At 68.1% G+C, this 42,125-nt stretch carries 40 protein-coding genes, 1 tRNA gene and 2 pseudogenes; 19 read left to right on the top strand and 24 right to left on the bottom strand.

What is annotated here, in order from left to right:
- Nucleotides 1-820: 820 nt before the first annotated feature.
- From NAM01S_RS31550 to NAM01S_RS31525, 7 genes and pseudogenes are all read right to left on the bottom strand, one after another.
- Nucleotides 821-1,984: a Wadjet anti-phage system protein JetD domain-containing protein gene (locus NAM01S_RS31550; RefSeq protein ID WP_067792446.1), complete on the bottom strand. Its 1,164-nt coding sequence runs from the start codon at nt 1,982-1,984 to the stop codon at nt 821-823.
- A 1-nt stretch (nt 1,985) separates the two neighbouring features.
- Nucleotides 1,986-4,595, bottom strand: a complete 2,610-nt coding sequence (locus tag NAM01S_RS31545; protein WP_253799520.1) for an ATP-binding protein — start codon at nt 4,593-4,595, stop codon at nt 1,986-1,988.
- 597 nt (nt 4,596-5,192) lie between these two features.
- A pseudogene (locus tag NAM01S_RS36865) lies at nt 5,193-5,378 on the bottom strand (ATP-binding protein); the annotation flags it as partial.
- Nucleotides 5,378-5,992 carry a DUF4194 domain-containing protein gene (locus NAM01S_RS31540; protein ID WP_067792441.1) on the bottom strand — a complete coding sequence of 205 codons (615 nt, stop codon included), beginning with the start codon at nt 5,990-5,992 and terminating at the stop codon, nt 5,378-5,380. The gene NAM01S_RS31540 and the pseudogene NAM01S_RS36865, both read right to left, overlap by 1 nt.
- Nucleotide 5,993: 1 nt before the next feature.
- Nucleotides 5,994-7,459 (bottom strand): annotated as a pseudogene (locus NAM01S_RS31535) (DUF3375 domain-containing protein).
- A complete protein-coding gene (locus tag NAM01S_RS31530; RefSeq protein ID WP_067792439.1) occupies nt 7,459-8,403 on the bottom strand; it encodes a nucleotidyl transferase AbiEii/AbiGii toxin family protein in 945 nt (314 codons plus the stop codon). Before NAM01S_RS31530 ends, NAM01S_RS31535 begins: the two are co-directional and overlap by 1 nt.
- Entirely contained in the window at nt 8,396-9,043 is a 648-nt protein-coding gene (locus NAM01S_RS31525) for a type IV toxin-antitoxin system AbiEi family antitoxin domain-containing protein (protein WP_067792436.1), read from the bottom strand. Before NAM01S_RS31525 ends, NAM01S_RS31530 begins: the two co-directional genes overlap by 8 nt.
- A 95-nt stretch (nt 9,044-9,138) precedes the next feature.
- On the opposite strand from NAM01S_RS31525, the gene NAM01S_RS31520 reads away from it, so the two are divergent.
- The 4 genes from NAM01S_RS31520 (at nt 9,139) to NAM01S_RS35500 (ending at nt 10,786) form a co-directional block, all read left to right on the top strand.
- On the top strand, nt 9,139-9,654 hold the full coding sequence (locus tag NAM01S_RS31520; protein ID WP_067792433.1) for a hypothetical protein: 516 nt from the start codon (nt 9,139-9,141) through the stop codon (nt 9,652-9,654).
- A gap of 11 nt (nt 9,655-9,665) precedes the next feature.
- Nucleotides 9,666-9,878: a hypothetical protein gene (locus NAM01S_RS31515; protein ID WP_067792430.1), complete on the top strand. Its 213-nt coding sequence runs from the start codon at nt 9,666-9,668 to the stop codon at nt 9,876-9,878.
- Nucleotides 9,879-10,066: 188 nt separating this feature from the next.
- Entirely contained in the window at nt 10,067-10,198 is a 132-nt protein-coding gene (locus tag NAM01S_RS36855; protein ID WP_255284346.1) for a hypothetical protein, read from the top strand.
- A 57-nt stretch (nt 10,199-10,255) separates the two neighbouring features.
- Nucleotides 10,256-10,786 (top strand): helix-turn-helix domain-containing protein, encoded by a 531-nt coding sequence (locus NAM01S_RS35500; protein WP_157108000.1) that lies wholly within the window; start codon nt 10,256-10,258, stop codon nt 10,784-10,786.
- A 118-nt stretch (nt 10,787-10,904) separates the two neighbouring features.
- Here the strand turns inward: NAM01S_RS35500 and NAM01S_RS31505 are convergent.
- A tRNA-Ala gene (locus tag NAM01S_RS31505) sits at nt 10,905-10,977 on the bottom strand.
- A gap of 53 nt (nt 10,978-11,030) precedes the next feature.
- Here NAM01S_RS31505 and NAM01S_RS31500 point away from each other — a divergent pair.
- The gene (locus tag NAM01S_RS31500) at nt 11,031-12,584 is read left to right on the top strand and encodes a DUF222 domain-containing protein (RefSeq protein WP_157107999.1); all 1,554 of its coding nucleotides are present in this window, start codon (nt 11,031-11,033) and stop codon (nt 12,582-12,584) included.
- 606 nt (nt 12,585-13,190) lie between these two features.
- Here the strand turns inward: NAM01S_RS31500 and NAM01S_RS31495 are convergent.
- The 6 genes from NAM01S_RS31495 to crcB (NAM01S_RS31470) form a co-directional block, all read right to left on the bottom strand.
- Nucleotides 13,191-13,892, bottom strand: a complete 702-nt coding sequence (locus NAM01S_RS31495) for a DsbA family protein (RefSeq protein WP_253799510.1) — start codon at nt 13,890-13,892, stop codon at nt 13,191-13,193.
- A 261-nt stretch (nt 13,893-14,153) separates the two neighbouring features.
- Nucleotides 14,154-15,524, bottom strand: coding sequence for an MFS transporter (locus NAM01S_RS31490; protein WP_084483461.1), 1,371 nt, complete (start codon nt 15,522-15,524; stop codon nt 14,154-14,156).
- Nucleotides 15,514-17,157: a phosphoglucomutase (alpha-D-glucose-1,6-bisphosphate-dependent) gene (gene pgm, locus NAM01S_RS31485; protein WP_067792463.1), complete on the bottom strand. Its 1,644-nt coding sequence runs from the start codon at nt 17,155-17,157 to the stop codon at nt 15,514-15,516. The genes NAM01S_RS31490 and pgm overlap by 11 nt, the downstream gene beginning before the upstream one ends.
- Nucleotides 17,158-17,204: 47 nt before the next feature.
- The gene (gene crcB / locus NAM01S_RS31480; protein WP_067792420.1) at nt 17,205-17,567 is read right to left on the bottom strand and encodes a fluoride efflux transporter CrcB; all 363 of its coding nucleotides are present in this window, start codon (nt 17,565-17,567) and stop codon (nt 17,205-17,207) included.
- Nucleotides 17,564-17,926: a DUF190 domain-containing protein gene (locus tag NAM01S_RS31475; protein ID WP_067792417.1), complete on the bottom strand. Its 363-nt coding sequence runs from the start codon at nt 17,924-17,926 to the stop codon at nt 17,564-17,566. Before NAM01S_RS31475 ends, crcB (NAM01S_RS31480) begins: the two co-directional genes overlap by 4 nt.
- A 64-nt stretch (nt 17,927-17,990) precedes the next feature.
- Nucleotides 17,991-18,395: a fluoride efflux transporter CrcB gene (gene crcB / locus NAM01S_RS31470; RefSeq protein WP_253799512.1), complete on the bottom strand. Its 405-nt coding sequence runs from the start codon at nt 18,393-18,395 to the stop codon at nt 17,991-17,993.
- 229 nt (nt 18,396-18,624) lie between these two features.
- Between crcB (NAM01S_RS31470) and NAM01S_RS31465 the strand changes: the two genes are divergently transcribed.
- Complete coding sequence (locus NAM01S_RS31465; RefSeq protein ID WP_084483463.1) at nt 18,625-19,893, top strand: lipase family protein; 1,269 nt, start codon at nt 18,625-18,627, stop codon at nt 19,891-19,893.
- Between the two features lie 153 nt (nt 19,894-20,046).
- Here NAM01S_RS31465 and NAM01S_RS31460 read toward each other — a convergent pair whose 3' ends face one another.
- A complete protein-coding gene (locus NAM01S_RS31460; protein WP_067792415.1) occupies nt 20,047-21,540 on the bottom strand; it encodes an MFS transporter in 1,494 nt (497 codons plus the stop codon).
- 119 nt (nt 21,541-21,659) lie between these two features.
- Between NAM01S_RS31460 and NAM01S_RS31455 the strand changes: the two genes are divergently transcribed.
- Nucleotides 21,660-22,334, top strand: coding sequence for a TetR/AcrR family transcriptional regulator (locus tag NAM01S_RS31455; protein ID WP_067792413.1), 675 nt, complete (start codon nt 21,660-21,662; stop codon nt 22,332-22,334).
- Between the two features lie 56 nt (nt 22,335-22,390).
- On the top strand, nt 22,391-23,689 hold the full coding sequence (locus NAM01S_RS31450; RefSeq protein WP_067792411.1) for a D-arabinono-1,4-lactone oxidase: 1,299 nt from the start codon (nt 22,391-22,393) through the stop codon (nt 23,687-23,689).
- Here NAM01S_RS31450 and NAM01S_RS31445 read toward each other — a convergent pair whose 3' ends face one another.
- Entirely contained in the window at nt 23,690-24,445 is a 756-nt protein-coding gene (locus NAM01S_RS31445) for an SIR2 family NAD-dependent protein deacylase (protein WP_067792408.1), read from the bottom strand.
- Between the two features lie 162 nt (nt 24,446-24,607).
- Here NAM01S_RS31445 and NAM01S_RS31440 point away from each other — a divergent pair, with 162 nt between their 5' ends.
- The 3 genes from NAM01S_RS31440 to NAM01S_RS31430 all read left to right on the top strand — a co-directional run bounded on the left by NAM01S_RS31440 (nt 24,608) and on the right by NAM01S_RS31430 (nt 26,773).
- Complete coding sequence (locus NAM01S_RS31440) at nt 24,608-25,516, top strand: oxygenase MpaB family protein (RefSeq protein WP_067792406.1); 909 nt, start codon at nt 24,608-24,610, stop codon at nt 25,514-25,516.
- A gap of 399 nt (nt 25,517-25,915) precedes the next feature.
- Nucleotides 25,916-26,329, top strand: coding sequence for an arsenate reductase ArsC (locus tag NAM01S_RS31435; protein ID WP_067792404.1), 414 nt, complete (start codon nt 25,916-25,918; stop codon nt 26,327-26,329).
- Nucleotides 26,330-26,380: 51 nt separating this feature from the next.
- Complete coding sequence (locus tag NAM01S_RS31430) at nt 26,381-26,773, top strand: VOC family protein (RefSeq protein ID WP_084483462.1); 393 nt, start codon at nt 26,381-26,383, stop codon at nt 26,771-26,773.
- Between the two features lie 282 nt (nt 26,774-27,055).
- On the opposite strand, the gene NAM01S_RS31425 is transcribed toward NAM01S_RS31430, so the two are convergent.
- On the bottom strand, nt 27,056-27,781 hold the full coding sequence (locus NAM01S_RS31425) for a helix-turn-helix domain-containing protein (RefSeq protein WP_067792400.1): 726 nt from the start codon (nt 27,779-27,781) through the stop codon (nt 27,056-27,058).
- A 191-nt stretch (nt 27,782-27,972) separates the two neighbouring features.
- Between NAM01S_RS31425 and NAM01S_RS31420 the strand changes: the two genes are divergently transcribed.
- Nucleotides 27,973-28,446, top strand: a complete 474-nt coding sequence (locus NAM01S_RS31420) for a YiiD C-terminal domain-containing protein (RefSeq protein WP_067792398.1) — start codon at nt 27,973-27,975, stop codon at nt 28,444-28,446.
- Nucleotides 28,447-28,495: 49 nt separating this feature from the next.
- On the opposite strand, the gene NAM01S_RS35495 is transcribed toward NAM01S_RS31420, so the two are convergent.
- Nucleotides 28,496-28,984 carry a hypothetical protein gene (locus NAM01S_RS35495; protein WP_157107998.1) on the bottom strand — a complete coding sequence of 163 codons (489 nt, stop codon included), beginning with the start codon at nt 28,982-28,984 and terminating at the stop codon, nt 28,496-28,498.
- A 207-nt stretch (nt 28,985-29,191) separates the two neighbouring features.
- Here NAM01S_RS35495 and NAM01S_RS31405 point away from each other — a divergent pair, with 207 nt between their 5' ends.
- Nucleotides 29,192-30,151 carry a threonine/serine dehydratase gene (locus tag NAM01S_RS31405; RefSeq protein WP_067792390.1) on the top strand — a complete coding sequence of 320 codons (960 nt, stop codon included), beginning with the start codon at nt 29,192-29,194 and terminating at the stop codon, nt 30,149-30,151.
- Nucleotides 30,152-30,234: 83 nt separating this feature from the next.
- Complete coding sequence (locus NAM01S_RS31400; RefSeq protein ID WP_067792387.1) at nt 30,235-30,780, top strand: thioredoxin family protein; 546 nt, start codon at nt 30,235-30,237, stop codon at nt 30,778-30,780.
- A gap of 18 nt (nt 30,781-30,798) precedes the next feature.
- Here the strand turns inward: NAM01S_RS31400 and NAM01S_RS31395 are convergent, their stop codons facing one another.
- Nucleotides 30,799-31,086 (bottom strand): hypothetical protein, encoded by a 288-nt coding sequence (locus NAM01S_RS31395; protein WP_157108003.1) that lies wholly within the window; start codon nt 31,084-31,086, stop codon nt 30,799-30,801.
- A gap of 187 nt (nt 31,087-31,273) precedes the next feature.
- Here NAM01S_RS31395 and NAM01S_RS31390 point away from each other — a divergent pair, with 187 nt between their 5' ends.
- Entirely contained in the window at nt 31,274-31,954 is a 681-nt protein-coding gene (locus tag NAM01S_RS31390) for an SGNH/GDSL hydrolase family protein (RefSeq protein ID WP_067792381.1), read from the top strand.
- The gene (locus tag NAM01S_RS31385; protein WP_067792379.1) at nt 31,951-32,598 is read left to right on the top strand and encodes a TetR/AcrR family transcriptional regulator; all 648 of its coding nucleotides are present in this window, start codon (nt 31,951-31,953) and stop codon (nt 32,596-32,598) included. Before NAM01S_RS31390 ends, NAM01S_RS31385 begins: the two co-directional genes overlap by 4 nt.
- On the opposite strand, the gene NAM01S_RS31380 is transcribed toward NAM01S_RS31385, so the two are convergent.
- Complete coding sequence (locus tag NAM01S_RS31380) at nt 32,538-33,704, bottom strand: hypothetical protein (protein ID WP_157107997.1); 1,167 nt, start codon at nt 33,702-33,704, stop codon at nt 32,538-32,540. The two genes, NAM01S_RS31385 and NAM01S_RS31380, sit on opposite strands and share 61 nt — an antisense overlap.
- Before the next feature lie 130 nt (nt 33,705-33,834).
- Here NAM01S_RS31380 and NAM01S_RS31375 point away from each other — a divergent pair, with 130 nt between their 5' ends.
- Entirely contained in the window at nt 33,835-35,271 is a 1,437-nt protein-coding gene (locus NAM01S_RS31375) for an amidase (RefSeq protein WP_067792375.1), read from the top strand.
- A gap of 280 nt (nt 35,272-35,551) precedes the next feature.
- Complete coding sequence (locus NAM01S_RS31370) at nt 35,552-36,445, top strand: cutinase family protein (RefSeq protein ID WP_067792373.1); 894 nt, start codon at nt 35,552-35,554, stop codon at nt 36,443-36,445.
- Between the two features lie 124 nt (nt 36,446-36,569).
- Here the strand turns inward: NAM01S_RS31370 and NAM01S_RS31365 are convergent, their stop codons facing one another.
- Both NAM01S_RS31365 and NAM01S_RS31360 read right to left on the bottom strand, forming a co-directional pair.
- Entirely contained in the window at nt 36,570-37,850 is a 1,281-nt protein-coding gene (locus NAM01S_RS31365; protein WP_067792371.1) for a glycosyltransferase 87 family protein, read from the bottom strand.
- 95 nt (nt 37,851-37,945) lie between these two features.
- The gene (locus NAM01S_RS31360; protein WP_067792455.1) at nt 37,946-38,830 is read right to left on the bottom strand and encodes an ADP-ribosylglycohydrolase family protein; all 885 of its coding nucleotides are present in this window, start codon (nt 38,828-38,830) and stop codon (nt 37,946-37,948) included.
- 193 nt (nt 38,831-39,023) lie between these two features.
- Between NAM01S_RS31360 and NAM01S_RS31355 the strand changes: the two genes are divergently transcribed.
- On the top strand, nt 39,024-39,839 hold the full coding sequence (locus NAM01S_RS31355) for a cyclase family protein (RefSeq protein ID WP_067792367.1): 816 nt from the start codon (nt 39,024-39,026) through the stop codon (nt 39,837-39,839).
- Between the two features lie 52 nt (nt 39,840-39,891).
- Here NAM01S_RS31355 and NAM01S_RS31350 read toward each other — a convergent pair whose 3' ends face one another.
- A complete protein-coding gene (locus NAM01S_RS31350) occupies nt 39,892-41,457 on the bottom strand; it encodes an FAD-binding oxidoreductase (RefSeq protein ID WP_084483460.1) in 1,566 nt (521 codons plus the stop codon).
- A 106-nt stretch (nt 41,458-41,563) separates the two neighbouring features.
- Nucleotides 41,564-41,860, bottom strand: coding sequence for a hypothetical protein (locus NAM01S_RS31345; protein ID WP_067792364.1), 297 nt, complete (start codon nt 41,858-41,860; stop codon nt 41,564-41,566).
- Nucleotides 41,861-42,125 lie beyond the last annotated feature (265 nt).

Genomic DNA, 42,125 nt, shown 5'->3' with positions numbered 1-42,125 from the left:
AACTAAGCGCCATATGACTACCGTCGAATCCATTTCACTATCGACGGTAGTCAAATGGCGGTAGCTGAAAGCGGCGGCCACCGGCACCGAAACCCTCCCGTTCGGGCCGAAGTTCCGCGCCCTGCCGGTCAAGCGCCCTGTGGAACGCACGACCATGATCGCCTCGTGGATCGCGCCTTGCGACGAACACAGCAGAGCCGCAGGCCAGTGACCTGCGGCTCTGCCATCTTGTGGACCTTGGGGGGACCTTACTACAACCCGAAACCACAGGTAGAAGCCCTGGAGACGCTGCTCCAGAAGCTGGCGGACCCCACAACTTCGGCCCGCCGACCAAGGAACGTCCCACGCCCCGGCGGGCACGGCAACTCGACGCCGACCAGGTCGCAGAGCTGATCACCGGCTACCAGGCCGGAGCGACCGTATATGAACTGGCCGCCCGATTCGGTATCGAACGACGCACGGTCAGCACCATCCTCCACCGGCACCAGGTGCCCATGCGCCGCCGCGGTCTGTCTCCCGACCAGGTCGACACTGCGATCCACCTCTACCGGCTCGGCTGGTCACTGACACGCGTCGGCAACCACCTCGACGTCGCCCACACCACCGTCCTGGCCGCACTACGCCGACACGGAATACCCACCCGCGATTCCCACGGACGAGCACGACCATCCTGAGTCGGCCACGTGGATGAGCGCCACACGCACACCGCGCGGAAGAGCCTCGCATGACAGTGTCGATAGATCCGGCTGACCAGCCCCGAAAGGGGGCCACCAGCTATGCGGGTTGGGATCGGTTGAACTCGGCCGATGAGGTGTCCGGGTCAGCGGAACCGCTGGGTGGCCTGCTCGATGGCGGTGTAGGAGATGCGTTCTTGCTCCAGCCGCACGGACCTGCCCAGAACCCCCTCCACAAGGTCGGTGTAAAGGCTCGCTTCGTCCGGGGTGAGCGACTCGAGGTGCTCGCGGGTGGGGTTCGGCTCGGCGCCCCAGTGACTCTCGTGGGCAAGGAGACTGGTGCGGTCCATGAGCATGGACCGCACACCTGCAAATGAGCGGCGCACGCTGTTCAGGATCGCGAATCCGTGGGTATCGATGTCGCCCCAGTAGACGAGATTCTTCTGATCCAGCCACTTCAAGGGCTGCAACCGGGATGCTGCGTAGCCCTCACCGAAGATGACGACAGCGTCCTCGACAGACGGGAAAGCGAGGTAGGTGATCTCGTTCTCCACAACGAACACCGTTCGCTCGGCCGGCGGCATGGCCGCCAATTCGGGTACGCGGACGGCAAGTTCGCTGAATCCAGGCTTGTCGGACAAGTGCCGGTACCGGATGTAGGAAGGCTTCTGGCGAAAGCCGTACCGGCCGGCGAAGTCGGACGCCGACTTGCTGCGGTCGACGCGCTCCTCCGGGAGCAGGCAGTCCAGCAGCGCCGCCAGGACGGTGCGGAAGCGTTCGATGAACTTGGTGTCGACTCCGGGCACGTCGATCTGCCGTACATACATGTCAGGACGCACGTGCGATTCGATCCACAAGGCGGTGTCGACCAGCCGGGTCCACTCGTCCTGGCACTCCAGAACTTTCATCGGTTCGGCGGACATCCACTCGGCGATGCCAGGAGCTCTGAGCCGGGTCGCGTCGAGCAGGGCTGCGAACGTGTCCACGGTGGACTGGACACCGAGGACAGCCCACAACTGCTCGTAGGAGTCGACCCAGACACGGCCGGGGATCGTGTTGGCGCCGACGAATCGACCTCCGACGGTTCTCATCTCGATACGAAGATGCCGCGCTCGCCGCCACCGTTCGACCCAGTCACGTGCGCTGTCCAGATGTGTGGCGATGTCCTGCGCGCTCGGCCCCCGTAACCCTATCGCCAACGGTTCCCACGAGATTCCGGTGGCGAACCGGGACAGGAACTCGCCGCAGGCCCATCGTCGGCGCAGCTTTCCGAGCACGTCGTCGGGTAGGGTCCAACTGCTCGACGCCACGTCAGGCACCCTGATCGGAAACAGTGGCGAGAGTATGAGCGAGCTGACGCTGCTGGTACTCCTCGATGGTCAAGGTCTGCAATCGCGAGCTGTCACCGGTCTTGTTGTCCACGAATCCTACTGCCGCGACATAGGGTTCGATGACATGGATCTTCTGCAATGGGGTCACGATCAGCAGTTGCAGTCCCAACCGCCGGAAGAGACCGAGCGCGAACCGGGTCGACTCATCGGAACCGCGACCGAAAGCCTCGTCGATCACCACGAACCGGAAGGTCTTCGACTTGCTCACGCCCCAATCGAGTTTGAACTGATAGGCCAACGACGCCGCGAGAATCGTGTAGGCAAGCTTCTCCTTCTGGCCACCGGATTTACCACCCGAGTCGGTGTAGTTCTCATGCTCGGTGTCATCGGCGCGCCACCGTTCGGACGCGGAGAAGGTGAACCAGTTACGCACATCGGTAACCCGGCGGGTCCACTGCCGGTCCGGTTCGGTATGCCCCTCCCGCCCCCGGAACCGTTCGATCAGTGCCTTGACCTGAAGGAACTTCTGTTCGGAGTACTGGTTCGAATCGTCGCCGCTCAGTGATCCACTGGTGCACTCCCGGAGGTCCTTGCGGAAGTCACGGACCTCGACGTTCACCGTCGGATGTGGCTCGAGCCGGATGAACCGTCCAGGGTTGTAATCGATGTCGACCAGCGAGTCGTTGATGGTTTCGATCCGCTGCTTGATCAGCTGCTCCTGCTTGGTCAGCTGAGAATGGAAACCCGCGATGTCGCGGATGGTGTTGGTATTGAGGTAGGTCTTGAACTCGGACTCGAACCGGGGCAGGTCGTCGGAGGAGATCCGGTCGTGCAATGAACGGTATTCGCCTGCCGACTGCACCGAGTTGTCGAACTCCGCCGTTTCCAACGGGTACTCCTTGCGGAAGTCCCCCATCTTGGCGACCACCCGCGCCGCGGCCTTGTTCTGCCGGACGGTGAGCCGATCGATTTCGGTGGTGATCTCATCGTTGACCTCGATGCGGCAGGTGTCGCAGTCTTCCGGGGTAACGAGGTTCCTGGCTCCGACACGTTTGTCCACAGCGGGAAACGCCGCTCGGGCGGATTCGGCTGCGGGTTCGCCCAGCGTGGCCCTCGTATCGCGCAGCTGCCCCGCTGTGGTTGTTCGCTGTCCGTCGAGGTTTCCGAATTCTGTCTGCGCCTTCTTCTGGGCGGCTTCGGCCTTTTTTATCCGGGTCGCGACGGCCTCCAACTCCTCGGTCAGTCGCTTCAACTCGTCCGATTGTGTTTCCAGCCGGGTCTTCTCGTCGGTGAGTTCGGCAATGCGGTTGACCGACGCCTGCCAGTCGATATCGGCGAACTCGTTGACCTGATTCAGCAAGGTCAGGGTGGTGACGAGCTTCCCTTTTTCGATCAGCTCGGTGTTGACCTTCTGCGTCTGCTCATCCACGCCACGCAGTTGATGCTGAAGATGTTTCGCTTGATCGAGCAGAGCGTCGATTTTGGCGTGGTTGTCCCAGCCCAGGACGTAGTGGCGGCGATCATCGATTCGGCGGGCATCGTCCTTCTCGTGCCTGCCGCGAGCACCTTTGACCTGCCCGGCCCGGGTGACAGCCTTGGCTGCGCGCCGGAACTCAGCCATGGTGTCGACACACTCGTAGTCGGCGCGGTGTGCCAGCTCACGTTCCAGCCACTCCGAAAACGACGAGTCCTTGATCTCCAGCTTGGTGAACAGGGACCGTTCCGACAGTTGCGGAGACGGAGTCCGGCCCAGCCGTTCCGGCACTCGGTAGTAGACGAGCTTGATCCCGAGGTGCCGTTCGTTGATCCACTCGGAGACAGCATCGTAGTGTTCGCTCGAGACCAGCATCGACAGCCCGAAGCCGTGCAGCAGCCGTTCGGCTGCCCCTTCCCAGGCGGCGCTGTCCGTACGAACCTGGATGAGCTCGCCAGCGAACGGAAGCTCGGTGGAATCGACTTGTATTGCAGCACAAAGCGCTTCCCGCATGTCCATGCTGCGCTTGGGAATGTTGCTGCGTCGCTGCTGCAGGCTCAGCAACTCGGTGTTGATCTCCTTGGCTTCGGCATCGAGGTCGCGGCGCGAGACGCCGAGATCGGTGAGCCGGTTCTGCAGGTCAGCCTGTTCCTGGTCGAGACCGCTCTGCTTTTCGTCGATGGCACGCCGCCGGGCCGTGAACTGGGCCGCGTCCACGACTGCGGGCAGCGCGGCGTCCATCAGAAGCGACTGATACTGGTCGTGTTGTTTCCGTCGCCGGTCGCGTTCGGCCTCCTCGGAGCCGATCTCGGCTTCGAGCCGACCGATTCGGTCACCCCCGCAGCCCGCGCGCTCGATCTCCAGGTCCCGTTCTTTTCCGCGCAGCCGTTTCAGCTCTGCTTCCGCGGCGGCGGCGGCAGCCTCTTGCCGACCGACCTCGACGTCAAGACTCGACAACCGGTCGACGAGCAACGTCGCCTTGCGATCCGCACAGTAGAACCGGAGTGCTTCCCGTTCGGCCTTTCCGGCCTTGATCCGCGTATCGAGCTCGTCGTAGGTGTCGCACTCGGCGAGCAGGGGCTCCAGCATGGTGAGCTGTGTGCGCGCCTTGAGCACCGCTTCGTGTGCCTTGGTCAGATCTTCGAAATGACGGACGAGCCGACCGGTCCAGTCGGCCGCGTCGAACGGCTCCAGCATGTGGGAACGGACGAAATCGTTCAGGTTGCCCACCGATTTCATGGACACCGTCTGGTGGAACAACTCCATCGCCTGCTCGGACTCGATCCCGAGACGACGGCAGAAGTCCTTGCTGTACGCAGGAAAATGGTCGTGGACGCGAGCTTCCTGCTTCCGCAGCCGACGCTTCAGCGTCGCGATGTCCGCACCGAACTCGGCGAAATCCTCCGCGATCGTCATACCCCGATCCGCTGTCACGTAGAACCGATCCGGCTGACCGACGGAGGCGTCACGGAACCAGAACACCTGGGCCAGCGTCACTGTCGAGTCGTAGCCGACATTGGTGAAGGTCGCGAGGACGACCGAAAACGACCGGCGATCCCGCAACCCGACCGGCCTGGACGCGCCGGTCGCCTCATTGCGCTCGGACTTGTAGTAGCCCAGCACATACGAGCGAAGGTCCCGCTCCTTCGCGTCGGCCCCCGCCGCCTTGTTGTAGGAAATGCGATGCGCAGGCAGCAGCAATGTCGTGATCGCATCGACAATGGTCGACTTTCCCGAGCCGATATCACCGGTCAGCAGGCTGTTGCGCCCCTCGGGACGGAACAGCCACACCCGCTGGTCGAAGGTTCCCCAGTTGTAGACCTCCAATCGCTCCAACCGGTAACCGGCGAGTCCGGAATCCTCGGTGTCCAGGCTCGCCGCGCCGAACAAGCCGCCCATCAGTCCGCCCCCTCCACACCATCGAGTTGCGCGGCGTAATCGCCGAGTCGCTGGTCGAACTCGGCCAGCCACTGTCCGTCCACGAATGCCTTGAGTATGCGCCGCACTTCGTAGGCGGCGTCCTGCCCGGCGATCCGCCGCAGGAAGCCGAGGTCGACAATCTTGCCGAGCAGGGTGTCGATCTGGTCGACCAGCCGGGCTTCATTGCTGCTCTCGGGCAAGAACATCCGCACCATCTCCACAAGCTGATCCCTGGTGAGAATCAACCGGGTCTCCGCGCCGGAGGCGTCGAACTCGGCAAGCTTCTTCCGCAACAGCGCCAGCAGCAGACTCACGTGAAACGACAGCGCCCGCCGCGGGATCAACCGGGGCAATTTCCCGTCCTCGTCCTCATCTCCCGGCTTCGACCGCAGGAAGGCATATCCCTCGGTCTCATCGACGATGACGGTCAGGCCCATCACGCCGACGTAGTCACGCACCTGGGCCTGTAGCGGCAGCAGATGCCGCCACACCTTCTCGTGACTGTCCGCATAAACCACCCCCTTCATCAGGTGGGTGATGACCAACGGCAGGTCGAGCTCATCGCGACGGGATGACGTGGACACGCCGCCCATGCTAAATACGCTCGCCGACAACGCGCTCGCTGTCCGAGGCCCGGATAAACGTCACCCGCGGTATCGTCGCCACCCGCTCCACGCCACCGTCGTCCATCCAGCGCACCTGCTCCCGCGTCGCCTCGTCGAAGACGATCTGGAAAGTGGGGTCATCGAGCGAGAGATAGGCAACGAGCTCGGCCATACCCTGTTCCAGCGGGCGGCGCACCAATACCTCACGCAACCCGACCTGGGCATGTTCGCGCAGCTCTCCGCGCACGACGCCGCACAACAGCTCACGGTCCACATAGACCTGCTCGAACAGCGCGGACGAATCGACGTTCTCGTCGGCCGCGGCGATGCCCGTACTGTCCAGCGAGACCTTCTCTTTCGGCGTGTAGAGCGGACGTTCCATCGGCAGACCGATTACCGGTGCGGTGCCATCGAGTTCACAGGTGATCGCCGGGGCGGACTGCTCGCGGAGTGCAAGAGCGGAGGACTCGATGCTGTGCAGGATGTCCATCACACGACGATTTTCCAGCCACACCTGGTCGTCCAGAAATCGTCGCAACTGCTCCGACAGCAGCCGCACCGTCGCCTGAGTGCGTTCGGCCGCGTCGAGCCAGTCGTAGTGAATGTGCCGCATACGCGGGTCGGTTTCGCCGATCGCGTCCAGCGACTGGACCTTCTCGAGCAGCTCGGTGAGCTCGGTTTGCCGTTCATGTGACAGAAGGAAGTCGTAAAACGCCTGGAAGCTGCGCCCCTGGTCCGAATCCGTGATGGTGGTGCGGTTGCCGACCACCTCATCGAGCAGCTGACCCTTACTTCCCGCCCACCCGGCGATGCGCGCACGAAGGGACCGATCCAATCCCCGGAAGTTGGCCTCGACCTCACGGAAGTCGGCCAGCAACTCCCGTGCGGTCGCGGCGAACTGCTGATAACGGTCCCGCTGAGCCGAATCATCGAGCACGGCGAAGCGACCGCTGGCGACCTGGGTGATCTCTTCGTCGATCACGCTGCGCCGCCGGTGTAGTTCGGCCAGTCGGACATCCGGATCGGTTTCCGCGCCGTAGGCCATCTGGCGCAGCAGCTCGAATACTGTGTTCAGGCGGGACTCGGTACCGACGAACGAACGATCCCGGAGCGAATCGACCCAGGTCAGTGCTTTCTCAACGGCAGGTGTCGCATCGAAATGCACCTCATCCGAGCCGGTGGGATAGTACTTCCGCAACCACCCGCTCGCCGGCGCCGCCAATCATCGAGATATGCCTTCGCCGCCTTGGGAAACGTACCGTCGCCATGCTGCTCGTTGAGCGCATACAACTCATCGTCGAGACGACCGGCCAGCTCCGTGGCCGAGATCACCCGGACGTTGTCCTCGACAAACACCTTCCGCAGAAAGCCGAGCACCAGCGGCGCATTGTCGGCCCGCAACAGCCGCCACGCAGGATCGTTGCGACGCAGGAAGTCGATTTCATCGAAGTCCATCAATCTCTCCAGACGAGTTCCTGCGGATCCCAGATCGCGGTGTCCCGAGCACTCACACCCAGGACCGGATCAATGAACGCGGCCACGACGTCGGCTGCGGTGGTCGCGGTGAACGAGGCAGCGATCGGGACACCCTTCGCGGTCGCGGGGTAGGTGCGGCTCCAGTCGGCAGGAATCTCGAAATGCTCGAACGGTTCGATGCCTCCAAGTGCCTGTTTGGCGGCAATCGCTCGGCGCAACTCGTGGAGGTCGACGCTCTGGGTATGGGCGAGAACAACGAGATCGACCAGATCCTTGACCCGGCTGCTGCGCTTACCGCCGGGATAGTTGGTGTCCATGGTCGCGCACACCTTGTCGGCGATCTGATCGGCGATCGGATAGAGCCGGTACGGATAGGTGATCAGCGGACGGCGCAAGTGCAACCGATTCACCGGTTCGATCACGTCGGGCCGGCCGACCGGAATCGGCCCGACCACGACATCGACGGTCAGCGTGTCGATCTGGCGGCCGGTGTGGACATCGAGGCACACGTACACGAAACGACGAGTGGCGACACCGGGCTGGTTGTCACCGAGCCCGGTGCGCTCGGATCGGATCAACCGGAACGTGAGGTGGTCACCCAGGTCGGCCGCCACCAGAGCACTGAGCGACCGCTCCGCCTCGGCCAAGTCTCCCGCCTGTTGCGCGGCCAGGTCCACATCCTTGGTTGTGCGCGAGCGAGGAACCCGGGCCAGCATGCTCATGCCACCCTTGAGCAACCATTCCGACTGCTCACCGTCAGCGAATACACGCGAGAGGAACCGATCGAACCGTGCCTGCCGGATCTGAGCGTCGATGGTCGCGGCACTGATACCGGGACCGGCATCGCGGGCGGCCTTCTTGGCCGCATCCTTGATCGCCAGTTCCAGAGATCGCCAGTCTGCGTAGCCGGATCGATCAGTCACCGCGGAATCCTTCCGGACGTATACCAGCCAGTTCGAACAGGTCCGCCGCGACCTCGCAGCCGGTGTGACGGCCGATCGCGTCGAGATGATCGGAGAGCCGATCGGCAGACAGCAACTTTCCGGCTCGAACGGCATCGCGTACGGTACCGGCGACCAGTGACATGTCCGTGGCGATGTCGACGAGGTCTGCGATCGTCCGCTCGACGGTGAGCGTCGGCAGACCGTCGACCGGTAGCACATCGTCCTGAGTCAAGGGCCGGATCCGTAGGCGCACACCGGGCAGGCGCGTGCCCTTACGTGCGGGGACGATGAAGTCGAGTTCGTCGAGCAGGAAGTCTCCGATGCCGTGGACAGCGGCCGCCGTGGTACCGGCGGCCACGAGCGCAGCCACCCCGGTACCGGTGCGGTGGGCAGTCGCACCGCCGAGCGCGAGCCAGGTCGCATAGATCGTCTCGTGTTCGGCCACTGGCGCGCCTGCCATCCGGTAGACCCCGTGCGCCACGCGCTCGATCGCGCCGGCGGCGGCCATCCGGGACAGCTGCTTGCGAGCGACACCGGCAGTGGCAGCCTGAGCGGTCGTGAACAGGCCCCACCGCTGCTCCGCGATGACACCCAGCCGCGCTAGTGTCGCATCCGCCACGACAACAAATGTACCCTATTAAGGGGACAAACGTTGCCATCAATCTCCTGTGTATAGCCACATGCGCCGCGGCGGCCTGTCTCCCGACCCGAGTCGTGAGCGAGTATCAGTACTACGAATTCTTGGCCCTCGACCGGCCACTCGACGACGATCAGGCAGCGGTGCACTCGCTGTCGACCAGGGCAAGAATTACCGCCACCCGTTTCGTGAACCAGTATCACTGGGGCGATTTCAAGGGCGATCCCGGCCGGTTGATGGAGTGCTACTACGACGCGCACCTCTACGTCGCCAACTGGGGCACCCACCGGCTGATTCTGCGCCTGCCCCGCGACCTCCTCGATCCCGGCATCGTCGAGGACTACCGCATCGACTACGCCGTCGACGCCCAGATCACGAACGAGTCGGTCATACTCGAGTTCTCCAGCCAGGACGAGGCGCGCGAGTTCGACTACGACCCCGCCACACGGCCCGGCCAGTACGCGCCTTGTGGGAGCAGATGTTTCCGCAGCTCCGGGCCACCGCCTGATGGATCCACGACAGCACGAACTGGCACGGATCGCATTGCACCGTCGGCCGCCGCGGCTTCGTCCTTGGCGGCGGACACGCTGTAGCACTGCACGGGATGGGCACACGGCCATCCGAGGACGTCGACCTGTTCTCCGACGTTCGCGGGCCCCCCGGTGACGTCGCCGATGACGTGATCGGCGCGTTCGAGGCCGCCGGACTCTCGGTCGCGACCATTCGCCGAACCCCGGACCTCGTGCAGCTCACCGTCACCTACCCCGACAGTTACGCATCCAAAGTCGACCTCGGCGTATTCTGGCGATCCCGGTAGCCGGTGCTACTGGAAGTCGGGCCTGTCCTGCACCCCGACGACGCGGTGGCAGGCAAGATGGACGCCCTGTTCAACCGATGGGCACCCCGCGACTACCTCGATATCGATGCGATTCTCGACAGCGGGCGCTATTCACAGCAACAGCTGATTACGATCGCCACCGACCACAACCCGGCTTCGACTCGACCATGTTCGCCGAGTCCCTGTCGTTCCTGCACCAGATCCCTGATCGCGACTTCACCGCCTACGGAATCGACGAAAACACCATCACCGCAATGCGTGCACGCTTCGCCAGATGGGAACACGACCTCACCAACTAACCGATGCCGCAGAGGGACATCGTGGCCGGCGCCGTAAACCCGGCCGAGGATAGACGTATGACACCGTCGAACAACACCACCCGATCGGCCGAGGTCCGTGTACGCAGCGACCGTCGTGACCCACCCGACGTCAATAAGCTCGCAAAACTACTCATCCAACTCACACAAGAGCAGACAACCGACGAGCCCCGGGACCAAGACCCTCGCAACGCGATCGGCGACACGAACTCACCCTCTGCATCGCTGCCCGCCCGCCGGCCTCCGCAACGGCGCGCACGAGGACTGGACCCCGAACAGACCCAGACCTTGATCCAGCAATACGTGGCCGGCGCGACGACCTACGAACTGGGCGACAGATTCGGCATCCACCGCCGAACCGCCAGCGCGATCCTGCACCGGAACAACATCCCTATGCGACGACGCGGCCTGTCCCCCGAACAAATCGACCAAGCCATCGACCTCTACAACCGCGGCTGGTCTCTGGCCGAAGTCGCCAGACACCTCTCCGTCGACCCGACCACCGTCGTCAACCGTCTACATGACCGCGGCATTCGCACTCGCGACACCCACAGACGAACCCGGACCTGACACACCGAGAATCACACCGAACGGCAACCGCGACGTCCATTTGTGCGCAAGGTGATGCCCAAAAACCCCAGCAAAGACGGGAGTAAGGAGTAGGACACTTCTGCCCTACTCCTTGAAGTGGAGCTAAGGGGACTCGAACCCCTGACCCCCACACTGCCAGTGTGGTGCGCTACCAGCTGCGCCATAGCCCCTTGGTGGGTCGCGCTCGGTTTCCCTCGCGCCTGATGAAAGTTACACCACCGGCGTGTCTGCAACCAAATCGCCTGGAAAAAGGGGTGGCGGTGGGGTGAACTCGGACCGTAGAATCGAACACATGTTCGAACAGAATCAGCTCTCTGCGATGGACTTCGGGGCCATGAGTGACGAAGGGTTGATCGAGGCGCTCAGGGCGGTGCATGGGGCGGCGGCCGCGGCTCAGGCGGCGGAGGTGTTCGCGGTGCGTGAGCTGTATCGGCGGCATCGGGCCGCGAGCGCGGAGCCGGGGCCGGGCGGGGTGCGAGCCGGGGAGTTCGCGGCGGCCGAGGCGGCGGTCGCGCTCTATGTGGACGAGGGCACCGCGGGGGCGCTGATCGATATCGGGTTGGTGCTGGAGGAGGCACTGCCTCGCACTCGGATGGCGTTCGCGGCGGGGCGGATCGACCTGGCGAAGGTGCGGGTCATCGTGGACAGCACGCGGGCGTTGACGAAGGAGGTCGTCGACGCGCTGGAGCCGCGGCTGCTGGAGGCGGCGGCGCGGACGAATCCGGCGCGGCTGCGGCAGGCGGCGCGGCGGTGGGCGAACCGGCTGGATCCGGCGGGCACGCAACGGCGCCGGGAACGGCGGCAAGAGGACCGCGACGTGCGGATTCGGGCGGTGCAGGACAGCATGGCGGTGTTCGACGGACTGCTGCCCGCGCCCGGCGCGCAGACGGTCGCGATGCGGTTGCGGGAGATGAGCTTGCAGGTCTGCGCGGCGGATCCGCGGACGATGCCGCAGCGGCGGGCCGACGCGCTGGTGGCGCTGGCGGACGGGTCGGGACGGCTGCGTTGCCGCTGCGGCCGCGGCGAACGGTGTCCCAAGGCCGGCGTTCCCGCGGAACCGCCGCGACGGCCGCTGATCCAGATCGGGATCGCCTCGGACACCTTGCTCGACATGCGGCAGGCGCCCGCATTCCTGGCCGGCTACGGGCCTATCGATGCGGCGCTGGCCCGATTGCTGGCCGAGCATGCGACGTTTCAGGTGGTTCGCGAGCACACCGAAGACGAGGAGGCGGCGCTGCGACGCATCGCGAGCGAGATTCGGGCGGTGGACGGGATGTGCCGGTTTCCGGGCTGCACGATTCCCGCCGCGGAAGGCGAACTGGAGCGCAGCGGCGGCGGACTCGCGGTGCTCTGTTCGCGGCACGTACGCCTGAAGTCGTTGGCGGACAAGCGGAAACAGTGGCGAGTATGGCGCGCCGATCGCGATCGGTGGCAGTGGACCGCGCCGAACGGTGAAGTGCACACCACCGTGCGCGAGGGTGCGCGATATCTGTTCCCGCACACCGATATCGAACTTCCCTCGATCGAAACTGCTGGTACGCAAGCTGTTTCGAGTTCCGTAGGACCGACATGCGACCACGCGTCGAGCCGCGCCCGAAGCGTCCCGACCGAGTCGAATCCGTCCGAGCGGGACGTACCGATCACCGCGTTCACCGCCGACCGCCCGACCGGCGAGGATCTGCTCTACCCGCTCGACGGCCACATCCCGCTGCACCGCCAACTCGCCCGAATCGCCCCCGAGGACGACATCCCGGACGACACCGCACACCACGCCTGAGTCGCGCACCGACCGGCCGGAAAGGGCGACGTCTCGCCACGGAACAGTCGGCTCACGCGACTCGGGCGAATGCGCGCCGGAGGAGCCGGATCATCGGACCTGCCATCCGCAGGCACCAGCCACGGAGCAGCACTCGAGGATCGCACTCCCGGCCAGCCCACACCTCGGCACCCGGTCGACGCGACGGGAGAGACACGCGGCTCGATGACCTCGAGGGTCGCCGTTCGACTCCCGCGAATTCAGCGGCAGACGCGTCGGCGCCGCGGCGCCGGATGCGCCGCAGGAGCCGGATCATCCGACCTGCCATCCGCAGGCACCAGCCACGGAGCAGCACTCGAGGATCGCACTCCCGGCCAGCCCACACCTCGGCACCCGGTCGACGCGACGGGAGAGACACGCGGCTCGATGACCTCGAGGGTCGCCGTTCGACTCCTACGGATTCAGCGGCAGACGCGTCGGCGCCGCTGCGCCAATGCGCGCCGCAGGAGCCGGATCATCCGACCTGCCATCCGCAGGCACCAGCCACGGAGCAGCACTCGAGGATCGCGCTCCCGGCCAGCCGCACCTAGTTGGCGTCGGGATACTCCGCGAAGTCGGGCCGGCGGCTCAGGGAGCCAGCTGGGCCACCCACTCCTCGTTGTTCACATCGACCTTGTTCGTCCCGTCGAACACCGACGGCGTCGCGGCGGGACCGTCCAGCCGTGCGTTCAGGTCGTCCGTGGCGGCCTTCGCGTGCGCCTTGGCGGATTCCACCTTCGCACCGGTAGCGATGCACTGGACGGCCTGCTCTTGGGCTCCGGCGTCCCGCGCCAGTACGGAAAGCTCCTCGTTGCTCAGGTCGTCGCCGCCTTCTTTCGGCTGCTTCGAGGCGAAGAGCAGCTCGTGGAACTTGGCGTAGACGGGACCGTTGCCCGCCTCGGCGACGCATTCGTTGGCCGCGATCGCGCGGGTGGAGTAGTCCTTGCTGCTGGACTTGGGGTCGAGGAAGTTGACGTAGTGGTACCGCACCGCGAGTTTGCCCTCGTCCAGTTTCTGGGCGAGTTCCTGGCCGTAGACGCGCTCGAGCCCGCCGCAGGCGGGGCACAGCGGATCCTCGTAGACATCGATCGTCTTGGGTGCCCCGGGCTTGCCGAGGAGAACCACGCCGTCGGGTTGCAGCACCGCGACAACGCCTGGATCGCGCACGGGGCCGTAGCCGTCGTTGCGCACGGCCGGTTCGTCGCGCCCCGAGCGGAACGCGAGGAAAACGATCAACGCGATCAGGGCGAGCGCGACACCGCCGAGGGCGTAGCTGGTCGCGCTGGACATCGGGCGCGGTGTGTAGTTCGAACGCGGTTGGTTCATGCCGCGCCCACGCTCGGCCGAGTCGTACACCGCGACGCACTGTGCTGCTGGGTCACTCGCTGAGGCTCGCTCACACCATCACTCTGCCGCAATCCCCGCCTCCGATGTGCGCCGGGCCGTGCGGGGGGCGCGAGCCCCACACACCATGTGAACGCCTCACAGAGCCGCTGACTGTGTGAGGCGTCAGCAAAGTGTGTGGCAAGCCCGAGGCGGCTTCTCATCGGGCTAGCGGCGCGCCCCGGTGGGCGAGGGTGATCGTTCCTCGTGAGTCTGTCCGCGCGCTTCCTCGCACTCGTCCGCCGCACGGTGCGCGAGCTGATACTCCGCGTCGTCGCACGGCACCGCCGCGACATGATCGGTCTCGACCTCGGCGGTGTGCCCGCGCAGCGTTTCCGGCACGACCAACCACGCCGCGGCCGCGATGGCCAGCAGCGCACCGGTCACCGCGAGGGCGGGCCCGTAGGAGGTGTGCTGGGCGAGCGCGCCCACGGCGATCGGCCCGAGCACGGTGCCGAGATCGGCCGCCATCTGGAAGCCCGCGAGCACCGGCCCGCCACGCGCCTTTGGGCCGAGGATGTCGGCGAGCGCGGCCTGCTGGGTCGGCGTCAGCATGCCCGAGCCGAGCCCGGCGACGACGGACGTCACCAGCAGCCAGCCGAAGTTCGGCGCGTACCCGAGCCCGGCGGTGCCGAGCGCGCACACCAGCGAGCCGACGACGAGGAACGGCTTGCGCCCCCACCTGTCCGACAGCCTGCCGGACAGGAAAAGCACCGCGACATTGCCCGCCGCGAAGGCCGTCAACGCGACGCCCGCCATCCCCGCTGGCTGCTGAAGCACCTCCACCACGAGCAGCGGCACCAGCGCCATCCGGACGCCGAAGATGGCCGCGCCGTTGGCGAAGTTGGACCACAGCACCGCGCGGTAGGCAGGGCGGGCCAGCGCCTGACGGAAGGTCATGACGCGCAGTTCCCCGCTGACCTCCGGCGCGGCCAGATGCGAATGGCGCAGGCTCAGATAGACCGCGGCGCTCACCGCGAGCAGCGCCGCGGCGTAGATGAGAAACGGCGCCCGCAGCCCGAGTCCGGCCAGCGCACCGCCCACCAGCGGACCGCTCACCGAGCCGACCAGGAAGCTCGTCGACCACAGCCCCGACACCCGCCCGCGCTGCTCGGGCGGCGACAAGCGAATCACCAGCGCCAACGACGACACGGTGAACATGGTCGAGCCGATGCCGCCCACCGAGCGCAAGGCCAGGAGCTGCCAATAAGTCTGAGCCAGCGCGCTCGCCCCGGTGGACACCGCGACGATCACCAGGCCGGACAGATACACCCAGCGCTCACCGAGCCGCTGCACCAACCGACCGCTGACCGGCGCGAACAGCAGCCGCATCAACGCGAACGCGCTGACGATCGCGGAAGCGGCCGCGACACCGACGCCGAAGCTGCGCGCGAACTGCGGAAGCACCGGCGCCACCAAGCCGAACCCGATGGCGATGACGAACGCCGCCCCGATCAACACCCAGATCTCGCTGGGCAGCGTCCCAGCGCTACGCGGCCCGGCTCCGGCGTCCGCCTGCGACTCGGCTCTACCGCTCACCTGTCAGCGCCTTGCCCACCATCTCCTCCGCGGCCGCCTGCACCTGGGCCAGGTGCTCGCTGCCGTGGAACGACTCCGCGTAGATCTTGTACTTGTCCTCGGTCCCGGACGGACGCGCCGCGAACCAGGCGTTCTCGGTGGTGACTTTGAGTCCGCCGAGCGGCGCGCCGTTGCCTCGGGCGCGGGTGAGCACGGCGGTGATCGGCTCGCCCGCGATCTCTTCGGTGGTGATCACATCGGGAGTCAACCTCGCCAACCGCGCTTTCTGTTCCGCGGTGGCCGCGGCGTCGATGCGCGCGTAGGCCGGGCTGCCGTAGCGGCGCTCGAGTTCGACGTAGCGCGCGGACGGCGTCTGCCCGGTGCAGGCGGCGATCTCGGCGGCGAGCAGCGCGAGCAGGATGCCGTCCTTGTCGGTGGTCCACACCGTGCCGTCCATCCGAAGAAACGACGCGCCCGCGCTCTCCTCGCCGCCGAAAGCGAGACTGCCGCTGAACAATCCGGGCACGAACCACTTGAACCCGACCGGCACCTCGTGCACGTCGCGGCCGAGCACGCCGACCACCCGGTCGATCATGGACGAGGTGACCACCGTCTTGCCGATCTTGGTCAGCGCGTCCCAGCCGATCCGGTTCGCCACCAGGTATTCGATCGCGACGGCGAGGAAGTGGTTGGGATTCATCAGCCCGCCGTCGGGCGTGACGATGCCGTGCCGGTCGGCGTCGGCGTCGTTGCCGGTGGAGATGTCGTAGTCGTCCTTGATCGCGACCAGCGCCGCCATGGCGTAGCGCGAGGACGGGTCCATCCGGATCTTGCCGTCGCTGTCCAGCGTCATGAAACGCCAGGTCGGGTCGACGAACGGGTTGACTACCTCGAGCTCGAGGTCGTAGCGCTGGCCGATCTCCTCCCAGTAGTCGACGCTGGCGCCGCCCATCGGGTCGGCGCCGAGGCGGATGCCCGCGCCACGAATCGCGTCCAGATTCAATACGTTCGGCAGATCGGCGATGTAGTGGTCGAGATAGTCGTAGCGCTCGACGCAGGTGGCCATCGCGTGTTGCAGCGTCGTCCGTTTCACCTCGGACAAGCCGGTGCGCAGCAGCTCGTTCGCCCGCGCGGCGATGGCGTCGGTGGCGACCGTGTCGGCCGGACCGCCGTGCGGCGGGTTGTATTTGAAGCCGCCGTCACGGGGCGGGTTGTGCGACGGGGTGACCACGATGCCGTCGGCTTGATGTCTGGTGCCGTTGGTGTTGTGGCGCAGCACCGCGTGACTCAGGGCGGGCGTCGGCGTGTAGCGGTCGCGTGCGTCGATCACCGCGGTCACGTCGTTGGCCGCGAGCACCTCGAGCGCGGTGGTCCATGCGGGCTCGGACAGCGCGTGCGTGTCTCTGGCGAGGTACACCGGACCGGTGATGCCGCGGGTGGCGCGGTATTCCACGATGGCCTGGGTGATCGCCAGGATGTGCGCCTCGTTGAACGCGCTGTCCAGGCTCGACCCGCGATGCCCCGAGGTGCCGAACACCACCTGCTGCGCCGGATCCGCGGGGTTGGGAATGTGGCTGTAGTAGGCGGTCACCAGGTGGGCGATGTCCTCCAGGTCGGTCGCCCGCGCGGGTCGCCCGGCTCGATCATGGGCCATGCTCGGGTCTCCCTTCCAGGTCGGCTGCGCCCGGCTCGTCATCAGGATCATGCCCACAACCACTGGGTCGCGGACGCGGCGGCGTACACCGCGGCCAAACTGGCCGTCACGCTGATCACGACATTGCCCACCGCGTAGAGGTAGGCGCCGTCCGCGACCAGCCGGATGGTCTCGTAACCGAACGTGCTGAACGTCGTCAACGCACCACAGAAACCGGTTCCCGCTACCTCGAGAATCCAACTGCCCGCGCTCGCGCCGATCAATCCGCCCAGCACCGCCGAACCGACAATGTTAACGGTCAAAGTTCCCAAAGGCAGCAGGGATTCGAAACGCGCGGCCATCGCGCGGTCGATCAGATAGCGCAAAGGCGCGCCGACCATACCGCCGACCACGACGAGTACCGCCATCATCGGGCGGCCCCGAGGGCGGGTTGCCAGGTCTCCACCGGCGACAACGTGACGGTCACGCCGGCGAGCACCTCGGCGTTCTCCGCCACGAACTCGCGCAGCCGCTGCGTCTCGTCCACGATCATGACCTGCACGGGTAGGTGCTCGGCGAGGTCGAGGATGCGGCTGGTGTGGATACGCGAGGACGCGCCATAGCCTTCCACGCCGCGCCACACGCTTGCGCCGGCCAGACCGGCGTCGCGGGCGCGGCGCACGATCTCGTGGAACAGGGGGCCGTGCCGCCACTTGTCGTCCTCGTCGAGCAGCACCGTCAACCGCGCGGCCTGCTGCCACCGACCCGCGTCCGCAGGTGAACCACTCATCGCCTGACCCCCTTCCGTCGTACGTACAAGTCGTCCACCGCGCCGCCTGCGGGCGCCGCGTCGTTCACTGTCGTCCACCGCGCCGTCGCGGCCGTGTCGTGCCCGCCGAGAGCCGCGCCACCCCCATGCCGAGCCAGACCGCGCCGAGCGACGCCGCCACCGTCCCCCCGAGATAGCCGAACGCCTCGATCGCCGCGCCCGATTCGAGCAGTCTACGAATCTCGACGCTGTAGGTCGAAAAGGTCGTGAAACCGCCCAGCAACCCGACCCCGAGAAAGGGGCGCAGCAGTCTGTGGGCTACCCACACCTCGGTGATCAGAACCATCAGAATTCCGATCGAGAAGCAACCGACGACATTGACTGCGAAGGTCGCCCACGGCACCTGGTACGGCTGCGACGGCCACCGCAGACCGACGAGATAGCGCATCACGGCGCCGATTCCGCCGCCCACGGAGATCACCGCGAGCACCGCGGGCTCGACGGCCGGGGTACGGGCTTGCGAGCCCATCTGCTGACCTCCTGCCGCGCCGAACGTCACCGGCGTCATGCTATCGGTAGGACCACGCGGTCGGTTCGGGCGGGGACACGGGTGACGAACAGCCGCGTTCGTTGACATGCGTTCGGCCGCCGACTACGAATGCCCCGAAGGTTTTCGCCGCGGTTCCACCCTCCCCAATCCCTTCGGCACTGGAGCGACGATGGCGGCACGACGGACAGTACCGATCGCGCGTCCGAAGACGGCGACAGCGCATCGCACCGGGCGACAGCAAACTTCGAGCAGGGGGCTGCGCGCGCTGCGGCGACTGGCACTGGCCGCACTCGCCGCCGCGGCCTGTGTCGGGCACGCAGTGCCCGCGAGCGCCTCGCCGGTCTATCCCGTTCCCGACGCCGACGAGTTCTACGCCGCGCCAGCCGATTTGGACCGATTCCAACCCGGTGACGTGGTGCGCAGCAGGATGGTGCCCGCCGCGAACTTTCCGGGTTCCACGGTCTGGCAGTTGCTGTTCCGCTCCACGAACTCGGCGGACGAACCGATCGCGGCGGTGACCACGGTGCTTGTGCCGCCGGGCGGCGGGCTCGACCGGCCGCTGGTGTCGTATCAGCCGTTCGTCAACTCGCTCGGCATGCACTGCGCGCCCTCGCACAGCCTCTTCGACGGTGGCATGCGCGAGGCGCCCGCGTTGAATCTGCTGCTGGCCAGGGGCTGGGCCGTCGCGGTGCCCGACCACCTCGGCCCGACGAGCGCGTATGGCGCTGCCCAGCTCGGCGGCCGTATCACCCTCGACGGCATCCGCGCGGCCAAGCGTTTCGCCCCCGCCGGCCTCGCGGCAAGTCCGGTGGGCATGACGGGGTATTCCGGCGGCGGGATGGCCACCGGATTCGCCGCGGCGCTCGCCCCGGAGTACGCGCCGGAGCTGCCGATCGTCGGCGTCGCCATGGGCGGCGTTCCGATGAACATGGGCAAGCTCGCCCGCGATCTCGGCACCACCCCGAATCCGCTGTTCGGCCTGGGATTCGCGGTAACGGTGGGCTTGGAACGCGAATACCCCGGACAGGTGGCGATGTCGCGGCTGCTCAATCCGGCCGGAGTGGAGCTGCGCGACCGGATCGCCAACGCGTGCGCCGAGCAGATCATCAGCGCGGGCGCGAACCGCAGTTTCTCCGACGTGCTCGACAGCCCGATGGACGCCGATCCATCCCTCGTCCGCGTGCTGCACGAGAACAGCCTGGAGACCTTCCCCGGCGTCCCGCGCGTTCCGCTGTACGAGTGGCACGGTGCGGCCGACGAGGTCGATCCGGACCTGGTCCGCGCGGTCGCCGGGCGCTACTGCCAAGCGGGCACGCCGGTTCAGCTCGACATCCTGCCCGGCGTCGACCACGGCGGCGCGATCACCCAGGGCGCGCCGCGGGCCTTCGGTTATCTGTCCGATCGATTCGCGGGGTTCCCGGCGCCGAGCAACTGCTGATCCGCACAGCACAGCGCCCGCGTCCGGTCGAAACCGGCGCGGGCGCTGCGTTGTTCGGATGTCGGCTCAGTGCGCGAGCACCGATTGTTCAGTGCGCGAGCACCGATTGTTCAGTGCGCGACCACCGTTGGCGTAGTGCGACGCATCCGGGAGTCAGTGCGCGAGCACCGGCTCACCCTCCGCGGGTGCGGGCGCGGTGTTCGGCATCAGCACCGCCGAGAGCACCGCGCCGAGGACGAATGTCGCTGTCGCCCACCAGAAGCTGGTGGTGTAGCTCTCGATCTGCGCCTGCGCGACGGCCAGCGGGCCCGGCTGCGCGGTGGACAGGTAGTCCGTGGCGGCCGAGGCGGCGATCGTGCTCAGCAGCGCGGTGCCGATGGAGCCGCCGACCTGCTGGCTGGTGTTGATCATGGCAGACGCCACACCGGCGTCCTCGTGCTGGACGCCGGCCGTCGCGCCCTGGAAGGCGGTCGCCATGGCGCCACCGAGGCCGAGACCCATCAGGATCAGCGCGGGCAGGATGTGCGTGCCGTAACCGGTGTCCAGGCCGATCCTGGTCAGCCAGGCCATGCCCGCCGCGGCGACCAGGAAGCCGGCCGTGACCACGATCTTCGGACCGAACTTGGGCAGCAGCAGGGAGGGCGCGGTCGTCGAGGAGACGATCATGGCCGCCACCATCGGCAGGAACGCCACGCCGGTCTTGATCGGCGAATAGCCCAGGCTCAGCTGCATGTAGTAGGTCAGGAACAGGAAGATCGCGAACATGCCGATGCCCATCACGAACACGGTCATGTAGGAGCCGGCGCGGGTGCGGTCGAGCAGGATGCGCAGCGGCAGCAGCGGATGCGCGACGCGAGTCTCCAGCCAGACGAACACCGCGAGCAGCGCGGCGCCGCCGAACAGGAACGCCAGGGTGACGCCGTTGGTCCAGCCGTCGGTCTCCGCGTGCGAGAAGCCGTAGACGATGCCGAACAGCGCGGCGGTCACCACGGCGGTGCCGGGAATGTCGAGCTTGGGCCGCTCCGCGCTGACGTGCTTGGCCAGCAGCAGCACCGCGCCGACCAGCGCGACGGCCGCGAAGGCGAGGTTGACGAACATCACCCAGCGCCAGTTCGCCCACTCGGTGAGCGCGCCGCCGAGCAGCAGACCGATCGCGCCGCCGGTACCCGCGACCGCGCCGAAGATGCCGAATGCCTTGGCACGCTCGGACGGTTCGGTGAAGGTGACGGTGAGCAGCGAGAGCGCGGCGGGCGCGAGCAGCGCGCCGAACACGCCCTGGCCGACGCGGGACGCGACGAGCACCTCGAAGTTGGGCGCGGCGCCGCCGACGGCCGAGGCGACGGCGAAGCCGACCAAGCCGACGATGAAGGTGTTGCGGCGGCCGAACAGGTCGCTGAGCCGTCCGCCGAGCAGCAGCAGGCTGCCGAATGCCAGCGCGTAGCCGGTGATCACCCACTGGCGGTCGGCGTCGCTGAAGCCGAGATCCTGCTGGGCGGCGGGCAGTGCGATGTTCACCACGGTGGCGTCGAGCACCACCATCAGCTGGGCGACGCCGAGCACGGCGAGCACCCACCAGCGCAGCGCGTGTGAGCCGCGGCGCTGGGCTTTCTCGGGGGCCGGTGCCCCACGGTCGATCGCGGTTGTCATAGGTCCCCTCGAAGTCCGGGTCGTCGATGCGGAGATACCATCTCCGCTTACCGATAGAAGCTATCACGTTAACGGAGACAGCGCCTCCACTTAATCCCGGTCGTTGCTAGCATGGGGGTGTGAATCCCGCCACTGCCACTTCTCCGCCTCGACGCCTGCGCGCCGACGCCGCGCGCAATCAGCAGCGCATCGTCGCCGCGGCGCGCGAGTTGTTCGCCGACCACGGACTCGAGATCACCCTCGACGACGTCGCCGAAAAGGCCGGTGTCGGCGTGGGGACGGTGTACCGGCGGTTCGCGAACAAGAAGGAGCTCATCGCCGAGGTCTTCGAGCAGCACATCGGCGAATTCGCCGTGGCGGCCGAGGACGCGGCGCAGCATCCCGACCCGTGGCTGGGACTCGTCCAGTTCTTCGAGTACGCCTGCAGGCACCTGGCGAACAATCGCGGGTTCAGCGAGGTCATGCTCGAACTCGAGGAGGATCCCGAGCGTTTCGCCGCGTTGCGCGATCGCATCAAGCCGACCGTCGCGGCCGTCATCGAGCGGGCCCGCGACGCCGGCGCCCTGCAACCCGAGATCGAGGCGAGCGATTTCTTCGCGTTGATCCACATGGTCGACGCGCTCGCCGAGTTCGCCAAGCCGGTGAATTCCGAGGTCTGGCAGCGCTACGCCGCGATCATGCTGAACGGGGTGCGCGCCGAATCCATCCCGCGCAGGCCGTTGCTCGTTCCGCCATTGACCGACGACGACGTCGAAGCCGCCAAGGCGCACACCTGCCTGGGGCGCCGCAGGTAATTCGAAAACCGAGCTCGGGTAGCGCGCGTCACAGCCCATGCCCTAAAGTTGGACGCATGACCAATTCGTGGGTGAACTGGGCCGGCGATCAACACTGCGCACCGGCGAGCATCGCCGCCCCGCGCAACCACGACGAACTCGCCGAGCTGCTCGCGAGCGCGACCGACCGCGGACAGACGGTCCGCGTCGCCGGCGCGGGCCACTCCTTCACCGACACCGTCTGCACCGACGGGCTGCTGCTGAACCTCTCCCGGATGAACCGCGTCCTCGAACTCGACACGGCGACCGGGCGCGCGCGAGTCGAGGCGGGCATCACCCTCAACGCGGCGAGCACCGCACTGCACGCCGCCGGGCTGGCCTTCCCCAACCTCGGCGACATCGATGTGCAGACCATCGCGGGCGCGACCGCGACCGGCACGCACGGCACCGGAGCGGCCCTACAGAACATCTCCGCCGCACTGCATTCCGTCGAGCTCGTGCTCGCCGACGGCAGCCGGATCGAGGTCGACGCCGAGAACGATCCCGACGGCTGGCGGGCGGCGCGGGTCAGCGTCGGCGCGCTCGGCGTGGTCACCGCCGTGACATTGCAGCTGGTGCCCTCGTTCGTGCTCGAAGGCATCGAACGACCGATTCCGGTGGACGAGGTGCTCGCCGATCTCGATGCCCATGTCGACGAGAACGAGCATTTCGAGTTCTACATGTTCGCGCACAGCCCGCTGGCGATGACCAAGCGCAACAACCGCGTCGAGCTGCCTGAGCAGCCGCGCGGCAAGATGATGGACTGGTTCGCCGACATCCTCATGTCCAACTACGCGTTCGACGCGCTGTGCCGCTTCGGCAAGTGGCAGGCCGGGGCGATCCCGTGGATTCACCGTGGCGCCGCCTACGCGGGCAGTTACCGCCGCCAGGTGGACCGCTCCTACCGAGTGTTCGCCTCGCCGAGGCTGTTTCGGTTCACCGAGATGGAATACGCCCTCCCGCGCGAGCATTCGGTCGCGGCCATCCGGGAGATCAAAGAGGTCTCGGCTCGTTTCCAGACCCCGATGCCGATCGAGGTGCGCTGGGTCGCCCCCGACGACGCCTTCCTCTCCCCGGCGGGCGGCCGCGACACCTGCTATATCGCCGTGCACCAGTACCGCGGCATGGAGTGGGAGCCGTACTTCCGCGCCTGCGAAGAGGTTTTCGACCGCTACCAGGGCCGCCCGCACTGGGGCAAGCGCCACTTCCAGACCGCCGACACCCTGCGCGAGCGCTACCCCGACTGGGACCGCTTCACCGAGGTCCGCCGCCGCTTCGACCCCAAGGGCCGCTTCGCCAACCCCTACCTCGACCGCGTCCTCGGCCCCATCGGCTGATCAGTTCCCCTCGGCGCCGAGGATTTCGGCGACCAGGCGGGGGACGGCGGTGCCGATGGGTTCGCGGACGACCTCGGTGGCGAGGTCGTCGTAGGGGGTGGGTTCGGCGTTGACGATGACGAGGTCGGCGCCAGCGCGGACGGCGACGGCGCACATCGAGGCGGCGGGTTCGACCTGGAGCGAGGTGCCGATGGCCAGGAAGATGTCGCTGGTCTCGGCGGTGAGCGCGGCCTTGGTCAGGCTGCGGTGGTCCATCTGCTGGCCGAACATGATCGTCGCGGCCTTGAGGATGCCGCCGCACTCGGGGCACGGCGGATCGGGCTCGCCCGCGGCGACGCGCTCCAGGGTGGCGGCCATGCTCGTCTCGAAATCGCACTCCACGCAGACGACCTCGAACATGTTGCCGTGGATCTCGATGACCCGCTCGGGCGCCGAACCCGCGCGCTGGTGCAGGCGGTCGATGTTCTGGGTGATGATCGTGACCGCGCGACCGGCCCTTGCCAGCTCGGCGAGCGCCTTGTGCGCGGCGTTGGGGGTCGCCTGCCAGGCCGGGTTGTCGCGCCTGGCCAGCCACGCCCGCTGCCGGAGCTCCGGATCGGCCAAGTAGTTGTCGTAGGTCGAGAGCAGTTCGGCGATGGGGTCTTTCGTCCAGACCCCGCGCGGCCCGCGGAAATCCGGGATCCCGGAATCGGTGGAAATGCCCGCGCCGGTGAGGACGCCGATCCGGCCGGTGCGCTCGCGCCACTGCGTACCCATGCCAGCCAGAGTAAGCGTTGCTCCGCCGTCGCTCCGGCCGCGCGCGGATTGTCGACTTCGCCCATCGGCCGATCGTGGTCGATTTCGTCGCGCCAAGAGAATGAGAGATTGGTATGCTAATCATCTCATTGCTCTGAAGTGGGTCGATCAAAGGAGATCGCAATGACCGCGTCCGCCGCACTCGAAACCACCGCGCGGGAGCTGCCGCCACGCCGCCCCTTCGCGCCGGGCACCAGGATGTGGGACGAGACGGGCCTGATCACGTTCTCGCTGACCGCCGGATCCGCCTTCCTCCTGCAGACCATGGAGCCGACCATCTCCGCCGTCGTCGACGAGCACTCCACCTTCCGCACCGATCCCATGGGCCGCGCGGTGCGCAGCCTTTCCTCGGTGATGATGTGGGTCTACGGCGGCGAGGAGGCTCTCGCCGAAGCCGACCGGCTGCGCGCGATGCACGCCTCGCTGAACACCACCGACGCCGCGGGCGTGCGGCACAAGGCGCTGGCCTCCGGGCCGTGGGCCTGGGTGCTGCACACCGGGACCTTCGCGTTCACGGAGAGCGCGAAGTACTTCGGCCGCCGCCCGCTCACCTACGCCGAGAAGGAGGCGTACTACCAGGAGACACTGCAGTTGATGCGCAACTTCTCGGTGGCGCCCAAAGAGGTTCCCGAGAACTACGCCGCGTTCGAGAAGTTCTTCGACGACGTGGTCGAGAACCACCTCCAAGAAACGCCGACCGCGCACGACTACCTGCGGGTGATCCGCTCGGTCGCACCGCCCAAGCAGCTTCCGCGCGCGCTGGCGCCGGTCTGGCGCGCCGCCGTCGCGCCGATCGGGCGGATGCAGTACTTCGTCACGGTCGGCACCACACCGGAGGCCGCGCGCCGCAAGCTCGGCCTCACCTGGACCGCCGCCGACGAACGCAAACTGCGGGTGCTCGGCTGGCTGATCGGGCGGATCGTGCCGCTGCTGCCCGAGCGGGTGCGCTACTTCCCCATCGCCTACGAGGCGCGCCGCCTCGAGCGCGACCGGGCGCGGCTGCGCAAGGTGATCGATCTGCGCCCGATCTGAGCAAGCACGACCGACCGCCGCGACGCCATCCGGACGTCGCGGCGGTTTCGGCATTCCGGACCCAGATCGGAGCACTCATTCATCAAGCGCGACAAAGGGTCTCGGCGATGCTCATGGCCGCAAAGCGAATTTCGCGACCGACCGGTCCGTTCTCATTTGCGGGCAATCCTTCGCCGCGGCAATGACTTCGAGGCCCACCGCCTCTAGCAGCGCGAATACCCCGGCGCGGCAGGAAGACCGGAGCCACAGGTGCCCCGTCCTCGCCGGGCGATCGCCCGTATCCCTTACGCTACGACAGCGTTTCGGCCCGATCCTCCCGGACGGCACGCACCGGGACCACTCCGCGCCGTCGGACGGGTCCGGTACCGCATTACCCCGAGCCCCACCGAAAGGCGTCCCATGGCCCACAAGCCCAGTGTGCTGTTCGTCTGCGTGCACGACGCAGGCAGATCCCAAATGGCCGCCGGGTTTCTGACCGCTCTCGCCGGTGAACGCATCGAGGTCAGGTCCGCGGGCAGCGCGCCTGCGGCCGAACTGAATCCGGTCGCGGTCGAGGCCATGGCGGAGGTCGGCATCGACATCGCGGACAACACGCCGAAGAAGCTGACCGACGAGGCCGTCGGCGTCTCCGACGTGGTGATCACCATGGGGTGCGGCGACGCGTGCCCGTTCTTCCCCGGCATCAGCTACCGCGACTGGGTGCTGCCCGATCCGGCCGGACAGACCATCGAGGTGGTCCGCACCATCCGCGACCGCATCCGCATCCTGGTCGAGAACCTCATCGCCGAACTGGTGCCGGCGCCGAAGCACTGAGTGTCCGATTCCTTCAAGACCGAACCGGCCCGCCGCCCTTACGCTGCCGACATGACACCGCAACTGGACTTCATCGGCATCGTCACCTCGAACATGGCCGCCTCGCTCGCCTTCTACCGCCGCCTCGGCCTCGAGTTCCCCGCCGACGCGGAAACCCAGCCGCACGTCGAAGCCCAGCTCGCCGGCGGCGTTCGCCTCGCCCTCGACACCGAGGACACGGTTCGCTCCTTCCACGCCGAATGGGAACCGCCGACCAGCGCGGGCCGTATCGGCCTCGCCTTCCGCTGCGCCGACGCCGCCGAGGTGGACTCGATCTACGCCGACCTGGTCTCGGCGGGTTACCAAGGCGAACTGAAGCCCTGGGACGCGCCGTGGGGCCAGCGCTATGCCGTCATCCAGGACCCCGACGGGAACGGGATCGACTTGTACGCGCCGTTGGGCTGAGCTTTCGCCACTCCGCCGGACCTAGGCTCTGCCCGCCGCCGGGCCGGGTCGGAGGTCAGGCAGCGCGACCGAACCGGAGCGTCCTCCTAACAGGGCCGCGTCGCGGTGCGTCGAACCACCACCGAACGGAGCCCGCCGACCGGACCGCAGCCCCTCGTGAGGCCGCCGCGTCGACCGCAACCGGCGGGAGGGGCCGCGCGACCGGATGGTGGTCCCTCGTTGCGTGGAAGCGACCCGCTACGCGACGGCCCGCGTCGACCGAAACCGGCGCACGGCAGCGGATCAGGCAGAGGCTCGATCACGCCCGCGGCGGGCGGTCCACTCGGTCAGCGTCATGCCCGCCAACTCCCGCATATCGCGTGACAGGTGCGCCTGGTCCGCGTACCCGGCCGCGATCGCGACATCGGCGGGCGGCGTGCCCGCGTGGACGTCGGCCAGCGCGCGCTGGAGCCGCAGGATGCGGGCCAGGGTCTTGGGGCCGTAGCCGAAGGCAGCCAGCGAACGGCGGTGCAGCAGACGAGCTCCCACGCCCGCGGCATCGGCGGTCGCGGCGACCGATCGGCCCGCACGCAGTGCCGCGACGACGCGGCGCAGCAGCGGGTCGGGTGGCTCGACCTCGGCCGCGCGGCGCAGCGCGATGGACTCGAGCGCGGCGGCCCGATCGGGCGCATCCGAGACCCGGCCCGCGAGCTCCCGCACGGTCGCCGCGGGCCACAGATTCGCCAATTCGACGCGCTGGTCCCGCAATTCGTGCGCGGGCACGCCGAGCAGCGCGGGCGCCGTGCCGGGAAAGAACCGCAAGCCCGTGTATCGCGCGGGCTTCGGACTGCCCGCGGGATGCGCGGTGGTGTCCGGACCCGCGACGAACAGCGCTCCGTCCCGCCACAGCAGATCCATACAGCCGTCCGGCAGCACCGGCAGCGGTTCCTCGGTGCGGGTCACGGTGCGCGTCCACAGCACCGCGCCGTCCAGTCGGGACGGGCCCTCGCGATATCCGTCGTCGCCCACGATCCCGAGGCTACTCAGCGCCACCGACAACCGCGATTGCGCGGCGCACCGCCCGTTTCCTAATCTGATGGCACCCGCCCTCGCCGAGGGCGGGACCGGTGACTCTAGGACGACGAAGTCCGCGGCGGACAAGCGCGGACGCCGTGTGCCGACGGCACGCCGGACCGCACGCGCGAAAGGAATCGGTCCGCATGACCGACAACAGCACCGACGACGCCCCTCCGTTCGTCGATATCATCAACGGCGCCCTGGAGTTCACCATCCCGGCGGCAGCCAAGATGGGCGTCCAAGCGGTCGAGGTGCGCCGCGGATTCGCCGCGACGACGGTGCCGCTGGAGGGCAACGGCAATCACTTCGGGGTGATCTACGCGGGCGTCCAGTTCACCGTGGCGGAGGTGCTCGGCGGCGCGATCGCCGTGGCCACGTTCGACAATTCCGCCTACTACCCGCTGGTGAAGGGCTTCGAGATCAAGTTCGTCGGCATGGCGAAATCGCAGCTGCGCGCCGAGGCCACGTTGCCGGAGGAGGAGATCGCGCGGATCGAGGCGGAGGCGGCCGAGCGCGGAAAGTCGGACTTCACGCTGGAGGCGGTCGTCACCGATGCCGACGGCAAGACGGTCGCGGTGACCAAGGGCCTCTATCAGCTGCGCGCCCACGGCAAGTAGCCGGAGCGGCGCCCGCGCACGGCCGGAGCGAACAGTCCCGGCCGTGGGCTCAGCTCGGCGCGAGTCCGCGCGGGACGACGCGGATGTAGCGCAGCTCGGCGGCGGTGACCGCGTTGTCCGCGTCCACGCAGCCGACGGTGACTTCGGTGGCGGGCGGCGAGGAGAACGTCCACAGCGTGATCCACTGCGCGCCCGCGATCACCTCCTGTTTCTTCGGCTCCGACGAACGCAGATCCTCGTTTCGACCATTGCTGTCGGTTACCGCGCAGCGCACGCTGTCGACGGCAGCCCCCCATTCCGCAGGAACCTTGATTTCCATGATCGCGTCTGCGGGAATGGGCACCGATTTCGTCTCCCCGAGCGGTATGTCCACGCCGCCCGCGGAATCGCCGTTTTTCGGTGCGGCGGCGGTCGTCGTACCCGCTGCTTTCGCCGGTGTCGCGGTCGAGGTAGTCGCGGTATTGGCCGAAGTGTCACCGGAACAACCCGATACCGCGACGGCCAACAGCGCTGGCACCGCCATCCAACTCGATTTCACGGATCGACCTCTCTTCATCCCGTGCGCTCGGCAGCGGGTCGGATCAGCGAACGAAACAGAGCATGACACCTCCTCCCCCGGCTGACCGGTAATCCGCGCCGTATTCGCGCAATTGGTCGGCAAATTGCGCGTTCGGCGAGCGGAATTCGCGCCGCGCGCGGCTGACTATGATCGCCTTCGCGCGCACGACGACACCGGAGGAGCCCGATGGAACCGAACCCGACGAAACTCGGTTACGACGACATCGAGGCGGCCGCCGAGCGCATCGCGGGCCGCGTCCGACCCATCGCGATCGCGCCCGCCGACGCGCCGGACGACGGGTCACCCGACATCTGGCTGGCACTCGAATTCCTCCAGCACACGGGCACCTTCAAGGCAAGAGGCGCGCAGAACTTCCTCCAGACGCATCGCGAGGCGGGCAGCCTGCCCGACTCCGGCGTCACCATCGCCTCCGGTGGCAACGCGGGTATGGCCTGCGCGTGGGCGGCGCGCAGCCAGCGGGTGCCCGCGACGGTCTTCCTGCCCGCCACCGCGCCCACGGTGAAGATCGACAAGCTGCGCGGCTACGGCGCGGACGTCCGGCTGGTCGGCGAGCAGTACGCCGACGCGCTCGCGGCCTGCCACGCCTTCGCCGAGTCCAGCGGCGCGCTGCTCTCGCACGCCTACGACAACCCGCTCATCGCCGCGGGCGCGGGGACCTTGCTGATCGAGATTCATCGACAGCTGCCTCAGCTGGATACCGTCGTCGTTGCGGTGGGCGGCGGCGGTTTGTTCGCCGGGATCGCGACCGCGGCGGCGCATTTCGGCGTCCGAGTGGTCGCGGTGGAACCGCGGAACTGCCGTGCGTTGCACGCCGCGCTGGCGGCGGGCGCACCCGTCGACGTCGCGGTCGACTCGGTGGCCGCCGACGCGCTCGGCGCGCGTCGGGTGACGGAGCTGGCTCTCGTCGCGGCCCACGCGGCGGACTCGGTATCGGTGCTCGTCTCCGACGAGGAGATCGTCGCGACCCGCAGGGCGCTCTGGGCCGAGCATCGCTTGGCGGTCGAACACGCCGCCGCGACGGCCATGGCCGCGCTGACCTCCGGTGCGTACCGTCCCGCGCCCGGTGAGCGGGTGTGCGTCGTGCTGTGCGGCGCCAACACCGATCCCGCCGATCTGACGAAGTGAGACGCTCCCGGTACGCCCGTCCGACTACGCCCGTGGGCTCCGCGACCCCGTTACCCTCGTAGGGGAACCGGACGGAGGCAGCTATGGCACTCGAATCCCTGATGGTCCCGCTGGGCACGCCCGCGCCCGACTTCGCACTGCCCGATCTGGACGGCCGGACCCACCGCCTGTCCGATTACGCGAACGGTCCCGGACTGCTGGTCGTCTTCGCATGCAACCACTGCCCGTATGTGAAGCACATCGAGAAAGAACTCGGCGCGGTGATCGGCGACTCGGGCGTGCCCGCCGTGGCGATCTGCACCAACGACGCCGACGCCTACCCGGACGACAAGCCGGAAGGGCTTCGCGCACAAGCGGAACGAGCCGGGTGGACGTTCCCGTACCTCATCGACGAAACCCAGTCGGTCGGCCGCGTTTTCGGCGCGGCATGCACCCCGGACTTCTTCCTCTACGACGCGCGTCTCCTGCTGGCCTATCGCGGCGCGTTCGACGAATCCACCCCTGGCAACCGCAAACCCGTCACCGGCTCCGAACTGCGCGCCGCACTCGCCGCGGTGCGCGCGGGCAAGCCAGCGCCGGAGCCGCAGCGACCGAGCATGGGCTGCTCCATCAAGTGGCGCGCCGCCTGAGCCGCGCCGAACTCGGCCTCAGCCGACGACCGCGTTCATGATCGTGCCCGCGCTGGTCGCGACGGCCCCACCGAGCATGGCTCCGGCCACCATCTTCGGCGACTGGAGGCCGCCGCCGGTCCACTTCTCCCAGGCGAACCGGCCGCCCGCGTAGGTGATGGCGGCGATTCCCGAGAGCAGCACGAACCAGGTGAGGTAGCGAACCATTTGCAGGATCTTGTCCGAGATGGGCGGGGCCTCGGGGGTCGGGTTCCCGACCTGGGCCAACACTGTGCCGTACATGTCATGTGCCGTAGCGAGAATCATGCTCACAGCCGTACCCCTCTTCTGATGTCGGCGACGGTTCGAGAACGCCGCCGTGATCTTACCGCGATTCGCCCGGAAACATTGGGGTGCAGCGTGTTTCGCGAATCATAACGACCGGTCCGAAATCGAGAATTCCGGCCAACGACGCCTCTTGATCCAAGTATACGGTCGGCCGTATGTTTAGTTGGTGACCATCGCAGACCACTTCAGCACCGAAGAGACGGACCCGTACTGCCTGTCCGCTCTGGAATCCGCAGCCCTTCTGTTCGACGCGCCATGGCGACGCTTCGGGGTGATCGGCGACAGCCTCTCCGCGGGCACCGGCGACCCGCGCGCCGGATACGCCAGCCTGCCATGGGCCGACCGCGTCGCCGACGCGCTGCGCCGGGTCGCGCCCGACTTGGCGTACCTCAATATCGCGGTCGACGGCGCGACGACCGAACAGACCTTCGACCAGCTGGATCGCATGATCGATTTCGCCCCCGACCTGCTGCACCTGCCGTGCGGCGCCAACGACATCGTCCGCCGCACACCCGACTACGCGCTGATCGAGCGGCACCTGCGCGAGCTGTACCGCCGCGCCGCGGCGACCGGCGCCCAGCTGACCACCTTCACGCTCGGCCGCGCGTATCGGGTGCCCGCGTTCGCGGACTGGACCGACCGGGTCCGCACCGTCAACGCGATCACCCGCCGGCTGGCAGGCGAGGACCGCGCGGTGGTCGTCGACATGTGGGATCACCCGGTCAACGACCGCGCCGATCTGCTCAGCGCCGACCGCATCCACTTCGCCGCCAACGGACAGGCGGTGCTCGCCGCCGAGGCGGTCAAGCAGCTCGCCCATCGCCTCGGTCAGCGGGTCCCGTCATGACCACCGACAAGCGACTGCTGCGCGGGGCGCGCACCCGCGGTGTGGTGCTGCGCCGAGCCGTCGACCTCGCCTCCCTCGACGGCCTCGACGGCCTCAGCTTCGGCCGCCTGGCCGCCGACACCGGCATGAGCAAGGCCGGGGTGCAGACGCTGTTCAAATCGAAGGAGACGCTGCAACTGGCGGCCATCGACCACGCGCGCGAACTCTTCGTCGCCGCCGTCGTCGAACCCGCGCGCGGCGAACCGCGCGGAGTCCCTCGGCTGCGCGCGCTCGTAGCGCATTGGCTCGACTACGCCGAGGAGCCGCTGTTCGCGGGGGGCTGTTTCCGCGCGGCCGTCATGACCGAATTCGACAGTCGCCCTGGGCCGGTCCGCGAGGCGCTGTTGCGCGACCAACGCGACTGGCGCGCCACCCTCGCGGCGCAATTCCGGCATGCGGTCACGGACGGCGAGATCAGCGAGATCGATTCCGAACTCGCGGCCTTTCAGCTCGATGCGGTGTTGCTCGCGGCGAATACGGCGCTGCGCCTTGGTGATTCGGATGTGGCGTCGATGGTGTGGCGGGTGCTCGATCATCTGCTCATTCAGTGCCCGCAGCCGATCCCCTCGAACTCGGCGGTCGTACGCAACTCGGTGCGCGGGTAGTGATCCCCCATCCCCGCGGCCGGATCGTCCTGCGGCGCGCGCTGGATCGCCTGCGCGAAATCCTTGTCCGGCAGCATGTTCCGCATCAGCAGCGTGGTGGTGGGTCCGGTCGTTGGCAACCATGCGACGCCGCACTCACGGGTCGCGTTCGCGGGCCGGTCGGCGGGGTCGGACACCACGACGGTGAACCAGCCACGCTCGTCGACCGGCGTCTCGTCGTCGACGACGCAGGCCGAAACACGGGTGGTGGCAAGCTCGTTCGAGCACATCGACCAGTACCGCAGTTGCGCGGGCGCCATGGTGGTCTCGCCGCGGTAGGTCGCGGGAGTGGTCGGCAACCCGGCGCGGACGACCGCGACCTGTCCCGCTCGCGGTGCGACGTGCGAGGCGAGATAGGTGTTGTCCGGGTTGGCGAAGACGCCGTCGCCGCTCGTCTTGGACCACACGCGGTAGTCCGGGCCCGGCATGTTCGCGGGCAGCCGCTGACCGCTGGACAGGCGCGCGGCGGACGTGTCCGCCGCCCCCTGATCCGCCGTGCATGCCGGAAGCACGCGCGGGCCGCCTGTTCCGTGCACGGTGATCTCCGGCAACGGCTCGCCGCCGAGCGGATCACGCCCCTCGTCGGTGCGGTAGACCCGGTAGATGATCAGCGCCAACCCTGGGTCCGCGTAGAGGGTGTTCGGCGCGGGCCGCTCGGGTCGGGGGCCCGGCAGCACCCGCACGGTGAACGAGCGTTCGGTCGCGGCGCGGTCCGCCCCCGGCTGGAACGGGTTGACGCTGCCCGGATCCGGATCGATGCGCAGATCGTCCAAGCCGTCCAAGGTGCGCGAACCCTGGTAGCTGGTGAACGAGATGTACCGGCCGTGCGGGTATCGGCCGCGCAGGGTGAGGCCTTCGGCGGGCAGCGCGGGGACAGCGGCCATCCAGTAGTTGGCGAAGGTGTCGGGCAGTGCGACGTTCAGCGTGTCGGCGCCGATCCGTCTGCTCCACCCGCAGTCCGTCAACGGCCCGGCCTGCGCGGGTGGCGGCGGCGCCAGCGGCGCGGCGGCGGAACCAACGACAGCGACGACCGCGAGCACGCGGCGCAGCACGGCGATCATGTTCACGCGCGCCAGTATCACCCGCGAACGGCGCCGATGCCCCGCACCACCCTTGACACGTCCTACGGCGCGGCATGTAATCGGACAACTGAACGTGCGTCCACGTGAACGCACCGGCCCCACGAGAGGGAACCCGATGAACGAGCAACCCGGCGACCGACCGCGGTACACCGGAGTGCTCGGCCAGGCCGAGGCCATCCGCAACGGCCGCATCTCGGCGCTCGAACTCACCGAGCAGACCCTCGCGCACATCGACCGCGTGCAGCCGCGGCTCAACGCCTTCGTCACCGTGCTCGCCGAGGAGGCGTTGGCCGAGGCCAGGATTCGCGACGAAGCACAGGCCGCCGGGCGCGCACTCGGCCCGCTGCACGGCGTGCCGATCGCGATCAAGGACGAGGTCGACGTCGCGGGCGTCCGCACCACCTATGGCGGCGCCGCGGTGACCACGCCCGCCGCGGCAGACTCGGAGATCGTGCGGCGGCTCCGTGCGGCGGGCGCGATCATCGTCGGCAAGACCGCGATGCCGGAGTTCGGCACTTGGCCGTTCACCGAATCCGCGGCGCACGGTTACACACGCAATCCATGGGACCTCACCCGCAGCACGGGCGGCTCCAGCGGCGGTTCGGCGGCGGCGGTCGCGGCGGGCGTGGTGGCCGCGGCCACCGGCGGCGACGGCGGCGGGTCGATCCGAATTCCGGCGGCCTGCTGCGGCCTGTTCGGTTTGAAGCCGCAGCGCGGGCGGGTCAGCACCGCGCCCAACGGTGACCTGTGGCGCGCGCTCGGCACGCTCGGTGTGCTGACCAGGTCGGTCGCCGACAGCGCACTGCTCTACGACGTCATCAGCGGTAGCGTCGCCGGAGATCGCTGGCACGCGCCGGCACCGACGATCGCGTTCTCCGAGGCCGCTCCCGCGACGCCGTTGCGGATCGCCGTCTCCGTGCGATCCGCCGTCCCTTTGACCCGCCTCGACCCCGAGTGCGCCGGCGCGGTCCGCTCGATGGCCGACGCGTTGACCGAACTCGGCCACCACGTCGAGAAATTCGAACTCGACTATCCCGACGCCACGTCCGCGTTCTTCCCGCAGTTTCTCGGCGGCATCCGAGAGGAGGCCGATCGCGTCGACCGACCCGACCTGCTCGAGCGCCGTACCCGCACGCTCGCGGCCACCGCGCGTGTGCTCGCGCCCGAACCGGTGCTGCGCTGGGCGGAACGGCACGGCGAACGGGTCGCATCCCGCGTCCACCGCGTTTTCGAACGCTACGACTTGGTCCTCACCCCGACCTTGCCGCACCTGCCGCCGCCGGTCGGCAGGCTGGACGGCGCGGGCGCGCTGCACGCGATCCTGCGCAGCATGCCGATGACCGCCTACACCGCGATGTGGAACGTGTGCGGCAATCCGGCTGCCGCGATCCCCGCGGGGTGGTCGGATTCCGGACTGCCCCTCAGCGTCCAGCTGGTCGGCCGTCCCGACGGCGAACTCGAAATCCTGCGCGTCGCAGCACAACTCGAAAAGGCGCGGCCGTGGGCGCAGCGCTGGCCGGAAGAAGCGGAAGTCGTCGCGCGAATTCGCTGATGAGAGCGAGCGCCACGGCCGAAACCAGGAAATCGCCGACCGATCGGTGATTTGAATCACAATTGGCGGCGATTGTGGGCCGTCGCACGTCTGCGCTACCCTCGCATGCATCTGAGACCCTTTGGTCTCAAAGCCACCTACCGGACCTCCCGCAGGCAGGGCGCATCTCCGCCCCGACCGTGTGCGGCTTCGGCCGAACTCCGTCCCGCCGGGGTCGTCCGCGGGGCGGATCAGTCAGGGGAAAGCCCCGGGCGGGGCGTGCAGCAAGGGGAGCGGCACCATGCGATCCACACTTCTTCGTGCGGTCATCGGCATCTCGGCGATGGCGTTGTCCACCATTTCCGTCGGCGGCGGGGCGCAGGCCGATCCCGGCTGCCCGAGCATGTACGTCGTGGCGATTCCGGGGACATGGGAGAGCGACGAGCACCGGCCCGGTCCCGGCATGCTCGCCGGAGTGACCGACGGCCTTCCGTCCTCGGTGCGCGTGGACTATGTCAGCTACGCGGCGACCGCCTTCCCGTGGGAGGGCGACGTGTACGGCGCGTCGAAGAAGGAAGCCGTCGACAACGCCCGCGGCATGCTCGGCGCGATGGCGCGCCAGTGCGGCGCGACCAAGCTCGCGCTGCTCGGTTACAGCCAGGGCGCCGACGCGGCGGGCGACGTGGCCGCCGAGATCGGCACCGGCCTCGGCGTGGTTCCGCCGCAACGGATCGCGGCGGTCGGCCTCATCTCCGATCCGCGCCGCTCCCCCACCGACGCGTTGGTCGGCCCGCCGGTCGGCGGCGCGGGCGCGGGCGGTCCCCGGGTGGGCGGATTCGGTTGGGTCGCACCGCAGACCCGCACGATCTGCGCGGTCGGTGACCTCTACTGCGCCACCGCCGCCGACGACTTCGTCACCAGGTTCGCCGGTTTCCTGGCCCAGAGCTCCAGCCCCGACCTCGCCAACATGTGGCGCTACCAGCTCGAATTCGGAACCATCGTCAACGATCTGATGGCGCGCGGCGGGGTCGCGCTGCTGCAGAACCAGCTCTCGGAGTCCGCCAACGAAGAACGCCGCAGAAAGCTCGAGGAGTTCTACCGCTCCGAGGCGCACACCCTCTACGGCAGCTACTCCGTCGGCGGCGGCGAGACGGCGCTGTCCTGGATGCACGATTGGCTGGCCTCGCTGGCCTGAGCCGGTCCGATTCTCAGCGCTTTCTCATCGAACCGAGTACCCGCGGCTCAGGATCACCCCGTTGAATCAGTCGCGGCTGCCCCGCCCGGCTCCTCTACACCGGGCGGTAGGCAGCGCCAAACGATTACGAAACCGGCTGGGGTACTTCGTGCCGGACTTGCGCCGGGGTTATCGCCGCCGCTTTGCGCCTGGACGTCGCCAGGAACAGGATCACCAACAGCACGCTCAGCCACACATAGGTATTGCCGATCACGTGCTGCCACGGCGTCCACAGCGACTCGCGCTGTTCGCCGTTGGGTAGCCAGTTCTGCGGCCCGTAGACGAACACCGCGCCGACGACGACGGCGACCGCGTACCAGCCCAGCGCACGCCGCCACGGCAGCCGGATCGCGTAGCCGATCACGGCGAACAGCGCGGGCGCGATCCAGATCCAGTGGTGCGACCAGGAAATCGGCGAGACGAGCAGGGTGAAGACCGCGTTGATGGCCAACGCGAGCGCGGGAGCATCGGCCGCCCGCCGCATCGCGAGCACGACCAGCGCGAGCAGGGCCGCGCCAACCACCAGCCAGACGATGGTGAAAACGGGCTCGGGCACCCGCAACCGGGCGAGCACCGCCTGGATCGACTGGTTGGTGTGGAACGCCGAGCCGCTCAGGCCGTCCACATTGCCGAGGCCGCCGAACCAGTACTTCACCGAGGTGCTCGGCAGTACGAGGAAGCTGAGCGCGGTCGCGGCGGCGCCGGTGACGGCGGCGGTGATCGCCGACTTGTAGTCGCGGCGAACCAGGAAGAACAGGACGAACGCGGCAGGGGTCAGCTTGATCGCCGCCGCGATGCCGATCAGCATGCCGCGCCGCCACTTCGGCTTCTCGGTCAGGCAGTCGGCCGCGACCAGCGCCATCAGCAGCAGGTTGACCTGGCCGAAGTCCAGCGTCGCCCTGGTCGGTTCCAGCAGCAGTGCCAGCGGCGCCGCGCAGGCGGTGGCGAACAGCGCGAGCCGCCGCGCGTTCTCGCCGGGCCATACCCGCCGAGCGACCAGGTACAAGGTCAACGTCAGCGCGGCCACCGAGGTGACGAAGAAGGCGAACGCCGCGACATCCCAGGGCAGCAGCGCGAACGGCGCGAGCACCAGGGCGGCGAACGGCGGATAGATGAAGGGCAGTCCGATGCCGATGGTCGTCTGCGGGAGTTGTCCGTACATGTCGCCGCCGTGGCGCAGCGTTTCGACGCCGAGACGATAGACCTGCAGGTCGATGAAGCCGCCGGTGATCTCCTTGAACGGCCAGAGCGGCAGCGTCAGACACAGCCAGGTGAACACGACGAGTAGCGCAGGCACAAGCCAGACCACACGCCCGAACCGGCGGGTCGACGACATCGGCACATCACAGGCGGCGGAACTACTCATCCGCGGCGACTATACCGACCTGCGCGCCGGTGTTCGACGGGTGGCGCTGGCTCGGCGCTGCGCGACGGATTGCCCGCCGGTAACTACCGAACTGATCACCGCGCGGACCCGGTGAGCGTGATCCCGGACCACTCGGGCAGCTCCTCGCAGCGCCGCACCCATTCGTCCGGGATCACCGCGTCCCGTGCGCCGAGAATGCCGCCGACGATGGCGCATGTCGTGTCCACGTCGCCGCCCGCGCTCGCGGTGGCCCAGCACGCCTCGGCGAAGTCGTCGAAGCGCGCGGCGATCCACAGGCAGAACGGCACCGTGTCGGGGGCGGAGACGTCGCGACCGTTGCCGAGTGCTCGCGCGGCCTCCGCCGGGCCGACGTCGAGCAGCCCGCGCGCCGAGGTGATTCCGTCGCGCACCGCTCCCCGCGGTGTGCGCGCCGCGATGGCGTCGAGCAGCGCCGCGCCGCGCAAAGAAGTGAGGGCCGCGCCGAGCGCCACCGCGATCGCGCCCGCGACACCCTCGGGATGGGCGTGCGTGATCTCGGCCGAGGCGGCCGCGTCGGCGATCACCCGGTCCAGGTCATCGGCGAAGTACGCACCGAGCGGAGCGACCCGCATGGCCGCGCCGTTGCCCCAGGAGCCCTTTCCGCCGAACGACGCGGTCGCCAGCTCGCGCCAGTCGCCGCCCTTCTGCCGGATGAGGCGCAGCATGCGGTTGGCGCTCGGACCGTAGCCGCGGTCGAAGTCATGGTGTTCGGCGAAGGACGCCGCGAGCGCGTCCTGGTCGATGCGACCGTGGCGATCCAGGACGGCGACGACCGAGCACGCCATCTCGGTGTCGTCGGTCCACCACCAGGGTTCCGGCGGCAAGGCGCGGGCTTCGAGCGCGGGCAAGTTGTCGGGGACGAAGAAGCAGCCGCCGAACGCGTCGCCGACGGTGAGCCCCCGCAGCGACGCGACGGCGCGGGAACGGCGGTCGGCCATCATTCGCGCGATTCTGCCCAGCGCAGTGAGATTCGCCAAGCTGGGAGGTCGTAACGGCGGGAGCGGGTTATCTTCGGTCGGGATCGGCGGATTTTGCCGGTCCCCACGGCGGGTCACCGCCAAGCACGCGCGTCAGCGAGCGCCCGCCGCTCGTCGGAAGTCAGGAACACCATGTCGCAGATCCGGAACCACTGACATGTGTGCTCCGAAAATCATCCAGTCGGCCCATGAGAACGCCGCCCGTCCCAGCCGCCGCGCGCTCTTCGCCGCCGCGGGACTCGCCGCCTTCGCCGCCGCTGCGCCGCCCGCCCGCGCCATCCCGGCGGCACGCGGCGTTCTCGACCTCACCCACGCCCTCGGCCCGCACCTGCCGACGTGGCCCGGCAGTCCGCCGTTCACGGCGATCCCCGTGGCCTGGCACGCCCTCGGTGGATTCGGCCAGAACGCGCTCGCCTTCTGGGAACACTCCGGCACCCATCTGGACGCACCCGCGCATCGCGTGCCGGGCGGCACGACCACCGACGCGCTCGCCGTCACGGATCTCGTCGCGCCACTGGTGGTCATCGACATCAGCGCGCGGGCCGAACGCGACCCCGACGCGGCGCTCACCATCGACGACATCGAGAACTGGCAGTCCCGGCACGGCCGCATGCCCGAACGAGCCTTCGTGGCAATGTATTCCGGCTGCGAACGCCACATCCACGACGCCGCGGCCTTCCTCAATCTCGACGCCAACGGCGTGCCGCACGCACCGGGCATCGCACCCGACGCGGCCGCGTATCTGGTGCAGCGGTGCGGGGTCGTCGGCGTGGGCGTGGACACGTTGAGCTTGGATCACGCGCTCAGCCGAGATCACGGCGCGCACACCGCGATTCTCGGCGCGGGGCGGTACGGGGTGGAGATGTTGGCGAATCTCGGTGCGGCGCCTGCTTCGGGAGCGACGGTCATCGTCGGGGCGCCGAAGCATGTGGGCGGGACCGGTGGGCCTTGTCGGGTGATCGCGCTTACGTGAGGTGCTTTGACGTCGGTGGTGGCGGTTGGTCTTACGGTGGACATCGGCGGTCTCACCAGTCCGGTCGACCGATCGACAACGCGTGCTGGAACACCCCGCGCGGATCCCAAGTCCGCTTGATACGCAACAACTTCGGGTAGTTGTCGCCGTAGTAGAAGCGGTGCCACGGCACGCCGGAGGTGTTCCAGCGCGGGTCCGCCAGATCAGGGTCCGGGTAGTTGATGTAGCTTCCGCCGTTGTCGGCGTTGGGCACCGGGACGCCGCCGGTCGCCGAATACACCTCGCGGAACAGCTCGCGCGCCCACCGCAGGTGCGCGTCGTCGCCCTCGGGAAGTCGCCAGGCGGCGTGAATCAGCATCTGCGCGAAGGAATTCCGCGCGGAAATGGCAGTGGCGTCAGGTGCGACGGCATTGATGGCCCCGCCGAAGGGCAGGAATTCCACCTCCGTCTCGCCGAGCACAGCGAGATTCGTCAGGTACCGGTAGAACACGCGCAGCTGATCCTCGGAATACGCCCGCCTCAGGTAAGCCGCCTTCACCTTGACCCGCGGCGTCAGCGAACCTTTCGGGTAGTACACCTGCTGCACCGTGTCGGAATACGACAGCTGGGCGACCGGCTGCACGACCGGGACGGCGTCCACACCATCCAGAACCGTGCCCAGGAACTCGTCGAATTGCGCTCGGGCGTCGACGGAATCGGCATCCAGCAGCACGATCATCTGCGCGAACCCGGTGCCGACCGTCCGGAAGCTCAACGGCGCGTACAGTCCCGCGAACCGATTGCCCGGCGCGTTGTTTCGCTCGTAGAACGCCAGGTAGTTCCCGAGCAGCCGCACGAACGCGGCCTCGCTCATCAGCGGCAGAACCACCCGCGAATTCAGCATCGCACCGGGCGGTTTCGGCAGCGCCGTCGCCGGATCGGACCCATCGGACAATGGCGCGCGCAGCAGAAAGCGCGTCACCACACCGAAATTGCCGCCACCGCCGCCGGTGTGCGCCCACCACAGCTCCGCGTCCGGGCCGTCCTTGGTCGCCAGCACCACCCTGGCCTCGCCGTCGGCGCCGACCGTGACGACCTCGACCCCGCACAGATAGTCGGCCATCAGCCCGAGCCGCCGAGACAGCGGCCCGTAGCCGCCGCCACTGACATGCCCGCCCATCCCGACCCCAAGGCAGATCCCCGCCGGAATCGTCACACCCCAGCGCCGCAACGCCTCGTACACCGCACCCAGCTCGGCGCCCGCGTCCACCGAGAACGCCCGGTGCGTCTCGTCCCAGCGCACCTGATTCATCCGGCCGAGATCGATGATCGAGCGCGTCTGCGCCGAGTCCACGAAATCCTCGAAACAGTGCCCACCCGACCGCACCGCCAACCGCGAACCCGCCGCCACCGCCCGCCCCACCGCAACGCGCACCTGCTCGGCCGAACTCGGCACATAGATCTGCTCCGGCCGCGCCGCGAACCGCCGGTTGTACCCCCGCATAACTAGCGGCAGATACTCCAGATCCCCCGCCCCCACCACCCGCAACTCGTCCGCCCCCGCCGCCGGCGCCACCACCACCGCCGCGGCGCCACCGACCGCCGACGCAGCCAAGAACCGCCGACGCGACAGTGCCATGTGTACCCCTAGGTCAAGATCGGTAAGGGCACCACGGTATCCCCGAAACGTCTCCCGACAAAGAGACCGGTCCGTTCATCTTCCAGGCAATCTGCCTGGCAAGCGCTCAGACATCGCAGCGGCGGACGTTCACGAGGTTGGGCAATCCGTCACGACCCGCCCCAAGTCCCCGCAACAGATCGCGCCAGCCGGGCCACGCACCGTCGCTACCGCGAATCTCCACCAGCCCGAAGATCAACTCCCCGACGCTCGCATGGACCCACTTCGGCAACAGAATCCGGTTCCCGCCGACGACGACCACCGGTATCAGCAGCACCGAATACCTGAACGCTTCCGGAACTTCCACCACCAGCAGCACCGCCATCGCGACGATCGAGCCGAACTGCAGGACGAAGTCGATCAACGTGGCACCCAGCGACCGCAACTTGCGCGGCGACGGGTACCGCGTATCCCCCTCGTCCCCATGGTACTTCGGCAGAAAATCAGTCGATTTCGTCAACCCGAGGGCATCCCCCAATCTCATCGGGCAAGCATGACACAGTCCCCAACCCGCGCACATGCGAAGCCACGCCCGGTGGGGTCCAGGTGCCTCGAATCCACAGTCCCGCCGGCATGACAACCCAGCGGCTGATGGCCCAACGAGTCGACCGCTACCAGGCATCGTGAAT

The sequence above is a fragment of the Nocardia amikacinitolerans NBRC 108937 genome (assembly GCF_001612615.1).
Lineage (GTDB): Bacteria > Actinomycetota > Actinomycetes > Mycobacteriales > Mycobacteriaceae > Nocardia > Nocardia amikacinitolerans.
The sequence above is the reverse complement of the archived record's forward strand: the minus strand, read 5'-3'. Positions and strand labels throughout refer to the sequence as shown.

Bases quoted from the DNA above. Each gene is read 5' to 3' on its own strand.
- NAM01S_RS31540 (WP_067792441.1), bottom strand. From the start codon at position 5,992: ATGGGCGGCGTGTCCACGTCATCCCGTCGCGATGAGCTCGACCTGCCG.
- NAM01S_RS31515 (WP_067792430.1), top strand. From the start codon at position 9,666: ATGGGCACACGGCCATCCGAGGACGTCGACCTGTTCTCCGACGTTCGC.
- NAM01S_RS36855 (WP_255284346.1), top strand. From the start codon at position 10,067: ATGTTCGCCGAGTCCCTGTCGTTCCTGCACCAGATCCCTGATCGCGAC.
- NAM01S_RS35500 (WP_157108000.1), top strand. From the start codon at position 10,256: ATGACACCGTCGAACAACACCACCCGATCGGCCGAGGTCCGTGTACGC.
- NAM01S_RS31495 (WP_253799510.1), bottom strand. From the start codon at position 13,892: ATGTCCAGCGCGACCAGCTACGCCCTCGGCGGTGTCGCGCTCGCCCTG.
- pgm (WP_067792463.1), bottom strand. From the start codon at position 17,157: ATGGCCCATGATCGAGCCGGGCGACCCGCGCGGGCGACCGACCTGGAG.
- crcB (WP_067792420.1), bottom strand. From the start codon at position 17,567: ATGATGGCGGTACTCGTCGTGGTCGGCGGTATGGTCGGCGCGCCTTTG.
- NAM01S_RS31475 (WP_067792417.1), bottom strand. From the start codon at position 17,926: ATGAGTGGTTCACCTGCGGACGCGGGTCGGTGGCAGCAGGCCGCGCGG.
- NAM01S_RS31465 (WP_084483463.1), top strand. From the start codon at position 18,625: ATGGCGGCACGACGGACAGTACCGATCGCGCGTCCGAAGACGGCGACA.
- NAM01S_RS31460 (WP_067792415.1), bottom strand. From the start codon at position 21,540: ATGACAACCGCGATCGACCGTGGGGCACCGGCCCCCGAGAAAGCCCAG.
- NAM01S_RS31450 (WP_067792411.1), top strand. From the start codon at position 22,391: ATGACCAATTCGTGGGTGAACTGGGCCGGCGATCAACACTGCGCACCG.
- NAM01S_RS31445 (WP_067792408.1), bottom strand. From the start codon at position 24,445: ATGGGTACGCAGTGGCGCGAGCGCACCGGCCGGATCGGCGTCCTCACC.
- NAM01S_RS31440 (WP_067792406.1), top strand. From the start codon at position 24,608: ATGACCGCGTCCGCCGCACTCGAAACCACCGCGCGGGAGCTGCCGCCA.
- NAM01S_RS31435 (WP_067792404.1), top strand. From the start codon at position 25,916: ATGGCCCACAAGCCCAGTGTGCTGTTCGTCTGCGTGCACGACGCAGGC.
- NAM01S_RS31430 (WP_084483462.1), top strand. From the start codon at position 26,381: ATGACACCGCAACTGGACTTCATCGGCATCGTCACCTCGAACATGGCC.
- NAM01S_RS31420 (WP_067792398.1), top strand. From the start codon at position 27,973: ATGACCGACAACAGCACCGACGACGCCCCTCCGTTCGTCGATATCATC.
- NAM01S_RS31405 (WP_067792390.1), top strand. From the start codon at position 29,192: ATGGAACCGAACCCGACGAAACTCGGTTACGACGACATCGAGGCGGCC.
- NAM01S_RS31400 (WP_067792387.1), top strand. From the start codon at position 30,235: ATGGCACTCGAATCCCTGATGGTCCCGCTGGGCACGCCCGCGCCCGAC.
- NAM01S_RS31395 (WP_157108003.1), bottom strand. From the start codon at position 31,086: ATGATTCTCGCTACGGCACATGACATGTACGGCACAGTGTTGGCCCAG.
- NAM01S_RS31385 (WP_067792379.1), top strand. From the start codon at position 31,951: ATGACCACCGACAAGCGACTGCTGCGCGGGGCGCGCACCCGCGGTGTG.
- NAM01S_RS31375 (WP_067792375.1), top strand. From the start codon at position 33,835: ATGAACGAGCAACCCGGCGACCGACCGCGGTACACCGGAGTGCTCGGC.
- NAM01S_RS31370 (WP_067792373.1), top strand. From the start codon at position 35,552: ATGCGATCCACACTTCTTCGTGCGGTCATCGGCATCTCGGCGATGGCG.
- NAM01S_RS31365 (WP_067792371.1), bottom strand. From the start codon at position 37,850: ATGAGTAGTTCCGCCGCCTGTGATGTGCCGATGTCGTCGACCCGCCGG.
- NAM01S_RS31360 (WP_067792455.1), bottom strand. From the start codon at position 38,830: ATGATGGCCGACCGCCGTTCCCGCGCCGTCGCGTCGCTGCGGGGGCTC.
- NAM01S_RS31355 (WP_067792367.1), top strand. From the start codon at position 39,024: ATGTGTGCTCCGAAAATCATCCAGTCGGCCCATGAGAACGCCGCCCGT.
- NAM01S_RS31350 (WP_084483460.1), bottom strand. From the start codon at position 41,457: ATGGCACTGTCGCGTCGGCGGTTCTTGGCTGCGTCGGCGGTCGGTGGC.